At 61.2% G+C, this 55008-nt stretch carries 62 protein-coding genes and 1 tRNA gene (2 of these 63 running past the window's edge); 39 read left to right on the forward strand and 24 right to left on the reverse strand.

Translation table 11 applies throughout. The features are described from left to right. The 5 genes from NPS47_RS01100 to NPS47_RS01120 all read right to left on the reverse strand — a co-directional run. Positions 1 to 263: the start of a DnaT-like ssDNA-binding domain-containing protein gene (locus NPS47_RS01100; protein WP_274293288.1), read on the reverse strand. Its footprint begins 520 nt before the window's first position; 263 of the gene's 783 nt are visible here — the first part of the coding sequence; its start codon is at positions 261 to 263; its stop codon lies beyond the left edge, outside the window. Further along, complete coding sequence (locus NPS47_RS01105) at positions 260 to 1015, reverse strand: phage antirepressor KilAC domain-containing protein (RefSeq protein ID WP_274293289.1); 756 nt, start codon at positions 1013 to 1015, stop codon at positions 260 to 262. The genes NPS47_RS01100 and NPS47_RS01105 overlap by 4 nt, the downstream gene beginning before the upstream one ends. Positions 1016 to 1107: 92 nt before the next feature. Beyond that, complete coding sequence (locus tag NPS47_RS01110) at positions 1108 to 1314, reverse strand: hypothetical protein (RefSeq protein WP_274293290.1); 207 nt, start codon at positions 1312 to 1314, stop codon at positions 1108 to 1110. Between the two features lie 19 nt (positions 1315 to 1333). Continuing rightward, complete coding sequence (locus NPS47_RS01115) at positions 1334 to 1534, reverse strand: hypothetical protein (protein ID WP_136477281.1); 201 nt, start codon at positions 1532 to 1534, stop codon at positions 1334 to 1336. 11 nt (positions 1535 to 1545) lie between these two features. Then, entirely contained in the window at positions 1546 to 1755 is a 210-nt protein-coding gene (locus NPS47_RS01120; protein WP_274293291.1) for a transcriptional regulator, read from the reverse strand. Between the two features lie 185 nt (positions 1756 to 1940). On the opposite strand from NPS47_RS01120, the gene NPS47_RS01125 reads away from it, so the two are divergent. The 10 genes from NPS47_RS01125 to NPS47_RS01170 all read left to right on the forward strand — a co-directional run bounded on the left by NPS47_RS01125 (position 1941) and on the right by NPS47_RS01170 (position 8150). Beyond that, positions 1941 to 2564, forward strand: a complete 624-nt coding sequence (locus NPS47_RS01125) for a helix-turn-helix transcriptional regulator (protein ID WP_337993409.1) — start codon at positions 1941 to 1943, stop codon at positions 2562 to 2564. A gap of 858 nt (positions 2565 to 3422) precedes the next feature. Beyond that, positions 3423 to 3743, forward strand: a complete 321-nt coding sequence (locus NPS47_RS01130; RefSeq protein WP_274293293.1) for a hypothetical protein — start codon at positions 3423 to 3425, stop codon at positions 3741 to 3743. Then, positions 3740 to 4153: a hypothetical protein gene (locus NPS47_RS01135; RefSeq protein WP_274293294.1), complete on the forward strand. Its 414-nt coding sequence runs from the start codon at positions 3740 to 3742 to the stop codon at positions 4151 to 4153. Before NPS47_RS01130 ends, NPS47_RS01135 begins: the two co-directional genes overlap by 4 nt. A 20-nt stretch (positions 4154 to 4173) precedes the next feature. Beyond that, a complete protein-coding gene (locus NPS47_RS01140) occupies positions 4174 to 4590 on the forward strand; it encodes a hypothetical protein (protein ID WP_274293295.1) in 417 nt (138 codons plus the stop codon). Next, entirely contained in the window at positions 4587 to 4778 is a 192-nt protein-coding gene (locus NPS47_RS01145; RefSeq protein WP_274293296.1) for a hypothetical protein, read from the forward strand. The genes NPS47_RS01140 and NPS47_RS01145 overlap by 4 nt, the downstream gene beginning before the upstream one ends. After that, complete coding sequence (locus NPS47_RS01150) at positions 4775 to 4996, forward strand: hypothetical protein (protein WP_274293297.1); 222 nt, start codon at positions 4775 to 4777, stop codon at positions 4994 to 4996. The genes NPS47_RS01145 and NPS47_RS01150 overlap by 4 nt, the downstream gene beginning before the upstream one ends. Positions 4997 to 5153: 157 nt before the next feature. Next, entirely contained in the window at positions 5154 to 6275 is a 1122-nt protein-coding gene (locus tag NPS47_RS01155; RefSeq protein ID WP_274293298.1) for a hypothetical protein, read from the forward strand. Between the two features lie 7 nt (positions 6276 to 6282). Continuing rightward, complete coding sequence (locus NPS47_RS01160) at positions 6283 to 7041, forward strand: ERF family protein (RefSeq protein WP_274293299.1); 759 nt, start codon at positions 6283 to 6285, stop codon at positions 7039 to 7041. A 1-nt stretch (position 7042) separates the two neighbouring features. Beyond that, the gene (locus NPS47_RS01165; protein ID WP_274293300.1) at positions 7043 to 7660 is read left to right on the forward strand and encodes a lambda exonuclease family protein; all 618 of its coding nucleotides are present in this window, start codon (positions 7043 to 7045) and stop codon (positions 7658 to 7660) included. Positions 7661 to 7673: 13 nt separating this feature from the next. Then, entirely contained in the window at positions 7674 to 8150 is a 477-nt protein-coding gene (locus NPS47_RS01170) for a single-stranded DNA-binding protein (RefSeq protein ID WP_274293301.1), read from the forward strand. Between the two features lie 318 nt (positions 8151 to 8468). On the opposite strand, the gene NPS47_RS01175 is transcribed toward NPS47_RS01170, so the two are convergent. Beyond that, positions 8469 to 9302, reverse strand: a complete 834-nt coding sequence (locus tag NPS47_RS01175) for a DUF2971 domain-containing protein (protein WP_274293302.1) — start codon at positions 9300 to 9302, stop codon at positions 8469 to 8471. Positions 9303 to 9409: 107 nt separating this feature from the next. On the opposite strand from NPS47_RS01175, the gene NPS47_RS01180 reads away from it, so the two are divergent. The 12 genes from NPS47_RS01180 (at position 9410) to NPS47_RS01235 (ending at position 16240) form a co-directional block, all read left to right on the forward strand. After that, positions 9410 to 9760 (forward strand): hypothetical protein, encoded by a 351-nt coding sequence (locus NPS47_RS01180; protein WP_274293303.1) that lies wholly within the window; start codon positions 9410 to 9412, stop codon positions 9758 to 9760. A gap of 14 nt (positions 9761 to 9774) precedes the next feature. After that, complete coding sequence (locus NPS47_RS01185; protein WP_337993410.1) at positions 9775 to 10272, forward strand: hypothetical protein; 498 nt, start codon at positions 9775 to 9777, stop codon at positions 10270 to 10272. Positions 10273 to 10827: 555 nt separating this feature from the next. After that, positions 10828 to 11751 (forward strand): DNA cytosine methyltransferase, encoded by a 924-nt coding sequence (locus NPS47_RS01190; RefSeq protein WP_274293304.1) that lies wholly within the window; start codon positions 10828 to 10830, stop codon positions 11749 to 11751. 357 nt (positions 11752 to 12108) lie between these two features. Further along, on the forward strand, positions 12109 to 12651 hold the full coding sequence (locus tag NPS47_RS01195) for a hypothetical protein (RefSeq protein ID WP_274293305.1): 543 nt from the start codon (positions 12109 to 12111) through the stop codon (positions 12649 to 12651). Positions 12652 to 12722: 71 nt separating this feature from the next. Next, positions 12723 to 13049, forward strand: a complete 327-nt coding sequence (locus NPS47_RS01200; protein ID WP_274293306.1) for a hypothetical protein — start codon at positions 12723 to 12725, stop codon at positions 13047 to 13049. Continuing rightward, positions 13046 to 13309: a hypothetical protein gene (locus tag NPS47_RS01205; protein ID WP_274293307.1), complete on the forward strand. Its 264-nt coding sequence runs from the start codon at positions 13046 to 13048 to the stop codon at positions 13307 to 13309. The genes NPS47_RS01200 and NPS47_RS01205 overlap by 4 nt, the downstream gene beginning before the upstream one ends. Further along, complete coding sequence (locus NPS47_RS01210) at positions 13306 to 13641, forward strand: hypothetical protein (RefSeq protein ID WP_274293308.1); 336 nt, start codon at positions 13306 to 13308, stop codon at positions 13639 to 13641. Before NPS47_RS01205 ends, NPS47_RS01210 begins: the two co-directional genes overlap by 4 nt. Further along, entirely contained in the window at positions 13638 to 14024 is a 387-nt protein-coding gene (locus NPS47_RS01215; protein ID WP_274293309.1) for a phage protein NinX family protein, read from the forward strand. The genes NPS47_RS01210 and NPS47_RS01215 overlap by 4 nt, the downstream gene beginning before the upstream one ends. A gap of 58 nt (positions 14025 to 14082) precedes the next feature. Continuing rightward, positions 14083 to 14331, forward strand: coding sequence for a hypothetical protein (locus tag NPS47_RS01220; protein ID WP_274293310.1), 249 nt, complete (start codon positions 14083 to 14085; stop codon positions 14329 to 14331). Positions 14332 to 14386: 55 nt separating this feature from the next. After that, positions 14387 to 14893, forward strand: a complete 507-nt coding sequence (locus tag NPS47_RS01225) for a DNA N-6-adenine-methyltransferase (protein ID WP_274293311.1) — start codon at positions 14387 to 14389, stop codon at positions 14891 to 14893. Between the two features lie 42 nt (positions 14894 to 14935). Beyond that, the gene (locus tag NPS47_RS01230) at positions 14936 to 15172 is read left to right on the forward strand and encodes a DUF4224 domain-containing protein (protein WP_274293312.1); all 237 of its coding nucleotides are present in this window, start codon (positions 14936 to 14938) and stop codon (positions 15170 to 15172) included. Positions 15173 to 15175: 3 nt separating this feature from the next. Then, positions 15176 to 16240, forward strand: a complete 1065-nt coding sequence (locus NPS47_RS01235) for an integrase (protein WP_274293313.1) — start codon at positions 15176 to 15178, stop codon at positions 16238 to 16240. A 99-nt stretch (positions 16241 to 16339) separates the two neighbouring features. Here NPS47_RS01235 and NPS47_RS01240 read toward each other — a convergent pair. Then, a tRNA-Cys gene (locus NPS47_RS01240) sits at positions 16340 to 16413 on the reverse strand. 307 nt (positions 16414 to 16720) lie between these two features. On the opposite strand from NPS47_RS01240, the gene alkB reads away from it, so the two are divergent. Together alkB and NPS47_RS01250 are read left to right on the forward strand one after the other, a co-directional pair. After that, complete coding sequence (gene alkB / locus NPS47_RS01245; RefSeq protein ID WP_274293314.1) at positions 16721 to 17377, forward strand: DNA oxidative demethylase AlkB; 657 nt, start codon at positions 16721 to 16723, stop codon at positions 17375 to 17377. 131 nt (positions 17378 to 17508) lie between these two features. Then, a complete protein-coding gene (locus NPS47_RS01250; RefSeq protein ID WP_274293315.1) occupies positions 17509 to 19473 on the forward strand; it encodes a DNA topoisomerase III in 1965 nt (654 codons plus the stop codon). 2 nt (positions 19474 to 19475) lie between these two features. On the opposite strand, the gene NPS47_RS01255 is transcribed toward NPS47_RS01250, so the two are convergent. The 7 genes from NPS47_RS01255 to NPS47_RS01285 form a co-directional block, all read right to left on the reverse strand. Further along, a complete protein-coding gene (locus NPS47_RS01255) occupies positions 19476 to 20303 on the reverse strand; it encodes a class I SAM-dependent methyltransferase (RefSeq protein WP_274293316.1) in 828 nt (275 codons plus the stop codon). A gap of 47 nt (positions 20304 to 20350) precedes the next feature. Beyond that, positions 20351 to 22444 carry a TonB-dependent siderophore receptor gene (locus NPS47_RS01260; RefSeq protein WP_274293317.1) on the reverse strand — a complete coding sequence of 698 codons (2094 nt, stop codon included), beginning with the start codon at positions 22442 to 22444 and terminating at the stop codon, positions 20351 to 20353. Between the two features lie 139 nt (positions 22445 to 22583). Beyond that, the gene (locus tag NPS47_RS01265; RefSeq protein ID WP_274293318.1) at positions 22584 to 23339 is read right to left on the reverse strand and encodes an ABC transporter permease; all 756 of its coding nucleotides are present in this window, start codon (positions 23337 to 23339) and stop codon (positions 22584 to 22586) included. Next, positions 23339 to 24538, reverse strand: a complete 1200-nt coding sequence (locus NPS47_RS01270) for an ABC transporter substrate-binding protein (RefSeq protein ID WP_274293319.1) — start codon at positions 24536 to 24538, stop codon at positions 23339 to 23341. Before NPS47_RS01270 ends, NPS47_RS01265 begins: the two co-directional genes overlap by 1 nt. Then, positions 24504 to 25352 (reverse strand): ABC transporter ATP-binding protein, encoded by an 849-nt coding sequence (locus NPS47_RS01275; protein WP_274293320.1) that lies wholly within the window; start codon positions 25350 to 25352, stop codon positions 24504 to 24506. The genes NPS47_RS01270 and NPS47_RS01275 overlap by 35 nt, the downstream gene beginning before the upstream one ends. After that, entirely contained in the window at positions 25349 to 26410 is a 1062-nt protein-coding gene (locus NPS47_RS01280; RefSeq protein ID WP_274293321.1) for an acyl-CoA dehydrogenase family protein, read from the reverse strand. The genes NPS47_RS01275 and NPS47_RS01280 overlap by 4 nt, the downstream gene beginning before the upstream one ends. A 51-nt stretch (positions 26411 to 26461) precedes the next feature. Beyond that, positions 26462 to 27019 carry a carboxymuconolactone decarboxylase family protein gene (locus NPS47_RS01285; protein ID WP_274293322.1) on the reverse strand — a complete coding sequence of 186 codons (558 nt, stop codon included), beginning with the start codon at positions 27017 to 27019 and terminating at the stop codon, positions 26462 to 26464. A 105-nt stretch (positions 27020 to 27124) separates the two neighbouring features. On the opposite strand from NPS47_RS01285, the gene NPS47_RS01290 reads away from it, so the two are divergent. The 3 genes from NPS47_RS01290 (at position 27125) to NPS47_RS01300 (ending at position 32690) form a co-directional block, all read left to right on the forward strand. Then, positions 27125 to 28036 carry an AraC family transcriptional regulator gene (locus tag NPS47_RS01290; protein ID WP_274293323.1) on the forward strand — a complete coding sequence of 304 codons (912 nt, stop codon included), beginning with the start codon at positions 27125 to 27127 and terminating at the stop codon, positions 28034 to 28036. A 140-nt stretch (positions 28037 to 28176) separates the two neighbouring features. Continuing rightward, the gene (locus NPS47_RS01295) at positions 28177 to 29802 is read left to right on the forward strand and encodes a methyl-accepting chemotaxis protein (protein ID WP_274293324.1); all 1626 of its coding nucleotides are present in this window, start codon (positions 28177 to 28179) and stop codon (positions 29800 to 29802) included. A 440-nt stretch (positions 29803 to 30242) separates the two neighbouring features. Then, positions 30243 to 32690, forward strand: coding sequence for an RHS repeat domain-containing protein (locus tag NPS47_RS01300; RefSeq protein WP_274293325.1), 2448 nt, complete (start codon positions 30243 to 30245; stop codon positions 32688 to 32690). 4 nt (positions 32691 to 32694) lie between these two features. Here NPS47_RS01300 and NPS47_RS01305 read toward each other — a convergent pair whose 3' ends face one another. Next, positions 32695 to 33048 (reverse strand): DUF1428 domain-containing protein, encoded by a 354-nt coding sequence (locus NPS47_RS01305; protein ID WP_274293326.1) that lies wholly within the window; start codon positions 33046 to 33048, stop codon positions 32695 to 32697. Positions 33049 to 33317: 269 nt separating this feature from the next. Here NPS47_RS01305 and NPS47_RS01310 point away from each other — a divergent pair, with 269 nt between their 5' ends. After that, positions 33318 to 35057, forward strand: a complete 1740-nt coding sequence (locus NPS47_RS01310; RefSeq protein WP_274293327.1) for a dipeptidase — start codon at positions 33318 to 33320, stop codon at positions 35055 to 35057. A gap of 48 nt (positions 35058 to 35105) precedes the next feature. Here NPS47_RS01310 and NPS47_RS01315 read toward each other — a convergent pair whose 3' ends face one another. The 5 genes from NPS47_RS01315 to NPS47_RS01335 all read right to left on the reverse strand — a co-directional run bounded on the left by NPS47_RS01315 (position 35106) and on the right by NPS47_RS01335 (position 38879). Next, complete coding sequence (locus tag NPS47_RS01315; RefSeq protein WP_274293328.1) at positions 35106 to 35444, reverse strand: hypothetical protein; 339 nt, start codon at positions 35442 to 35444, stop codon at positions 35106 to 35108. Between the two features lie 110 nt (positions 35445 to 35554). Then, entirely contained in the window at positions 35555 to 35941 is a 387-nt protein-coding gene (tssD, locus tag NPS47_RS01320) for a type VI secretion system tube protein TssD (protein WP_274293329.1), read from the reverse strand. Between the two features lie 57 nt (positions 35942 to 35998). Next, positions 35999 to 37321 (reverse strand): TRAP transporter large permease, encoded by a 1323-nt coding sequence (locus tag NPS47_RS01325; RefSeq protein WP_274293330.1) that lies wholly within the window; start codon positions 37319 to 37321, stop codon positions 35999 to 36001. Next, positions 37318 to 37851, reverse strand: coding sequence for a TRAP transporter small permease (locus NPS47_RS01330; RefSeq protein WP_274293331.1), 534 nt, complete (start codon positions 37849 to 37851; stop codon positions 37318 to 37320). Before NPS47_RS01330 ends, NPS47_RS01325 begins: the two co-directional genes overlap by 4 nt. 5 nt (positions 37852 to 37856) lie before the next feature. Then, entirely contained in the window at positions 37857 to 38879 is a 1023-nt protein-coding gene (locus tag NPS47_RS01335; RefSeq protein WP_274293332.1) for a TRAP transporter substrate-binding protein, read from the reverse strand. 335 nt (positions 38880 to 39214) lie between these two features. On the opposite strand from NPS47_RS01335, the gene NPS47_RS01340 reads away from it, so the two are divergent. Beyond that, positions 39215 to 40480 carry an OprD family porin gene (locus tag NPS47_RS01340; protein ID WP_274293333.1) on the forward strand — a complete coding sequence of 422 codons (1266 nt, stop codon included), beginning with the start codon at positions 39215 to 39217 and terminating at the stop codon, positions 40478 to 40480. A gap of 101 nt (positions 40481 to 40581) precedes the next feature. Here NPS47_RS01340 and hpaA read toward each other — a convergent pair whose 3' ends face one another. Both hpaA and hpaR read right to left on the reverse strand, forming a co-directional pair. Then, complete coding sequence (gene hpaA / locus NPS47_RS01345) at positions 40582 to 41481, reverse strand: 4-hydroxyphenylacetate catabolism regulatory protein HpaA (protein ID WP_274293334.1); 900 nt, start codon at positions 41479 to 41481, stop codon at positions 40582 to 40584. Positions 41482 to 41507: 26 nt separating this feature from the next. Then, positions 41508 to 41930, reverse strand: a complete 423-nt coding sequence (gene hpaR / locus NPS47_RS01350; protein WP_274293335.1) for a homoprotocatechuate degradation operon regulator HpaR — start codon at positions 41928 to 41930, stop codon at positions 41508 to 41510. Positions 41931 to 42161: 231 nt separating this feature from the next. On the opposite strand from hpaR, the gene NPS47_RS01355 reads away from it, so the two are divergent. The 10 genes from NPS47_RS01355 (at position 42162) to NPS47_RS01400 (ending at position 52996) form a co-directional block, all read left to right on the forward strand. Then, on the forward strand, positions 42162 to 42818 hold the full coding sequence (locus NPS47_RS01355; RefSeq protein WP_274293336.1) for a fumarylacetoacetate hydrolase family protein: 657 nt from the start codon (positions 42162 to 42164) through the stop codon (positions 42816 to 42818). Between the two features lie 10 nt (positions 42819 to 42828). Continuing rightward, the gene (locus NPS47_RS01360) at positions 42829 to 43593 is read left to right on the forward strand and encodes a fumarylacetoacetate hydrolase family protein (RefSeq protein ID WP_274293337.1); all 765 of its coding nucleotides are present in this window, start codon (positions 42829 to 42831) and stop codon (positions 43591 to 43593) included. A gap of 24 nt (positions 43594 to 43617) precedes the next feature. Next, the gene (gene hpaE / locus NPS47_RS01365) at positions 43618 to 45078 is read left to right on the forward strand and encodes a 5-carboxymethyl-2-hydroxymuconate semialdehyde dehydrogenase (RefSeq protein WP_274293338.1); all 1461 of its coding nucleotides are present in this window, start codon (positions 43618 to 43620) and stop codon (positions 45076 to 45078) included. Positions 45079 to 45195: 117 nt separating this feature from the next. Next, positions 45196 to 46119, forward strand: coding sequence for a 3,4-dihydroxyphenylacetate 2,3-dioxygenase (gene hpaD, locus NPS47_RS01370; RefSeq protein WP_274293339.1), 924 nt, complete (start codon positions 45196 to 45198; stop codon positions 46117 to 46119). A gap of 72 nt (positions 46120 to 46191) precedes the next feature. Next, a complete protein-coding gene (locus tag NPS47_RS01375) occupies positions 46192 to 46602 on the forward strand; it encodes a 5-carboxymethyl-2-hydroxymuconate isomerase (RefSeq protein WP_274293340.1) in 411 nt (136 codons plus the stop codon). Between the two features lie 8 nt (positions 46603 to 46610). Further along, positions 46611 to 47414 (forward strand): 2-oxo-hept-4-ene-1,7-dioate hydratase, encoded by an 804-nt coding sequence (gene hpaH / locus NPS47_RS01380; protein WP_274293341.1) that lies wholly within the window; start codon positions 46611 to 46613, stop codon positions 47412 to 47414. Positions 47415 to 47437: 23 nt separating this feature from the next. Continuing rightward, a complete protein-coding gene (gene hpaI, locus NPS47_RS01385) occupies positions 47438 to 48241 on the forward strand; it encodes a 4-hydroxy-2-oxoheptanedioate aldolase (RefSeq protein ID WP_274293342.1) in 804 nt (267 codons plus the stop codon). Positions 48242 to 48687: 446 nt separating this feature from the next. Beyond that, entirely contained in the window at positions 48688 to 50232 is a 1545-nt protein-coding gene (locus NPS47_RS01390) for a CHASE2 domain-containing protein (protein WP_274293343.1), read from the forward strand. 14 nt (positions 50233 to 50246) lie between these two features. Then, a complete protein-coding gene (locus tag NPS47_RS01395; RefSeq protein ID WP_274293344.1) occupies positions 50247 to 51176 on the forward strand; it encodes a hypothetical protein in 930 nt (309 codons plus the stop codon). Next, the gene (locus NPS47_RS01400) at positions 51173 to 52996 is read left to right on the forward strand and encodes a caspase family protein (RefSeq protein WP_274293345.1); all 1824 of its coding nucleotides are present in this window, start codon (positions 51173 to 51175) and stop codon (positions 52994 to 52996) included. The genes NPS47_RS01395 and NPS47_RS01400 overlap by 4 nt, the downstream gene beginning before the upstream one ends. A gap of 67 nt (positions 52997 to 53063) precedes the next feature. Here NPS47_RS01400 and NPS47_RS01405 read toward each other — a convergent pair whose 3' ends face one another. Then, positions 53064 to 54416 (reverse strand): MFS transporter, encoded by a 1353-nt coding sequence (locus NPS47_RS01405; RefSeq protein WP_274293346.1) that lies wholly within the window; start codon positions 54414 to 54416, stop codon positions 53064 to 53066. 53 nt (positions 54417 to 54469) lie between these two features. Continuing rightward, positions 54470 to 55008 carry the 3' end of a class I adenylate-forming enzyme family protein gene (locus tag NPS47_RS01410; RefSeq protein WP_274293468.1) on the reverse strand. Its footprint extends 997 nt past the window's final position, so only the last 539 of its 1536 coding nucleotides appear in the window; its start codon lies beyond the right edge, outside the window — the gene reads right to left on this strand; the stop codon is at positions 54470 to 54472.

The raw sequence follows: 55008 nt of genomic DNA on the forward strand, positions 1-55008 counted from the left end.
AGGTAGTTCTTGCCCTCGGCCCAGTAGCTGAGGATGAGGTTGGCCCCCTCCAGCTCACCAAGCAGTTCGCTCACCTCCTCGGCAGTAATGTCGTCGCCCGGAAAGACCAGGGCCTTGATGGTTCGAGGTGCCAGCGGGTGATTGCCGCCGTCGTCGCAGAAGTTCCAGATGCCGATGAACAGGAGCCTGGCCAGAGGACGGCAGGACATGACTTGCTCGCTCGACCAGAATTCGGGTTTGACAGTGCGGATGCGGGCCATCATTGGGCCTCCAGGTTGTACTGAGCCCATAGGCCGGCCACCCAGGTGACGCCCTTCGGGGTAAATTTGGTTTGGTTGAATGCGTGACCGCCATCAGTGGTGCCGGTCTTGATGTCGAAGCGTCCGGAGTCGATGTGCTGCTGGTAGGCCTGCCATTCCCCGCCCATGCGGTACATGATCTTTTTGTCGAGCAGGAACTCACGGAAGCGGGCCTCATTAGCCCGAAGCAGCTTGGCTGTCTGGCGGAAGCCTTTCAGGCCTGTGGCTTCGACGTACTTGTCGACGAACTCAACTTTCGGCGCAGCGATGGCCAGAGCCTGCTGAGCAATCTGCTTTTGCTCCATCTCGTCGGCCCAGGCGCGCGCAGCCGCGACCGGATTGGAGAAATTCGGCAAGGTGGCAATGATTCGAGGGGCGTCCAGGTTCTTCAGCTTCTCCAGGATGCTCCGACGAACTGCCTTCGACTCGCGCATAGAGACCAGAAGGCATTGGTCCTTGGTCAGCATCAGGCCTTCCGAAGCCGGGCCGCGGGAATTCCTTACTACGAAAGTTTCGTAGTATTCCCCGTCAAGCTCATCCTTGCAGCGCGCAGTGAAGTCGGCGCGCCGAACCTCACTTTCGCCGTGTTGCATCCTGGCTTCGTTGACCAGGTCGAGCAGATCGAAGCTGCTCATTCCGCGCGCCACGAAATCGTGGATCGCATTTTGTGGCGCCCCCATTGATAGGGCCTGTACACTTTGGGTCTGCATATGCATAATTCCCCTACAGAGTTTTGTATTGCAGAGAGCCGGGGCGCAATCCCGGCTTTTTTGTGCCTGTCATTTGGCAGAGGCCCTCTTGGTTACCCTTAAGAGTCCCTGCCGGAGGCCCTCATTGGGGTCACCAGTTGAAGGACCTTTGCCTTCTTCCTTCCCACCTCGGAAAGCGCACCACTAGCGATTGAGGTTTCCATCATCGCGTTGATGACCTGGCTGAAACTCCAGCCGTTCTGGCACATCAACCCCTCCACCTTTCGCCGCGTATCAGGCGGCAATTTTTCAAGTTCAACGGTCATTTAGGCCTCCATAGGCCCTTCAGCCCGCGATATCTTCTTGCTTGTCCTGCATCAGCTCTTCGATAACGCCGTTGGCTACAGCCCACTCGATGATTTCGTAGAGGTACGTGGCGTGCTGCATGCGCGTTTTTGTCGCTGCCTTACGGAGAATCCGGTCCAGGACAGGCTCGAAACGAACCTTCACAGGGATCGCACGTTTTTGACTGGGGTCCATGTACATCGGGGTACTCCTTACGCAGCTTCGTTTTCGGTTGGATAAATGTCAGGGCGAAGCTCATGGCGGGAAACGCCAGTGGCCTTTTCAATTGGAAGGGCCTGCTTAGCCGGTACACCTCTGGTCTTCCAATAGGAAACAGCCATCGGCGTAACGCCCAGCAGCTCTGCCAGGGCTTTCCCTGATCCGGCGGTGTGGATTGCGCGTTCCAGAGGTGTGGATTTCATAAACATTCCGCCTTAGGCGAGTAAACACTACTCAACAATACGTTTATTTAATAAACAGTGCAAGCCCGGTAAACTTTGTGTTTATGACGAATCAACATTCAGGCGACCGCCTGCGACAATTCATGAGAGACCAAGGCCTGACTCCAAAGGGAGTCTCCGAGTCTCTTGGTGTCTCACCTCAGGTCTTGAACAACTGGTTCAAGCGCGGCATGCCGGCCCGAGCGATCTTCGATGCTGCTCGAATACTGCTGGTTGATCAGCACTGGCTTGCAACTGGCGAGGCGCACCCGTCAGGGATGAGCCTTCCCCCGTCCCCACCACCTGCAGACGCTCAAGTGCTTGGGTCTTTCGACGTATGGGATGACGACACCCCCCTGGATGATGATGAGGTGTACGTGCCATTCCTCAAGGAAGTGGAGCTGTCGGCCGGCAGCGGGCGAACAGTCGTTGAGCAGTCGCATAAGCAGAAGCTGCGCTTTGGAAAACTGACCCTGCGGCGTCAAGGAGTGCAGCCTGACGATGCGGTGTGCGTGACTGTCAGCGGGAACAGCATGGAGCCTGTGCTGCCCGATAAGAGCACAGTAGGCGTGAACCAAGGCTGCACGTCAGTGGTGGATGGAAAGATGTACGCCATCGACCATGACGGACAACTCCGCGTGAAGCTCCTCTATCGCCTCCCGGGTGGTGGCATCCGTATGCGCAGCTTCAACAGGGACGAGCACCCGGACGAGGAATACACAGCGCAGGAGATGCTCGACCAGAATATTCACATCAAAGGAAAGGTCTTCTGGTCCTCAGTCCTCTGGTAGACACCTCAGCGTCACCCAAGCCCGCCCAGAGCGGGCTTTTTTGTGCCCACGATTCGGTCAGACCATCTCTTTAATAAACAAAAATAAACAATAGGTGTTGACGTGTTTATAAACATGGCGTTTACTAAGCCCATGCCGAGGCACTACAGAGTCCCGGCAGAGGCCCTCAGGGCCGCCGCTCTTTAACAGCCAGCGCCATGAACGACTACCCGGCCAAGCCGGTTAGGTCACTCCCGGCTCCATCGGTGGGAGGTCAGTAAACCGATGAACAAAACCGCACTTGCCTCTACCGGCGACCGGCGATCCGACAGGCCCGAAAGCCTGCCCACGCGCAGCCCACTGCGACGGCGGACGAGGTGTTGACCGAACTGAGTGAATGACCTGGTAAGCGGGCGCGGAGAAACAGATTTCACTGGCTGGCCTTGGCGACAGGGCCAGACGGGAAATCAACGGTGGCCACTGCCTTCCCAGTGAGCGAGCAATGGAGGGTTCGCCAATGAAGCCTTAACGCAACGTCGCCGCGCGACAGCCTACCTGGCCGCTACAGAGCCAGGCGCTTTGACCGACGAAAGAATATCGGTCACGGAGAGCGCTGGTATCCGCCAGCCCCGTCAGCCAGTAGGCCCATAGGGCGGCCCTGCACCGACACGGTCGATGGAAACGACGCCGGATGCGTAACCGGTACCGCAGGCGAATCCGGGTCCCGCTCGGGTCAGTCCAGATGCTTCCCGGGCAGCTCCGGGCGCCTGCATCCCCTTCCCTTCACATCGACCGCATCGGCAGGCGCCAGGCCAGCTTCACGGCTGGGTTTGGTCACCCGCGCCTGGCTCCTGGCCAATGCGGTCCAGAGGATCAACCATGTACCAGCCACCAGAACCATCTGGCGTAGGCCGCTGCCTGCGTTGCGAAAGCTACATCGATGAGCAGGAGCAGCGCGGCGGTATCTGCTACGACTGCCAGCCTGCCGAAGACGGCAAGCAGCCAGCATTCCCCGTCGCCGCAAGCGAGTACGCCGGGCACGGGCCGTCGCACGGCATCACCACCCGCGATTACTTCGCAGCAAACGCCATGCAAGGTATCTGCGCCCATAACGACACATGGGGCTTGGCGGAATCGGAAATAGCTGAGCACGCATACCGCATTGCCGACGCCATGCTCGCCGCCAGGGTGAAGCCATGAGTGAAATCGGATACTGCGAGGGCGATACCTGCGGCCGTGACGGCTGCGAGGGTGTCGTCGAATCTCATAGGGTTGTGAACTGCAGTTGCCACATCTCTCCACCTTGTGGCGCCTGTACTGCACCGCGCGGCTACTGCGAAACCTGCGGATGGGAAGAGTCGGAAGACCCACCGCCGCCGCCCGAGCCATATAAGGGCAAGCCGTGGCAGCCGCCCGAGCCGCGCCCGCTAGATCCAACCAAGGTGGACTGGCTCTTTGTGCCTCACACCCACTTCTCGATGATCAAGGAAGGCGTGTACCCGCAGCACATGAGCCGTGATGAAGTTGAGCGGGAGGTTCGCGGGACCTTTGGTGGCCGCTTCGAGCAATTCGGCAATGGCCGCTTCAAGTACATCGCATACATCGACTGACCCACCACCTGGAGGCGACCATGTCAGCACTACGAAAAGCCCAATGGCTCTACGACAACGCCGAGCCTGAAGACGACTCAGCGCATCAAGAAGCGGTTCAGGCCTGGATTGAAGACAAGGCCGAGCAGTTGGTCGGCGGTGCTGATGTTCTGGTGCGCCAGCGCTTTGGCCCTCCGGTGGGCATCCGCCAAGACCAGTTCGTTGCCAAGGTCGCCGAGCACCTCAGGGCGCTGCAGGAGGCTGAGCAAGACGACCTGAATGCCTTGGCCCTGCTTCTGCTTCAAGCGGAAACAGGCGGCCCCGTGAAGAACATGGTCGAGGAAGTCGTCGGCCAGAGCGAACACAGCCGCGGCAAGCTCTACGAGATCGCCGAGTCGATGCTTGAGCAGTATGCGGAGGCCGGAGTCGAGGCAGATGCAGAGGAATCCGCGCTATGAGCCCGCACATCCTCATCGACGAAGAGCTGGAGACCCTTACTCACCCGTCAACGCCGATCAGCTGGTCCGTGATGATCCAGAAACAGCTCACGGAAATGATGGCCGACACGCGAATCACCATCGACGAGTTCAATCACTACTGCAAGCGCCTAAACGCGATCATCGCAGGGCGCAGGGAGGCTGCATGAGTACTGCACTGGTTGCATCCCTGATCGATGAGCAGGTAGCCGAACTTCCATCCAGCCAATGCCTTCCGCCTGACCGCGTCCTGATGCTGTTCAAGGGGCCGACCTTTGCCGCGGCAGTGCATGAGGCCGAACTGGCCAGCATCGAGAACCCGGCTGCCTGGAAGTGCCGGGCCTGCATCTGCGGTGAGTGGACTGTCGGGTATGAGGTGAGAGCATGACCACATTCCAGCGCGCCCGCCGCTTCGCATTCTGGCGCGGCAGCTTTCTCACCCTCCTCCTTTGCACTGCCTGGATGCTCGCAAACGCATACGCCGAGCATCTGACCCAATAACCCATCCATCAGCGCCCACCGCAGGGATGGCGCGGGAGATTCGTATGTCCGCACAAACCGAGATGGCCGTAGTGCCGCCGAAAGAAACCGCACTTCAGGTGTTCCAGATCGCCAACGGCCTCGACCCGTACCTCAAGAAAATCCGTGACGAGATCGACGCCTTTGTACCGGACATCAGCACCCGCAAAGGCCGCGAAGCCATCGCTTCTATCGCCTACAAGGTGGCCCGCTCCAAGACCGCACTCGACAACGTTGGCAAGGACCTGGTCGCCGACCTGAAGGAAATCCCGAAGAAGATCGACGCCGAGCGTAAGCGGATGCGCGACACGCTGGACGCCTGGCAGGAAGAGGTGCGCCGCCCGCTGAACGAGTGGCAGGCCGCCGAGGATGCCCGGGTTGATAGGCACAACAACGCCATAGCCCACCTGAAGCTCAACGCCCAGGACCTGGACGGCATCACCGCTGAGGATCTGGCCGACCGGATTGAAAAGGTCGAGGCTATCGCCCTGGGCAAGCAGCAGGAAGAGTTCGAAGCCGAAGCAGCCCGTGCCAAAGACGATTCATTGAAGGTGCTGCGCGCGGCTCTGGCCGCCCGCCAGCAGTACGAAGCGGAACAGGCCGAACTTGCCCGCCTGCGCCGTGAAGCGGAAGAGCGCGCCGAGCAAGACCGCATGCGCCTGGCACAGGAAGCTGCCGTCGAGCAGGAACGCCAGCGCGTTGCCCAGGAGCAGCAGGCCGAGCGTGACGCAGCCGCCAAGCGCGAGCAGGACCTGAAAGACCAGGCCGCGGCACAAGAGCGGGCCGCCGAGAACGAACGCCTGCAGCTGCAGCTTCAGGCCGAGGAGGCAGAACGTGCCAGGGTACAGGCCGAGGCCGACCGAGTTGCAGCCGAGCAGCGTGTCGAGCAGGAGCGCCAAGCCGCTGCCCGCCGTGCCGAAGAGGCTGCCGAGCAGGCCCGCCTGGACGAACGCCGCCGCGCCGATGCTGCAGCAACTGAAATTCTCCGCCAACAAGAAGCCCGCGAGGCTGACAAGGCGCACAAGACCAAGATCAACCGCGCCGCCCTGGAGGCTTTCGTCGCCAGAGGAATGACGGAGGAATGCGCCAAACAGGCGATCACCCTGATTGCCCTGCGCAAGATCCCCAACATCACCATCGCATACTGAGGTCGCCATGAGCCAAGTAGCCAGGGTTGAAACCCTTTCCCAGCCCCCGGCCGTTGCCGCCGAGTCGGTCACCGTTCTGCAGATTATCCAGCAGGTTGCCATATCCCCGAGCGCCGACATCGACAAGATGGAGCGCCTGATGGTCATGCACCAGAACATCCAGGCCCTGCAGGCCAAGCAGCAGTTCGACGAGGCCTTGGCCGCCATGCAGGAAGAGCTTCCGGTGATCGGCGAACGTGGCGGCATCAAGGATAAAAGTGGCCGCATCCAGAGCACCTATGCGCTCTGGGAGGATATCAACGAAATGATCAAACCGGTGCTGGCCCGCCACGGCTTTGCTCTCTCCTTCCGCACGCCACGCAACGAGCGCGGCATCGAGGTGGAAGGAGTTCTGAGTCACCGTGCCGGCCACCGCGAGACAACCTCTCTCGTCCTGCCGGCCGACACCACCGGCAGCAAGAACGGTGTACAGGCCGTGGCCTCCAGCGTGAGCTACGGGAAGCGCTACACCGCCGGTGCCCTGCTCAACTTCACCACCACCGGTGAGGACGACGACGGCAATGGCGCTGTGGTTACCCCGCGCGTCACCTCGGTTCAAGCCACCCAGCTGGCCATGCTGCTGGAGCGCTGCAGCGACAAGGCCAAGAAGGCTTTCGCCAGCATCCACGGCACGCCTTCGGCGGTTGAGAAAGCCGCGTTCGACCAGGTGCTGGGCATGCTCAGCAAATCAGTCAAGCAGCACGAGTCGGCACCACAGGAGGCCTAAGATGCAGATCATCACTGACGTCGAGCAGGGAACCCCGGAATGGCTCGCCCTTCGCCTGGGCATCATCACCTGCTCCGAACTCGACTGCCTGCTGGTCGCTGGCAAGGGCGAATCTGGCTTCGGGGTCGCTGCCTTCACCTACATGGACCAATTGATCGGGGAGCGAATCACCGAAGAGGCCGCCGACCCCTTCTCCGGAAATCGGCACACCGAGCGCGGACACGAGAAAGAAGGTGTGGCGCTTGGTCTTTACTGCGATAGGGAGGACGTGCAGGCGCAACAAGTTGGCATCATCCTCAACCACGGTATCGGCTACTCACCCGATTCGCTGATCGGGGAAAAGGGCCTGATCGAGATCAAGACGAAGCTCCCCAAGTTCCAGGTCAGCGTCATCTTGAACGGCGAAGTGCCCAAGGAGCACGTCGCCCAGTGCCAGGGCGGCCTGTGGGTATCCGAGCGCGAGTGGCTGGACTTCATCAGCTACTGGCCGGGCATGCCGCTCTTCGTCAAGCGCGTGTACCGCGACGAAGCCATGATCCGCAAGCTCACCGAGCGGGTGAAAACCTTCTACGAAATCCTCGACGAGCGCATGAACAAGGTGCTCGGCCTGGCCGCTTAACCAAGGAATCACGATGCCTACTCTTACCGATATCGGCCGCATTGGCCGCGATGCTGAGCTTCGCTATACACCCAACGGCGACGCAGTCTGCAACCTCGCAATTGCTTGCGAATACGGCCGCAAAGGCCAGGACGGCAAGCGCCCAACCCAGTGGGTCGATGCCACGCTCTGGGGCAAGCAGGCTGAGGCCATGGCGCCCTTCCTGGTCAAGGGGCAGCAGCTACACTTCACCATCGATGACGCTCACGTCGAGACCTACACCAAGGCCGACCACTCCCAGGGCGTTAAGCTCACCGGCCGTGTGATCATCATCAAGTTCGCCGGCAGTCCGCCACAGCAGACGCAAGGCAATCAACAACAGCAGCAGCGCGCCCCACAGCAACAACAGGGTCGTCAGCAGACACCGCAGCAGAGACAGCAGGCCGCCCCGCCAGACAGCTTTGATGATGATATTCCGTTCGCGCCGATGCACCACCTGGCCGGTGTGTAACTATGATCGCCACAATCTCTCAGCCAGTGCCCGCTGTGAAGTATGCGGCGGCCATGGCGCTCTCAACAGGTAAGCCCTGGGGCGTGTACCGCGGCAACAAGCGCCTGCTTGTCGTCATGCCAACCGCGGGCTCCAAGCGCCAACCTATCGAGGTTTGCCACCCATGAGGCGCATCAACAACCGAGTGCAGCAACGCCGTCGGCAGTTGCACGTTCACTTGCCGCCTAGCGGATTGAAGGGGGTGCCGTATGGCGATGACAAAAACACGGGAGCAAAAATTAAAACGCATCACCGCACGCGGCTCAGCCGGTACGAGCATCACTTGCAGCCAGGGTTAGCGGACTGAATTCGGCCAGCATCGATTCGGTAGTGAAAGCCAGGAATTTCAATTACATAGTTCCGCTTACAAAGCTCGGCTTGATAGACAGGAATTACTCGATCCAGGTCTTTCCCAGCTTGCTCAGCCAAGCCTCTGAGCTCTGTCGCACTTTCATTTCTAGCACCCAAGATAATCGAACTCAATAGCTCCGTTTTGAAATTAAAGTCTCCCGCACCTCCCGTACTTTTTACCACACGACTCTCCTGCTCGTATGCCCACTCTCCTGCCTTTGTCAGAAGTAGATTATCAAGCACATCTAGTGACCTAGACGGACTGCCGTCGAATGTGATAACTGGCCTTTCTTTGCTATAAGTAACGTCGAGACATATCAAATCATCATGCGAACTCTCAACTTCGAATGCCTTGTTGCTTATGTCTATTTTAAACTCTACGATCGCGCCTGTATGATTCCTCCCATAATGGGACCACATTAAAATGCTATCTGGAATTTTCGACAGCGACAGGACCGCCGCCCCATTAAGCAGCTCCTTCAGAAATCTTCCGCTTGTGAAGCTTTCGGCCATTGACTCCTCCGCGCTCTCTATGCGAGCAGCGACCTCATCAGGAGGCAACCCGTCTAGCTGCAAAACTTCTCGAACTTTAGAATGAATATCTTCTAACTTTCTTCCAAATCTAGCCTCACAGAATGGAGCGCAATCGAAAGGGTCATTGAAGTTCTGAGGATGAGTAAATCGAATCTTCCTCTCTGATATAACGGAGCGGACACCTTTTCCGTCAGACAGGTATTTGTAGCGATAAATATACTTTGGCACTGGCGATCCCCGGCTTGTAAAAACCACGTAATTAGTAACCCATCCCAATCCAAATTTCCACCATGCCGCATCCGGCCACGGAGGGCGGCGCATGCATGGAGAAAGCCATGAGCAAGCCAGATGTTTGCCAGTCCTGCGGCACCCACCGCTCAGAGTTGACCGATACCCCCTGGTGGCACCCGGAAGGGTTCACTTGCAAGCCTTGTCAGGCAAAGGTTGATGCAGCAGCCAAGGCTGAGGCCCTGGCCAAGTTTGCCGAGGCGGAGTATTGCGATTCGGACTTCGAGTACCAGGACGAGTGCAAGTGCCCCCATTGCGCGACTGCAATCCACCTAGAGTCAGAAGACCACAAAGACCAGAAAATGACCTGCGACGTATGCGGCGGCCGCTTCGAGCTGACCCTGAACTACGAGGTCACCTATAACACTGCCGTCATCGGCGAGCGCGTCACCGCCTGACCAAGGAGAAAGCCATGATCGGCACCCCCTGCGAATACGTGCAGCAGTACTACAAGGTCCCGGCATGCATCGGCCGCCGGGTGATCGCCTACGGCAAGCCAGGCATCATCGCCGCCGACTTCGGCCACTACATCGGCATCGTCCTCGACGAGAGCGTGAAACGCCAGCCGGGTCGGTACCACCCCGTCGACGGCATTGAGTATGGCGAAATGGCCGATCAGCTGCCCAAACCGCCGCGCCGCACCAACTATGACCGGTACTACGACGAGGAGTGGGCCTGCGATTTCCATGAGTTTCTTGGGATCAACCGGCCACACCGCGAGCAACGCCAGCACGAAGGCCAGCGGCAGTACCGCATGTACCGCACTCGCTCCGGCTACGACTGGTCCTACGACCGCGACATCGAGGGCGAATGGTGCGTGACGGCAGCACTGGCCAAGGCCAGCTACAAGGCCGCGCTGAGCAAGCGTAAAGCCGATGCGCTGGCCTGGAAAAATCGCTTAGCCGCCTGACCCTCCCGCGCTCCCCGCCAGCACCTCAACGCTTGTCGTGAAGTTCGGGCGGCCAAGCGCTCAAGAACCACATTACACCAGGCACGAACAGCAGCCCCCAGTACGTACTGGGATAAACGACCAGGCCTACCGCCCAGATACCGATCAGCGTTCCTCCTGCTCGCCGCCTCCGCTTCGGCGTGAACCACTCCTGAAACGTTTTGTGCCTTTCCCGCAACCCCATTACCACTCTCCCTGTTTGGTAAGCGGCGAAGCATATCACCCCTATTCAACGATAACGCCACCCCGGCGAGGAATGGGCCCTCACTCTTCGAAGAGAGCCCGTTATCACCTTCGTCTTCCGTCCTCCTTGCTAGTTAAGGGTTGAGGAGTTGGTAGAGCTGGATGGATCGGTCCATCACTTCGATCATCAAGATGATCAGTTTCAGCCAGGCAATCAGTCTTGCCATCGGCATCTCCATTGGCCTTGGGGACTTTCCCTCTTGGAGATGCGTAACGCACGCCTATAAATCGCGAGCGGATCGACTCGCCAACGTCGACCATGAAGGATCTCTCATGCCTACAGCAATTGACCTGTTCGCCGGCCTTGGCGGATGGAGCACCGGCGCGCGCGCCGCAGGCGTCCAGGTACTCTGGGCGGCAAACCACTGGCCAGTAGCCGTTGAATGGCACAGCGCCAACCACCCGGAAACGCAGCACGTCTGCCAGGACCTGCACCAAGCGCGCTGGGAGCAGGTACCGGCGCACGACATCCTGCTCGCCTCGCCCTGCTGTCAGGGCCACGCCAAGGCCCGCGGCAAGAAGTCAGGCAACCCTGAGCATGATGCTTCACGCTCCACGGCCTGGGCGCCGGTATCGGCGCTGGAGTTTCATCGGCCGCAGGCCGCAGTGATTGAGAACGTGCCGGAGTTCACCGACTGGGTGCTCTACCCGGCCTGGTTGCAGGCGGTACAGGCGCTTGGGTATCAGGCGGCGCCGCACATCGTTGATTGCGCCGATCTTGGCGTGCCGCAAAACCGGGTGCGACTGTTCTTGGTGCTGACCCGCAGCAAGGCGCCGTTGATGCTCGAGCTACACCGGCGCCAGCATGTGTCAGCCGCCAGCTTCCTCGACTTCGACGCAGGCAAATGGTCGCCGATCGAGAAGCCGCGCCGGGCACAAGCCACGCTTGATCGGGTACGCAACGGCCGTGAACGCTTCGGCGACCGGTTCATCATGCCCTACTACGGCAAAGGCTCCGGTACCACCGGCCGTGACATCAACCGCCCGATCGGCACTATCACCACCCTAGACCGCTGGGCCTTGGTCGACGGTGACCACATGCGGATGCTCAGCGCCAGCGAGGCCTTGGCGGCGATGTCGTTCCCGGCCGATACCCTGCGCCCGGATAGCCACCGGCTCACCATGCACATGGCTGGCAACGCGGTACCTCCGTTGGCAGGACGACGGGTGATCGAAGCACTGCTGAAAGCTGCGTGACTACCAGTGTTCGCCCCAATTCAGAAATGAGGGAGATCGGAAATACGCCTGCCTTCTATGCACGGATCCTCGATAAGTCCGTTGCCATTAGGGACTATTGAACCGGCGAGACCTCCAGATGGAAAAAACAGGTGAAAGCTATTTCCGCTCCCTATTAATCCAAGAACCTCTCGAACAGTGAACTCGTGAATCTCTTCGGATAATTCTGGCAAGGCAGCCGGAGATCCGTGCGTTTCTTGACCCTGAAGCGCAACCAGCTTCAAGTCCTCGTCATATCTAGCTGCAGTCACCACGTAAGTAGCCATAGCAATAACCTCCCCATGAATCGTGAATTATAGCCGCCCACGAGGAATCCCCATGCCCACAGAAAACCGATCCAGCAACACCGAACAGATGGTCAGCGTGCCGCGCGATGAAATAGAACGCCTGGTCAAGCTGCTGCAGTATCAAGCCCATCCATGCCCGTCCCCTCACGCCGAGTTCTGGCAAAGCCTGCTTGATGCTCCAGCCACCCCGCACCAGGGCGAGGTGGTAGCCTGGGTGCACATGCGCAACGGCGAGCCTGACTACGACCGCGAGACCGTCATCAGCAACGTGCCCGGCGACACAATTGGCAATGGCGATTCCTGGGAGCCGGTCTACCGCCACCCACCAACCTACGATGGTTTCAGCGCCGGTGACATGGCCGACCAGGGTGCCAAGGCGTTTGCTGCGCGCGATGATGAAGTGGAGGAGTTGCGCGAGTTGCTGCGGGCGATGACTTGCGGGTATCGAATGGCAGTCCAAGCAGGCCACGCCCGTATAACGGCCTTGGGCGGCGACTGTGACAGCGTCGACAGGATGCTGGCTGACTTCCCCGAGTACGCCAAGGCCATCGCCGCCACCAAGCGCAAACCCTGACAAGAGTACATTTGTACTCCACCCGTCTCCCCTCTATTGAATAGCCGCTATATGGCGGCCAAGGAATCGTCATGCCTGAAGAAATCAAGTTGATCCAGCGAGCGCCGGTCGTGCGCGACGAAAATGGGATGTTCCAGCATCCGGACCTTCCCGACTTCGACGAGGGTGATGGCGACAAGTGCAAGGCCTGGATTGCCGAGCAGGGCCTGCAGGTCTGCATGGTCAGCCTGGAATATGCTGACGAGGCGATTGCTAACCGGTACTTCGAAAGTCATGACCCGGATTGCAGTTACTGGGAGCCTGAACGGCCCAGCGGTGGCGACTGGTTCTGCCTGGCCATCCATGACACCGACGACGGCCCCGTGTGCTGGTGGGCTCGCCGCGGGGAGCAGCCATGACCCGCCTCGCCCTCTGCCTCCTGCTGCTGGCCAACGGTGCCAGCGCAGATCCATTGCCTCGCGGGGTTTTCGTCTTCCACGACGACGAGCGCGGCGCCACCTGCTGGCTCTACGGGCTCAGCGCGCCGGGTGGCATCAGCTGCATCCCCGACAGCCAGCTCCAGGCCGGCAATGAGCGCCAGCTCTCCCCGCACGAACAAGACACCCCTACCCCAGCAATGGCGCCAGTGCGCTGGCATGAAGAGAGGTATTCGCTGTGACCGAAGTCGAAGAACTCCTGCTAGCGGCCAAGGCCGCCGGCGTCGAGGTTGAGCCGTGCACCTGCGACGATCCGAAGTGGCCGCTGCGCATAAAAGGCAAATCGGGCACCAGGGCGCACTGGAACCCAAACATCAATGATGGCGACGCGTTCCGCCTGGCGATTGACCTCGGCATCCAGATCCATGTGGAAGGCTCAGGCGAATCCGAAGCTGTCTGGGCTGACGACACCATGATTTGGGTAGACAGCGAGCACAGCCAAGGCGATCGCCGAAAGGCCGCGCGCACCGCGATCGTTAGCGTCGCCGCCCAGCGCGGAGAAGCCATGCCATGACCGACCTGATCGAAGTGAAGACAGCCGATCTGGCCGGCGAGCAGTTGGCCTGGGCGGTCGCCAAGGCTGAAGGGCTGGATGTGCGCGTGGCGGGTCCGCAATACGGCGCGCCGGCCAGAGTGTTCGTCCAATACCGTGGCGAAGTAACTGAGCGCTGCGAGCGGTACAACCCTCACGAGAACTGGGCGCTCGGCGGTCCCCTGAAGACGAAACACCAAATCGGCGACGGCCCGGCACTGGGCGGCTGGACCGCCTACCCCAGCAGGCCGAATGAGCCAACCGACTGGCTGATAGGTCCGAGCCCGCTCGTAGCGATCTGCAGAGCCGTCATAAGTAAGGTCATAGGCAACACCGTCCAGGTACCGAAGGAGCTGCTGCCATGATCCTACCCATCGTCGCCTCGCTCTACATGGCCTGGATGATCTGGAAGGGGCCGAGGCCATGAGCGTCGGCAACGATGCAGTACCGGACGCCGGTACCGGCATGCTCCCGCTGGGCGCGCAGAAATGGGGGCGCTGGGGCGAGATCTACCCATGCCACGCACACACCGGCAGCAACTGCAGTACCTGCGGCGGAACCGGCTACCGCTCTATCTGTAACCGCACCGACTGCCATGAGCACGGCTGCCAAGGTGGAGCCTGCTCCAGCACCAAAGAGCAGTTCGCAGCTCAGCAAAGCAGCATCAAGTAACCCCTCCCCCTACAACAACTCAAGCCTGCCGGTAGGCGGGAATGGAGACCTGCGCATGTCTGGAATGATTGGCGCTCGACCGGAGCAGCCAAAGCACAAGAGCGTCGAGTGGTACACCCCAGCCTGGATCTTTGAGCGCCTGGGCGTTGAGTTCGATCTTGATCCTTCAAGCCCCCACGACTACGTGACACCGGTACCAGCGAAGCGGAAATACACCATCTTCGATGACGGGCTCTCGAAAGATTGGGCTGGCCGGGTGTGGATGAACCCGCCGTACGGCCCAGACACCGGTTTCTGGATGCGCCGACTGATCGCCCACGGGAATGGCATTGCGCTGGTATTCAGCCGGACCGATGCAGAGTGGTTTCAGGAAGCCATGTCCAGCGCATCAGCGACTCTGCTCATCAAAGGCCGAATAGCCTTTATCCCAGGGCACGAGAACAGCCACAAGAAAGGTCGATCAGGCGCCGGAAGCGCGATGTTCGCGCTCGGTGATGAATGCGCGATCGCCCTGCAGCAGCTATCGGATCTCGGTGTTTTAGTTCCGAGACTTGCCGCCTAACCCCTCCCCACCTCTGCCGCCATGCGCGGCGTGGAGACAATCATGGAATTACAAAGTGAGACCCTGGTCGAGGACGAAATCGTTGCGATCACTGGCTACCAGATTCCGTCGAAGCAGATTAGCTGGCTGGCAAACAATGGCTGGCAATACACCCTCAACAGAGCGAGGCGCCCTATCGTGGGCCGCGTGTATGCCCGCCTGAAACTGGCAGGCATCAAGCCCTCGGCGACCAACGCAGTTGCCGAAACCTGGACACTTGACCTATCACGCGTGGGATAGCGAATGCGCAGTAGAAAGAAGGAAAACCGAGATCTGCCGGAGCGATTGCTTCGGCGGTCTAGGAAGAGGAAGAACGGAAAGATTTGGGTTGCGTACTACTACTGCGGTAGAGACGCCGAAGGCAAGAGGATCGAAATCCCGCTGGGGCAGGACCTGGCGGAAGCCAAGCTTGAGTGGGCGCGCCTGGAACAGAAGGCAATGCCGAAAGTTATGAGATTGATGCGTGAACTCTTCGACCGCTACGAAACGAACATCATCCCCACAAAGGCGCCAAGAACGCAAAAGGACAACAAGTACGAACTGGATAGGCTACGCAAGGCGTTTGATGAGGCTCCGATCGAATCGATCACACCTCCCGTCATCGCCCAGTACCGAGATGCGCGGACAGCAAAGACCCGGGCAAATCGGGAAATAGCCCTTTTATCCCACGTCTTCACAATCGCATGCGAATGGGGCTTTGCCGAGCGCAATCCGTGCCTCAACGTTCGGCGCAACAAGGAAAAGGTTCGCGATTTTTATGCCGCTGACGAAGTGTGGGATGCAGTCTATGCCGAAGCAGACCAAGGGCTGAGGGATGCGATGGACCTGGCCTATCTCGCCGGACAGCGCCCCGCCGACACTTTGAAGGTCAGCACTGTGGATCTTGACGACGACTTCCTCTGGGTGGACCAGAATAAGACGGACAAGCGCCTGCGGATTCGCAGGCATGTGGATGGCGTGACTACTGGTCTCGGCCTCTTTATTAATGCGCTGCTGGATCGAAGAGCGGCGAACGGCATAAAGAACTCAAGACTTATCACAAACGATTCTGGTCTGAGGATGAGCTGGGAGATGCTCAGGAACCGTTTCAGCGAGGCAAGGGACAAAGCCGCCAGAAAGCTCGATGTCGATGGAAATCAAGATCTCGCGGTAAAAGTAAGGAAGTTTCTGTTCAAAGACATCCGGCCAAAGGCAGCTTCAGAGATCGAGGATGTCGGCCAGGCTAGCCGCCTTCTAGGGCACTCGAAAGAGGAAATCACGAAGCGCGTTTACCGCCGAATCGGCGAGGTCGTAAGCCCTACGAAATAGGGAGGGTTGCGGAACACATGCTTAAAGTTGCGGAACACATTGCTTTTCGAGCTCGCAAAGAAAAACCCCGCAGACGTTAATCTGCGGGGTTTTCAGTAATGGAGGCCGAGGTCGGAATCGAACCGGCGTAGACGGATTTGCAATCCGGAGCATAACCACTTTGCTACTCGGCCTCAAATGCCCGAGATCCTTGAATAAGCGATCTCCAACATATACAACTCTTTAAGGAAACAACTCAATACAACCGCTATCCCCTTGAAAACGCTAGGCTTTTCAGCCGCCTCGTTTTCGATGGACGCAATTATGGACTCATTCGATTGAGCTGGCAACCCCTTGAATTCAAAAAGTTTATTTTTTTCTGCAAGGAGCGCCAAGCGCCTGTAAAACCCGGGTTCGAACGCAGGGTTCGGGTGACGCATGCCCGCAAAAGCGCCTTATCATACTGAACATGCTCCCTGCCCGCTGCGTAATCTACCGTCGATGATGCAAACCGAACTGGACCTGTTCAATCCTCAAGACCCACTGCACCCGCAATGGGTCGGCAAACAAGCGGTGCTACTGCCAGGCTTTGCCCTGCCCCAGGTTCAGGCGTTGCTGCCGGTACTGCGTGAGGTTGTCGCCCAAGCGCCGTTTCGCCATATGACCACACCCGGTGGGTTGAAGATGGCTGTGGGGCTGACCAATTGCGGGGCGCTGGGCTGGGTGAGTGATCGCCAAGGCTACCGCTACAGTCCGGTCGATCCCCTGAGTAATCAGCCCTGGCCAGTACTGCCCGAGGTGCTGCTGGAACTGGCCAACCGCGCAGCCGCCTTGGCCGGGTTCAACGACTTTCAAGCCGATGCCTGTCTGGTCAACTGTTATCGCCCAGGCAATCGCTTGAGCCTGCACCAGGACCGCGACGAACGTGACTTCACCCAGCCGATCGTGTCGGTGTCGCTGGGGCTGCCTGCGGTGTTTCTGTTCGGCGGCCACACCCGCAAAGAACCCACCCAGCGCATTGGCCTGCGCCATGCTGACGTGCTGGTCTGGGGTGGCGAGGACCGCCTGCGCTACCACGGGATACTGCCACTCAAACCGGGGGCACATCCGCTGCTGGGCAATCTGCGGATCAACCTGACCTTGCGCAAGGCTGGATGACGGCCCGCCGCGAAAGTCGGGTGCCCGCTAGCAACACATTGACTGTATATGCATACAGATAAAACTTGCCAGCCCGGTCGATCCTGCGCATGCTATGCCTCACTCCAGCCATAGAATGACACCCAGCCGGCATGCGTCTGTTTCTCTGCGAAAAGCCCTCCCAGGCCAAGGACATCGCCAAGGTCCTCGGCGCCAACCGCCGCGGCGATGGCTGCTGGGTGGGCACTGACGTCACCGTCACCTGGTGCATCGGCCACCTGCTCGAAACCGCCCCGCCCGACAGCTACGACGCCCGTTACAAACGCTGGGTACTGACTGACCTGCCGATCATCCCGAGCCAGTGGAAGATGCTGGTCAAACCGAAAACCGCCAGTCAGTTCAAGGCGGTCAAACGACTGCTGGGCGAAGCCCGGGAACTGGTGATCGCCACCGACGCCGACCGCGAGGGCGAGATGATCGCCCGTGAGCTGGTCGAGCACTGCCGCTATCGCGGACCGATCCGCCGCCTGTGGCTGTCGGCCCTGGACGATGCCTCGATCCGCAAGGCCCTGGCCGCGCTCAAACCCGGCAATGAAACGTTCAGCCTGTACCATTCGGCGCTGGGCCGCTCGCGTGCCGACTGGCTGATCGGCATGAACATGAGCCGCCTGTTCACCCTGCTCGGACGCCGGTCCGGCTATCAGGGTGTGCTGCCGGTAGGTCGGGTACAAACCCCTACCCTGCGCCTGGTCGTGGATCGCGACCGCAGCATCGCCGACTTCGTGCCGGTGGCGTTCTGGGCCATCGATGTTTTGCTCGACAGTGCCGGGACCCGATTCAGCGCACAATGGCGCGCCGCCGAAGACAGCTGCGACGATCAGGGCCGCTGCCTAAATCAAGCCCTGGCCCAGCAGGCCGCCGCGGCTATCAGCAATGCCGCCAGCGCACGGGTGGTCAAGGTGGCCACCGAGCGGGTACGTGAAGCTGCGCCCCTGCCCTTCGACCTTGGCACCCTGCAGGAACTGTGCTCGAAAAAACTCGGCCTCGGTGCCCAGGAAACCCTCGACATCGCCCAAGCGCTGTATGAAACCCACAAGCTGATCACTTACCCGCGCAGCGACTGCGGTTACCTGCCGTTGAGTCAGCACGCCGAGGCTGCGGCCATCCTTGCCGCGCTGTTGCGTGCCGATGCCAGCCTTGCACCACTGCAGGCGCATCTTCAGGCCCAACGCCGCTCACGGGCCTGGAACGATGCCAAGGTCAGTGCACACCACGGTATCATCCCCACCGCAGCGGCCAGTGATCCTTCGCGTTTGCCCCCCAAATACAAGGCGGTCTACACCCTGATTCGCGCCCGCTACCTGGCGCAGTTCCTGCCCAACCACGAATACGACCGCACCCAGGCCGACTTCGACTGCGCCGGCCAGGCCTTGCGCGCGGTGGGTAAACAAATTGTCGAACCAGGCTGGCGCCGCGCCCTGCCCGAAGCCCTGACCCCGGCCAAAGGTCGTGAGGCCCCGGTCGCACAAGTGCTGCCGGCCTTGCAGCAAGGTCAGGACTGCGCCGTGGTCGAGGTCAATCTCAAGGACCTGTGGACCCAACCGCCCAAACCCTTCACGGAAGGCGACCTGATCAAGGCCATGAAAAACGTCGCCAAACTGGTCGACGACCCACGCCTGAAACAGAAACTCAAGGACACCACCGGCATCGGCACTGAAGCCACCCGCGCCGGAATCATCCAGGGCCTGCTGGATCGCGGTTACCTGGTCAAGCAGGGCAAGGCGCTGAGTGCCACGCCGGCGGCCTTCAGCCTGATTGACGCCGTGCCCCGGGCCATTGCCGATCCGGGCACCACGGCAATCTGGGAGCAGGCGCTGGACATGGTCCAGAGTGGTGAGATGAGCCTGGAAGACTTTGTCGCCAAACAGTCGGCCTGGATGAGCAAGCAGGTGGAACGCTGTGCGGGGTTGAGCCTGACCATCAGCGGCCCGGCGGTGCCGCGTGCACCGTGGAAGAAGAAGCGCAAGAGTAATGCGGGTTCGGGTTCGGGTTCGGGTTCGGGTAAGCGAGTGCGAGCAGCATCGCGGAGCAAGCCCGCCCCCACCGCCCCGCGATAAAGCTATAGAGCCTGCTTCTTCGCCTGCAAGGTGTAGCTCAACGGCAACCGCCAACGGTCCTTGTCCAGCGACCACTCACCTTGCGAGTTCTTGCTCATCTGCCCCGGCAACGCCTCCCAGGGAATGCTGTCGTGCTCCACCAGCGCGGTGATCTGCATACCATGGCGCAACAAGGCACTGACGACTTCGCCCAACCCATGATTCCATTCATGGGTAACGGTATGGCTGAGCGCGGTGTCCGTCTCGACATAGGTCTGGTCACTGTCCCAGACCGTCGGGGCTTCGCGTTCAAAATAGGGATACTCGATCACCAGCCGATCCTGATGATCTTCGTTCACCGCCAACAGCATCGGATGCCCCTCGCGCAAGAACAAGCGACCTCCCGGCTTGAGCAACGCGGCTACCGTACGCGCCCAACGATCGATGTTCGGTAACCAGATCAAAGCGCCGATACCGGTGTAAACCAGATCGAAGCTACCGGGTGTCAGTACCTGGTCAGCGGCATAGACATCCGACTCAACGTAGTCGATTGACGTGTCACAGCGTTGCGCCAGGGCTCGGGCCTGGGCCAGCGACTGCGAGGAAAAGTCCAGCCCGCTCATCTGCGCCCCCAGCCGTGCCAGTGACAGGGTGTCGGTGCCGATATGGCACTGCAGATGCACGGCGCGCAAGCCGCGGATGTCGCCCAGACGAGGCAGATCGAAACGCACCACCTCGGACAGATGCTGCGGATCGGCAATAAACCGGTCCACCTCATAGTCGACAGACGCCGCATGCAGTGACGCCCGTTCATCCCAGCTGCGGCGGTTCAGTTCCAGCGAGTCGTTCATCATCAGCCTTCCTTTGGCAAACACCAGAGCGCTCGACTATAGCCCGCTCAAAGCGCCAGGCTCAAACTGACCATCAGATTGCGCGGTTCGCCCGGCAGGTTCCACACAGCGTTGTAGCCGCGCTCGTAGTACTTGCGATCGAACAGGTTGTTGAGGTTCAGGCCGACAGTGGCGTGCTCGCTGACCTGATAGTGAGCCAGCAGGTCGAGTGTGCTGTAGCCCGGCAGGCGAAAACGGCTACCGGCCTGACCGGAACGATCACCGACATAGTTGGCTGCCGCGCCGATATCCGAGCCCTGCAACAAGCCCTGCTGAAACTCATACACCGCCATCAGGCTACCGCTGTGCCGGGGTATGCCGAGCAGATCGCTACCCTCGGGCAGACTGGCATCACCCTTGGTCACCTCGGCATCGATGTAGGCATAGGCACCGATCAGGCGCACGGCATCGCTCAGCTGACCACTGAACTGCACGTCGACACCCTGGCTGCGGGCCTTGCCGGCAGCCAGGGTGTCGCCGAAGGCATCAGTGGTGATGACGTTTTCCTTGTCGATCCGGAACAACGCCAGCGTCGCGCCCACGCGGCTGTCGAACAGATCGAACTTGAACCCGGTTTCATAGCCCAGACCCTTCTCCGGTTTGTACACCTGACCCTGGGTGCCGATGCTGTTGGGCTTGAACGAGGTCGAGGCGTTGGCAAATACGCCGACTTCAGGCATGAGCTGATACAGCAGCCCGACGCGCGGCGTGGCCACATCCTTTTCCTGCGTGTTGCTGACCTGGCTGGTGCGGTTCTGGGCAGCCTGCTCGATATGCTCCAGGCGCACCCCGATCAGGCCACGCAGGCGCTCGGTGAAGCTGATCTGGTCTTGCAGGTTGAGTGCATAGCTCTGCGTGCGTTCAAAAAAGTCATTGGGCCTGAGCAGTGCTGGCTTTGGCTTGCCATACACAGGTTTGTAGATATCCAGGCCATACGCCAGTGAAGTGGCGCTCTGCGGGTATTTCTGGCTGTTGCGGTAGTGCTCGTACTCCAGGCCGATCAGGCTCTGATGCTGCCAACCGAAGAAGTCGAACTGGCCATGCAGTTCAGCCTGGGTAATGTTGTCGTTCCACTCGAAATTCCGCTCGCGGTAGAAACGGCTGAGGGTGGTGCCGACCAGACGCTGGGGCTCGGAGCTGTTGCCCTTGAGCCACCCCTGGGTGTAGTGATTGGCCAGGCGCAGCTTCCAGCTGTTGTTCAGATAGTGCTCCAGGGTCAGGTCCAGGGTCTGATTATCGTTGCGGATGCGCCCGTCATTCGGTTCGCCAAAGAACGTCGAGCGACTGACCGGGCCCAGTTCGTTGTTCACCGCCGGGACCCCACGATCGAACACCGACTCGGTGCGCGAGAACTCGCTGTCGATCGACAACAGCGTGTCCGGGCTCAACTGCCAGCTCAGTGATGGACTGACGATACGCCGTTCGCTGCCCACATAGTCGCGAAAACTGCCGTTGTCCTCCACCGCCATATTGACCCGGGCCAGCACATGGCCGTCTTCGCTCAGTGGCGTATTCACATCCAGGCTGCTGCGATAGCGGTCCCAGCTGCCAGCGCTGGCCTTGAACTGGGTGAAGGCCTCGGCCTGGGGACGCTTGGTGACGATGTTCACCAGGCCACCCGGATCACCCCGTCCGTACAGGCTGGCCGCCGGCCCCTTGAGCACCTCGATGCGTTCGATGTTCGAGGTGTCTGGAGCACTGTAGCTGCCGCGGTTGACGGCAAAGCCATTCTTGTACAGCTCGCCGGTGATGAAGCCGCGCACGCTGTAATTGAGGAAGGTCAGGCCCCCGAAGTTGTTCTGCCGACTCACCCCGCCAGCGAAATCCAGGGCGCGGTCGATACGGGTACTGTTGAGGTCTTCGAGCACCTGGCTCGGCACCACGGCGATGCTCTGGGGGGTGTCGCGGATATCGGTGTCGGTCTTGGTCGCGGTGCTAGAGCGATTGGCGCGATAGCCTTGCACCGGACCTGTGGCGGACTCTTCGAAACGGCGCTCGCTGACGGTCAGAGTATCGAGCAATACGGGCTCGGCAGCTGCAGCGGGTAGCGTCAGCAATGAGGCAGACAGGCCGAGGGATAACTTTCCTAGAGGGTAGTTCATGGGGGCTCCTTATTGTTATGTAATAACATAACAATAAATAGAACCATTTCAAAATAGTTAGCATCCTTATCGCGGGGCAAGCCCGCTCCCACAAGGGCGATTCAGCCTTGTGGGAGCGGGCCTGCCCCGCAATCACACTTCAGGCATGCACCCAGCGCCGATGCAAGCCACGCGCCAGTGCATCGAGCATGAACCCCAGCACCCCGATCAACAGCACCATGGCCATCAATTCCGAATACGCCAGACGATCACGGGTATCGAGGATGAAGTACCCCAACCCGGCACTGACCCCGAGCATTTCGCACGGCACCAGCACGATCCACAGGATGCCAATCGCCAGGCGCACACCGGTCAGCACATGGCCTATCACCCCGGGAATAATCACCTTGCGCAGGGTCTCCCAACGGGTGGCGCTGAGGCTGCGGCTCAGTTGCAGCCAGCGCGGGTCGAGCTGACGCACTCCGGCTGCGGTATTGAGCAGGATCGGCCACAACGCGGCAAAGGCCAGGAGGAAGTAGATCGGCTGGTCGCCCACGCCCATCAGCATCACCACTATCGGCATCCACGACAGCGGCGAGATCATGCGCAGGAACTGGAACGCCGGAGAAGTCGCCGACTCCAGATGGCGATAGCTGCCCACCAGCAAGCCCAGCGGCACACCCATCATCAATGCCAGCAGCAGACCGATCAGAATCCGTTTGAGGCTGACCCAGACATGCTCGTAGACCTCGCCCTGCCCCAGCAGCTCGATCAGGCTGGCGAAGGTGGCCTGAGGCGAGAAACGCGCCGACAGACCATCAACCTCGCCGAACAGGTGCACACCCAACCACCACAGCAGTAGCAGCCCGAGCAAGCCGGCAGCCCCCAGGGTGCCATGCAATACATGCTTACCCATCAGATCGCAAACTCCTCGCTGCGCTCGAAGCTGTCCGGCAAGCCGAAAGCCTTGAGCCCACCCACTGCTTCGATACTGTTACGCACAAACCGGTCATCCACCAGGTCACGGGCGGTCTGTTGCGGGTCGAGGCCAGCAAGGAAGCCCTTCTCACCTTCAATCAGGGTGTTCTGCAAGCGACGCACCAGTTCCTCGGTGTAGCTGGGGAACGGATACGGCTGAAAGTCGATACGCTTTTCATCCCACTGCGCATGCTGGATCGCGCCACTGGCAATGTAAGCCGCACGGTCATCGGCAGACGGTGCCAGCACCTGACTCAACACCTGCGGGGTATGCGGGGTGTAGCGGTTAGGGCCGGCCTTGGACAGCAAGGCGGCGGCTTCGGCACGGTGATCGCGGGTCCACAACTGGGCCTTGACGATGGCGTTGACCACCTTCTGCGACCACTCCGGGCGGTTGTTCAGGTCATGTTCGTGCATGAACACCACACAGCAGGCATGGTTGCGCCAGATGTCACCGGTAAAACGCTGCACGCGACCGACCTTGAGGTCTTCGGCCAGGGCATTGAACGGCTCGGCGACGATGTAACCGGCGATGCGTTTGCTGGCCAGGGCCGGCGGCATGTCCGACGGCGGCAGTACCACCAGGTTGACCTCGTTGGCGGCTAACTGCGCAGTGGTCGGCTTCGACACCGGCGTCAGGCCATGGTCGCGGAACAGTTGCTGCACCACCACGTTGTGAATCGAATACCAGAACGGAATTGCCACGCTCTGCCCGCCCAGCTGCTTGACCTCGGTGATTCCCGGGGCCACGGTCAGGCCCGAGCCGCCGACATGGTTCCAGGCCACTACCTTGGCCGGCACCTTGCTGCCATAGCGCGCCCAGACCGTCATCGGCGAGAGCAGATGAATGACGTTGACCTGGCCGGAGATGAACGCCTCGATCACCTGCGCCCAGCTGCGCAGCAGCACCGGCCGCTCGGCCTTGATGCCTTCAGCTTCGAACAGGCCATTGTTGTGGGCCACCAGCAACGGCGTGGCGTCGGTGATCGGCAGGTAGCCGATGCGCACCGGAGCGTCCGGATCGCTGGCCGCACGCGCCTGCAAGCTGTTCAGCAGCGGCATGGCACCACCGGCCGTCAGCAAGGCACTGAGTTTGATGAAGTCACGACGAGTGTGAGTGAAGTCGTCCAGGCACATGGGCAGTCTCCGAGGGCAGCGGCAAGGGTTCAGAAGTAGGTTCAGGAGTGCGGCTGGCCCGCCGAAGGGTTTTGAGGATGTCGATACGCAGCGCGCCCAGTTCTTCGACCCGCTGCTCGCGTGGTTGCGGCAAGTCGATGTGCCATTGGCCGAGGGTGCGCGCCGGGTGGTTGCCCAGTAGCAACACGCGATCGGACAACAGCAAGGCTTCGTCGATATCGTGGGTGATCAGGATCGCCGCGGTGTTGTGCCGGGCGATCAATTGCAGCAGCAATTGCTGCATGTCGGCGCGGGTCACTTCATCCAGCGCGCCGAAGGGTTCATCGAGCAACAGCACTTGCGGCTGACGCGCCAGGCAGCGGGCCAGCGCGGTACGCTGAGCCATGCCCCCGGAGAGCTGCGCCGGGTACTGCTCACGGGCGTGCTGCAAACCCACTGCCTCAATGGCGTGATCGATCCGCGCGCGACGTTCGCTGGCCGCAAGTTTGGGCTGACGGGCGAAATCGAGGCCGAAGGCGACGTTCTTCTCCAGGCTCAGCCAAGGCAACAGGCTGGGGTCCTGGAACGCTACCGCCAGGCGCGGATGCGGCCCCTGCAGCGGTTCACCGAGCAGGCTGACGCTGCCACTGCGCGCCTGCTGCAGACCGGCCAGCACCCGCAACAGGCTCGACTTGCCGACACCACTGGGGCCGAGGATGGTGATCACCTCCCCCGGTGCCAGTTGCAGGTCGAAGTCTTCCAGCACGCTTTGCCAGCCTTGTTCACGCGGGTAACCGAGACTGATCCCGCGGGCTTCAAGCAACACTTGCGTCATGCTGTCGACGCCTGGCGTTGCAGCTCGGCGCGTAACTGCACCAGGCTGGGGGTGACAATCGGCACGAATGCCGACTCGCGCCAGCGCCGCGCGAAACCTGCGCCATAGGCGCTCAGGTAGGCCTTGCCACCGCTGGCCTGCAACTCCAACTGCACGGCATCGGCAGCCGTCTCGGCCAAGGTGATGCGCAACTTGAACAAGGCGGCGGGCTGGGTCAGGAAGCGAGCATCAAGCAAGCCCTTTTTCAATTCGGCGACGGTGTTTTCCAGGCGCTCGCGCAACACACTCAAGGCCTCGCCGAGGAACGAACGCATACCTTGCAGATGGCTTTCCACTTCGTTCAACGAGCGCCGGGCCAGGCCGATGGCCATGCCACATTGCAACCCCAGGAACGAAGGGCGAACCGCAGGCAGAAACTGCTTGGCGTTCTCGTGCAGCAGCCAGTCACGACTGATGGCGACCTGCTCGAAATTCAACGCCGCCGTGTTGCTCGATTGCAGCCCCATCAGTTGCAGGTCGTCCGAGCGGGTGAGCCCGGCGGCATTATCCGGGATCGCCAGCACGAACGGTGAAGCGCCCTCTTCTTCAATCGCTGCCGCCACGACAAAACCACCCTTGCGCAGGTTGGTGACCCAGAACAGGCGACCGTCGAGGGTCCAGCCCTGCGCATCGGCAAGGCCTTTGACTTGCAGGGCCTCGATGCCGGACAGGTACTTCATGGCGTTGGACAGCCCGGTAGCACCCGCCAGTTCGCCGCTCAACAGCTTCGGCAACAAGCGCTCGCGCAAGGCGGTATTGGGACTGTGCAGCAGGTATTCGATAAAGGCGCGCTGGCCCCAGAATACGAAGGCAGCAGCCAGGGAATGGCTGGCAACGTTGGCCACGGTTTCCACCGCGTCGGCGACCGTGCCGCCACTGCCGCCCAGGGTTTCGTCGATACCGACGCGCAACACCTGCGCCGCGGCCAACTGCCCCAGCACTGCCTGCGGGTCGCAGTGGCCCAGATCGAGGGCTTCGGCCTCGGCATCCAGCCAGGTGACCAATGCAGGATCGAGCATAGCGTTTACTCCTTTAAAAAAGCGCCAGCCTGCGCTGGCGCCAAGGGTTCATTATGCCGAAGGCTGCCAGCGGTACTTGCTCAGCTCGTCATTGAGCGGCGTCTGGGCGAACACATTAGCAAAGTTGCACAGGGTGGCGAGGCTTACACCGAGAATCACTTCCAGGGCGTGACCTTCGCCATAGCCGGCCTCACGGAAGGCGCTGTAACCGGCATCGCTGACGTTGCCACGGGTCGCGATCACTTCACGGGTAAACGCGGCCAGGGCTTCGAGTTTTTCCTGCGGCAGTTCGCCGCGGGCACGCAGGGCGTCGACCACCTCGTGCGGCAGCTTGGCCTTGTTCAGCGCCACGGCGGTGTGGCCGGCCACGCAGAAGTCGCAGCCGTGATTGGTGGCGGCCACCAGCTGCACCACTTCGCGCTCGGCCAGGCTCAGCTCGGCCTTGCCGTTGAGGGCCGAAACGGTGACGTAGGTTTCCAGCGCGGCCGGGGCATTGGCCAGCACGCCGAGCAGGTTGGGAATGAAGCCCGAGTTCTTCTGGGCGTTTTCCAGGAAAGGACGAGCGGCTTCAGGGGCGCTTTGCAGCGTGTGTAGAGTAACGCGCGACATGGAGTGGACTCCTGCATACTAGGGTGTCACACAAGTCTGTTGGTTATAAGAAATACCTTCCATATTCTAGAGTCGTTATTACTTGCTTCTGAGTCTTTCCGTTAGATGATTTCCTCCAGCCCGCTTGTCGATTGGTTATTAGAAAGCCTTGAGCTAGACGCCCGCCTGTTCCATGTCGGGCGTTATTGCGGTGGCTGGCACGCCAGCACCCAGGGCCTGGCGCGGGCCAGTTTTCACCTGGTGGTGCAGGGGCATTGCTGGCTGCACATCGCTGGCCAGCCCCAGGCCGTTGCCCTTGAAGCAGGTGATGCGGTGTTCCTGCTGCGCGACCTTGAGTACCGGCTGTCTGGCACGGCTGACTGCGAACTGGCCCGCCAGCAACCGCGCATGGCCATGTTGCCGCTGGACAACGGCGCCAGTGACGGCGTCGGCCTGGTGTGCGGGTTCTTTCATTTCCAGCCGGGCCTGTCGTCGCTGATCATCGAAGGCCTGCCCGACTGGTTGATCCTGCGCGCCGGCGACCCGGCCCTGAGCGCTGCCACGGCGCTGTTCGAGCTGATCCTTGCCGAGTGCCAGCGCCAGCCTGCGCCGTCTTCGGCCTTGCTCGAACGCCTGAGCCATTTGCTGTTTCTCTACGTGCTGCGCCAGCAAGTCCAGGCAGACTTGCCCATGGGCGGCCTGGTGTCGCTGGCCCGCCACCCGCAGTTCGCCGCCCTGGTCGAGCAGTTGATCGAACACCCCGAACAGCCCTGGCCACTGGAAAGCATGGCCGCCTGCACCGGGCTGTCGCGCTCGGCCTTCTTCAAGCGTTTCAGCGAACTGGCCGGACAGTCCCCCGGACAAGTACTGCTGGCCCTGCGCATGCGCCATGCCTGCCGCTTGCTCAAAGCCCACAACACTGTCGAGCAGGTGTGCGCAGCCGTTGGTTACCAGTCCATCGCTGCCTTCACCCGCGCCTTCAGCAAGGCCATGGGCGTGCAGCCGGGTGCCTACCGACGCCAGCATGAAGGGCGCTGAGGCAAACAGCGTGCGGTAATCGAACACAAGCGAACTTAAGCCCTCAAGTCCGGCTCGGCACACTCCGATAGCAGACCACCCACCGCCGATTGCTCGGTACAGCGTGGTGCTGATAACAATTAAAAAGGAGTTCTGCCTGCATGTTCGCCGACCTGAAAATTCGCACCGGAATGTTCTGGATACTGTCGCTGTTCAGTCTGACCCTGTTGTTCTCCACCGTCAGCGCCTGGCGCGCTGCGGTGGGTAGCGATCAGCAGATCACCGAACTGGACCGCACCGCGCACCAGTCGGACCGGCTGAACAACGCCCTGCTGATGGCGATCCGCGCCAGCGTCAATGTCTCCTCCGGTTTTATCGACCAAAGCGGCGGCCAGCATGACAGCGCCAACAAACGCCTGGCGCTGTCTGCGCAGTTGATCGACAACAGCCGCAGCCTGCTCGACGAACTGCTCAGCCATGCCCAGGACCCCGCGCTCAAAGCCCTTGCCGTGGACCTGCAAAGCACCTTCGATGCCTACGCCCAGGCTGTGGCCGGACAACGCGAGGCAACCCGGCAGAACGACCTGCAGCACTACTTCACTGGCACCACCGAGGCTGGCAACACCATGGCCCGCATGCAGGCCCTGCGCCAACAACTGGTGGCAGCATTGAGCGAGCGCAGCCAGCAGATCATGCTTGAATCCGAGCGCCGCTTGAACGCTGCCAAACTGCTGAGCCTGGCGCTGGTGGTGGTCACCCTGCTGCTCGCCGTGTTGTGCTGGAGCTTTATCGCCCGTCGCGTGCTGCGCCCGCTACTCGAGGCCAGCCAGCACTTTCAGCGTTTCGCCCAGGATGACTTGAGCGTGACCGTACAAGTCACCCGCCGCGACGAGATCGGCGAGCTGTTCGCCAACCTTGCCCATATGCAACAAAGCCAGCGCGCCACCTTGAGCCAGTTCACCGGCTACGCCACACAAGTGGCCCAGGCCGCCCAGGTGCTGGAAAACATCACCGAACAAAGCACCAACAGCCTGCGCCAGCAGGATCAGGAGCTGGAACAGGCCGCCACCGCCGTGACCGAAATGACCACCGCCGTGGAAGAAGTCGCGCGCAATGCCGTCACCACCTCACAAGCGGCCAATGCCTCCAACCAACTGGCCGAGCAAAGCCGTCAACAGGTCAGCGACAACCTCGATGGCACCCGCGCCATGGCCAGCGAAGTGCAGACCAGCAGTGAGCGCCTGCAACAGCTGGCCGGGCAGATCCGCGACATCGGCCAGGTGCTGGATGTGATCCGCTCGGTGTCTGAGCAAACCAACCTGCTGGCGCTCAATGCCGCGATCGAAGCGGCGCGTGCCGGGGAAGCCGGGCGTGGCTTTGCCGTGGTTGCGGATGAAGTACGCACCCTCGCCTACCGCACCCAGCAATCGACCCAGGAGATCGAGCAAATGATCGCCGGAGTGCAGCAGGGCACCGAAGCGGCGGTGGCTTCGATGCAAGCCAGCACCCAACGTGCGCAGTCGACTCTGGGCATCACCCAGGCGTCAGGTCAGGTGCTTGAGGGGATCTACAGTGCTATCGGCCAGATCAACGAACGCAACCTGGTGATCGCCAGTGCAGCCGAAGAACAGGCGCAGGTGGCACGAGAGGTGGACCGTAATCTGCTGAACATTCGTGAACTGTCGTCGCGCTCGGCGACCGGAGCACAGCAGACGCGGGAGGCCAGCCAGGCGTTGTCGGGGCTGGCTGCAGAGCTGACGGCGTTGGTGGCGCGGTTCAGGGTTTGAGCGATTGTGAGGGTGACTACCTGGTAATTTTGTCAGTTACCTGAACAATTACGACTGCCCATAATCGTCATGGTCCGACGCTCCTTTGCCAAGGTTCGATGACAATGGTCCATGATGCACGCATAGATATCCACACGCCTCGATTGGCGGCGATCGATCCTCGCGGCCTCGGTGTACGTACGGTAGATTACTATCGCAGCGCGCCTTTGGCGTCACCCGAAACGCGGGTCAGTCGCGACCAATTCAATCCTGCAGGACATCTGCTTAGCCGCTGGGACCCACGACAGTGGGCCCAGAAAGCGCCTGCCAACTTTGAGTATGGGCTAAGTCTGAACGGGCATAGGCTCAGTCATCGAAGCGTGGATGCTGGTTGGGAGGTGATCCTGCAGGATGCCTCGGGGTCCCTGCATGAGTGCTGGGATGGCCGTGGTAGCCATTGGTTGAGTGTTCGCGATGCACTGCTGCGCCCAACCCTCCTCTACCAGCGAGCTAGCGGGCACAGTCCGCGCGCAGCCCAGCGAATCGAATATGCGCCGGTCAACGCCGAGCATGCGCTGCACAATCGTTGCGGTCGAATGATTCGCCACGATGACGGTGTCGGCAATCAACAGATCACTGACTACGGGTTGGCCGGCCAGTCGTTGCAGGAGCAACGACGCTGGCTGAGGACATCGGACCTGCCTGACTGGCCTGAGCATCAGGCTGATCGCGATGCCTTGCTTGAGCCCGGACAGGTAGCGACCACTGTATCGGTGATCAGTCCGCTGGGAGACGTCATCAGCCAGACTGATGCCTCGGGTAACCAGCGCCTGCTGAATTACACAATGAGTGGCTTGCTCAACGGGATCAGCCTGCGGTTGCGCAATGGGCCTCTGCAGTGCTTGCTGGAGACTACACACTACACGGCCTCTGGACTCATCGAAATGCAACGGATGGGTAACGGCCTGTGTTGTAGCAACTACTACGATCCGGCCAATGGACGCCTGCACCAACTACGTACCAGCCGCCACGGTCGTAGCCCTGTGCAGCATCTTGTATATGCCTATGACCCGCTGGGGAACATCACGCGTATCACCGACCTGGCGCAGCCGACCCGGTACTTTGCCAACCAGCGGGTCGACGCCGTCAATGACTACGCCTACGACTCCCTTGCCCAGTTAATCCGAGCCACGGGTCGCGAAAGCGCCGATGCCTGCATAGGTCCGGGTTTGCCAGGACTGATGCCAGACCCCGAGCGATTGCTCAATTATACCCAGTGCTATCAGTACGACCGTGCAGGCAATCTGCTGGAACTATGCCATCAAGGCGAGCGCAACTACTCCCGCCGGATGCAAACGGCTCAGTTCAGCAACCACGCCCTGCCCGAGCATCCGAACCAGCCGGCACCAGGCCTGGGAAGCGGATTCGATGACAATGGCAATCTGTTGCAACTGGCACCGGGACAACCCCTGCACTGGGATGCGGATAACCAGCTCGATGGCGTCAAGCTGGTCAGCCGCCAGACTGGCGAAGATGACCACGAGTACTATCGCTATGACAGCGCCGGCGAGCGGCTACGCAAAGTCAGCATGATGCATGCCCGCACCCATGACGTGCGTCGCGAAGTTTTCTATCTACCGGGTCTGGAGCAGCGCAGCAACAGCAGCAGCGGCGAACGCCTCGATGTCATCAGTGTGCAGGCCGGACTCTGTGTGGTGCGTTGCCTGCATTGGCACGCAGAAAAGCCGTCCGGCGTCGCCAATGATCAACTGCACTATGACCTGGCCGACCACCTGGGTTCCAACGTGGTGACGCTCGACGGTCAGGGCAATCTGCTTGGCCACGAGGGCTACTACCCCCATGGCGGCACTGCCTGGAGAGCAGCCAGGTCGGAATTGGAAGTCAGCTACAGAACCGTGCGTTATGCCGGCAAGGAGCGGGACGCCAGCGGCCTGTATTACTACGGTCAACGTTACTACGCGCCTTGGTTGCAGCGCTGGATCAGCGCCGATCCCGCGGGTGATGTGGATGGGTTGAACCTTTACCTCATGGTTGGCAACCGGCTGATAACCTACGAGGACCTGTGGGGGCTGCAGGGAAGCCCGGCAAGACGTAACCGATCGCCCAGTCCTGCAACCATTCCCACACCTACTGGCCCGCTAGTGCTACCTGTCGCACAGATACAAGCGTTCAACCGGGGTGTCCACCGTGTCGCTACAAGCGCCTGGAATAGCCTCAGACCTTCACACACCACAAGGCCAGGGCCCGACTCAAGTTCGCGTCGCAGAAACAGCGACCGCAGCACAGGCAGCCTTCCATCGCCCGCAGGGCCTCCCCAACCCGGCACGTTGAAGCGAAAAAGTCTTGGAACTGACACGCCTGGCACCGGGCCAAAGCGTCCTTCTTTGGGCCACTCCAGCTCGACCCAACGCGTGCCCGCGATGCCATCAGCCCCTTCCGCGCCCCCCGGGCCGGCCCCGTTGTACCACTACACCGGCAGCAAAAGCGGTAGCGCGATACTCGCTGATCGAGCAATCAACACTTCATTCAAAAACATCGATGGCAGTACAGGAACGCAACAACGGATTTACCTCACAGATCTGGAACCTGACAGTGGGCGCTTGACGGAAATCTCCGAACGGATATTCGGCAGAAACAGACACGGCACCCAACTGGCAAAAATGCAGTACGTGTTCAAACTCGATGTTGCGGGTATGGCGGTGCAGCAAAGCAGCGACAATCCACGGATCTTTTACATTGAAGGCAACCACGCCCTGATGTTCGGCCGCAATCGCTTGCTGGGCTACGCCCCGATCAAGCAAAACACACCCATCGAATGGCAGCAACCCCGGGCTCCAACGGCCATGAGGCGCTTGCCGAACATGGTGAGGGCAAGCGCCATGCGATAAGCCCCTACACATCCACCAGAATATTGAACCCGCCAAAGATCAACCGCTGCCCGTCAAAGGGCATCGGGTTCTTGTCCGGCTGCAAACGCGGGTCTTCCATCATCTTCTTCATCCCGGCATCACGCACCTCGCGTGAAGGCCAGAGAATCCAGGAAAACACTACGGTTTCGTCCGGTTTGCATTTCACCGCCATCGGAAACGAAGTCACCTTGCCGTCGGGCACATCATCGCCCCAGCACTCGATAACGCGCTGGGCACCACACTCCTTGAACACCACCGCCGCTTCCTCTGCATGCTGCTTGAACTTCTCGCGGTTGGCGGTAGGCACGGCAAGCACAAAACCATCGACATAAGACATGACCTTGACTCCTGCACAGGGATTGAAACGATCAGGTTGATCTGTGCAGTAGTCGTTTCACTACCGGGTGATTCGACAACCCAGGGCGTTGATCGACGAGCGGTCAGTCTCAAGCGCTTTTTCGTTTCTGCGCCGCTTTTGCGTTTCTGTGCGACAGTTCGCACTTCAGGGGCTCCTCTAGTGATTCCTGCTGATGTTAGTTTGCAGAAATGTCTGGTTCTTGAAGCAGACACCTCCTACTCACTACCTGCAAAGGAATGCCTTCAGCAATGGACTTCTCACTCAAGCACTTGGCTGCCACTACCCTGATGCTGGCCAGCCTCGCGTCGTTCACCACCCAAGTGCACGCCAACATCACCCCGCAACAGAGCGCGGCAATCCTCAAAACCTTCAACGACGCCTCGGTGAAGGACTTCAGGCAGTTCCTCGGCAGCCTGGCCAAGAGCGATCTGGGCAAAACCGACAACCTCGGCGCAACCATCAGCGCCTTCCTCGACAACAAGTCCCTGAGCGCTGAGCAGCAGAACGAGATCCATCGCCTGCTCGGCCTTTATGCGCGGGTCAAATACGGCAGCGCAGCCACCGAAACCCTGCGCGAACTGGTGGCAATCCCGACGATGCGCGTCGAAGGCGTTGCCCAGCACGAGAACCCTGAGTTCCTCAAGATCGCCGACAAGATCAAAGCCCTGGCCCAGGCCTTCAACCTGAACTTTCGCAACATCGACAACCGTGTCTACGAGATTTCCCTCGAAGGCAGTGGCGATGAAGTAGTAGGCATTCACGCCCATGCCGATGTGGTCCCGGTGACCCCGGAAAACTGGGTACTGCAAGACGGCACCAAACTCGACCCGTTCAAGGTCACCCTGATCGGCGACCGCATGTATGGCCGTGGTACCGAGGACGACAAGAACGGCATCGTCGTAGCGCTCTATGCCATGAAAATCATCAAGGAAGAGCAGTTGCCGCTGGCGCGCACCTTCAAGCTGCTGGTGGACACCACCGAAGAAACCACCGGCGACGCCATCCCCTACTACTTCGAACGCAACCCGATCCCCAACTACAACCTGGCGCTGGATGGCGGCTACCCGGTGGTGATTGCCGAGAAGGGCTACGGCACCGTCATGGCCAGCTTCCCGCGCCGCAACGCAGAGGGCACAGGCGCCGAAATCATTTCGATGACCGGCGGCCTGGCGACCAACCAGATTCCCTCGACCTCGGTCGCCACGCTTGTCACCGACAAGCCCGCGGAACTAGCCGCCAGTCTGGAGAAAGCCGGTCCCGAGTATGTCAAACACAATGGCGGCAATTTCGGCGTGACCGCCAAGGTCGTCGGCAAGGACGTGCAACTGACCGTCAGCGGCGTTTCTGCCCATTCCTCCGAGCCCGAATCCGGCGTCAACCCGGTGGCCCGGATGCTCGACTTCATCCACAGCCTCGACGGCAAGGTGGCACTCAAGCACAACCAGATCACCGACGCGGCCCGCTACGCCGCCGACAACTGGGGCCTGGACTACCTGGGTGGCAAACTGGGGGTCGGTTTCTCCGATGCCTTCATGGGACTACTGACTACCTCACTGACTTACGTCGGCATGGATGACAAAGCCTTCAAACTCGCGGTCAACCTGCGCGTGCCGGTGGGCAAGTCGCCTGAAGTGCTCAAGCGTGAACTCAGCGACAAGCTCGCGGCCTGGAGCAAGCAGTCCAAGGTCAGCGTGGCCTTCGACACCTCGATCGCCGAGCCGATGTACCGCAACCCCGAGGGTGAATGGGTCAAGGCGTTGCTGGCAGTGGCCAGTGAAAACCTGGGCATGGAGAACAAGTTCGGCACCTCGGCGGGCGCCACGTCGGTGCATGAATTGCCCAACGGTGTGCAGTTCGGTCTGGCCATGCCTGACGTCAAATATACCGGCCACAACGACAACGAGTTCAAGACCGTTGAACAGTTCATGCTCGACCTGCAGATCGTCACCGAGATGATGGGCCGTATCGGGCAGATGCCGAAGCTGTAAGGCGCATGCGGGCCCGCTCTTGAAGCGGGCCCCTTGGCAGCTTGAGGGCTAGCTCAGCTGAGCGATCAACACCGCATTGCTATAGATCAGGCTGCCATCACTGGCGCGGTGTCCAACCAGATGAAACTGACCGCGTTGATCCTGATCCAGATAAACGCGTAACTGGCAGTCGGCCAGAGGTCCATACCCTTCGGGAATGACCAGGTTTAACGAAGGCATATCGACGTCAACCATGGCTTCCGGCTCGTGGCTGTTCTGCAGGCGCTCTTCAGCCTGCTCCAGCCTGGTATGGTTAGCGCCTAGAATGTCGAAGTGTATGTCTCCGACCGGAGTGGATTTTTGCTCACCGTTGCGTTTGCACCAACCTTCAATCGTCAGGGTACTCATGGCGAATCCTCATGATGTAGACCGTTATGATTACCGCTTAAGGTGTTGACCTCGGTGCAGGTTGAATCGTTCCTGATTTTCTCGGCTGGGACGGGCGCGCGCCGTTGTTGTCACTGCCCATCCCATGGGGTTACGCCCCAAGAGACATACCCGGAAGTAGCGGCAATATGGTGGGACCAGCTGATGTCTCTGTAGCGGATAGCAAGGTGCTCCTGCGCTTCCTGGTCGTTCAGAATCACCGAATGGGGCATCTCGAGCCGTTGGTCAACGATCAACCCGTCCCAGATCTTGATGGTGAAGTATTTTTCCTGATGGCCGCTCAGGCTCAGGCGATAAAAGTTCAGCGTGCACTCAACAACCTCACGACTGGCCACCGCCTGCGCTATCAAAGGGGTCGCCTTGTCGATGTACTTGATAATGATCAGCGGGTGATGCCTACTTTTTCCAAGAAAAACGTAGGCCGCCGTAAGGGCGGAAGGGGCCGGCAGCGTCACCATATCCGTGAAGAACCAAAAAAAGCCGCCCGAAGGCGGCTCAGCAACGCAGAGAAAAACTTAGACCGTGAGCAACCACAGACTCAGCCCCGGAAAGGCGACCAACAACGCGATACGCAGCAGATCGGAACAGAGGAACGGCACGATCCCCCTGGCCGTCTCACCATAAGGCACATCCCCGGCCGTACGCTGGACGATGAACAGGTTCATCCCCAGCGGCGGATGGATCAGCCCGATCTCCACCACCATCAGCGCAAGAATACCGAACCAGATCGACTTGTCGGTTTCGCTCATGCCGAAGAAATCCAGACCCATGATCATCGGATAGAAGATCGGAATGGTCAGCAGGATCATCGCCAGCGAGTCCATCACGCAGCCCAGCAGCAGGTACAGGCCAAGGATGATGATCAGCACCAGCATCGGCGCCAGGCCACTGCCGATCACCCAGGCCGCCAGCTCGCCCGGCATCTGCGTCAGCGCCAGGCCCGAGTTGAGCAGGTCGGCACCGAGCAGCACGAGAAAGATCATCGCCGTGGTTTCCGCGGTACCGAGCATGCTCGCGCGAAAACCGCTCCAGCGCATGCCACCCTGGCACACGGCAAGCACACCACAAGCCGCCGCACCGATCGAAGCGGCCTCGGTGGGGTTGGCCCAGCCGCCGTAGATACCGACGATCACCACCAGGAACACGCCGATCACCGGCGAAACGCTGACCAGCGCCTTGACCCGCTCGACCGCCGAAGCCTTGGGCGACACGGTCGCCTGGCTCTCATCACGGGAAACCATGATGCGCAGCACGATCATGTAGCCGACGATGGCCACCACGCCTGGCACGATGGCCGCCACGAACAGCTTGGCAATCGACTCCTGGGTCAGTACGGCATAGATGATCAGCGGCACCGAGGGCGGAATCAGAATGCCCAGGGTGCCACCGGCCGCCACGGTTGCCGTGGCCAGGCGTCCAGAGTAGTTATGCCGGCGCAGCTCCGGCAGCGCCACGTGGCTCATGGTCGCGGCGGTGGCCAGCGACGATCCGCAGATCGCGCCGAAACCGGCACAGGCACCAATCGCCGACAACCCCATGCCGCCTTTCCAGTGGCCGATGAACGCCGCCGCGCAACGGAAAATCGCCCGCGACAATCCACCATGGGTGGCGAACTGGCCCATCATCACGAACAGCGGAATCACCGCCAGGTCGTAGTTGGACAGTCGCGAGTAGGCCAGGGAGTTGAGGGTAAACAACAGGCTCGACAGGTCACCGTCGTTGATCGCCCAGAAGCAGGCCGCGCCACCGACCAGCATGGTCACGCCAATATGCACCCGCAGCAACAACAGGCTTGTGGTGATGCCCAGGGCCATCAGCCCCAATACCAGACCGCTCATGAACGCCTCCCGGCTTTACCACAGATATCCTGGACACGCGCCAGGGCGCACACACCCAACAGCACCAGGCTGGGGACGATGAGCATCAACGGGATCCACAACGGAAACGACAGCAGTGTGGTCGAGTCGCCGAACTCGTGGCTTTCAAGCATCTGCAGCCAGGTGCGCCAGGCCAGAATCCAGGCGGCGGCGCAGCACAACAGATGCCCGATGCAATCGAGGCTGTTGCGCACCCACGCGGGCAGCCAGGAAGTCAGCGCATCGACCTTGATGTGCGTGCCGCGCAGTTCGCACAGAGGTAGAAACGCGGCAATGGCAATCGCCGCGCCCACCTCCACCAACTCCATATCGCCGCGCACCGGCATGGAAAACAGCTTGCGCCCGATAATCGAAACGATCGACATAGCGATCAGGCCGACCAGCAACACCCCGCCGGCCATGGCAAAGCCCTGGGTCACCCACAACAAGGTGCGCCGCACCCACCCGCGATGCTGCCCGGCATCAAATTCAATGGTCAGAGATTCCTGCATGGCGATTACTGCGCCAGGCCGGAGAGGCTGCGTACGTCCTGGACCAGCGCCTGGCCATCCAGGCCTTTGTCATTGGCTTCCTTGATCCACTGCTGCACCGCATCGGCTGCTGACGCCTGCATTTCGCTATAGGCTTTGGCATCGATGTTGACCAAGCCTGCGGCTGGCGTTGCGGCGTAAGCCGCATCCGAGGCTTTGTCCCAGGCGGTGGCGAAGCGTTCGGACAAGGCCTTGCCGCTGTTACGCTCGATGATTGCCTGCAGGTCGGCCGGCAGGCTGTCGAACTTGCGCTGGTTCATCAGCATCGCCAGCACGGTGTAGCCAAAGGCCGGCTGCCCGGCCGGGGTAACGCTGTGGTACTGGGTCACTTCGTCCAGCTTGGTTGCCGGTACCACTTCCCAGGCAGCCAGGGCGCCGTCGACCACACCCTTGGAAATCGCTTCGGTCATCTGCGCGGGCGGCATGCTCACCGGGGTGGCGTCGAGGCTCTCGACGGTTTTTGCCGCGGTGCGGCTCGAAGCCCGCAGCTTCAGGCCCTTGAGGTCGGCCAGCGACTGCACGGCCTTGCCGCGGGTGTGCAGGCTCATCCCGCCATCACCGTGCACCACCAGCACCTTGTAGCCCTTGAAGTCGTCCTTGGCGTACTGCTGGTAGAAATCCCAGATGATCGCGTTCCCCGCCTTGCCGCCGTAGGGCAGCACGAAAGGCAGCTCCAGCGCCTCGACCCGCGGGAACTTGCCGGCCGAATAGGCCGGCGCCGTCCAGACGATGTCGGCTACGCCATTACGCGCCATGTCGGCCAGCTTGGCCGGCGTCCCACCCAGTTGCATCGACGGATAGAGCTGGCACTTGATGCGATCGTTGGACTCCTGACGCAGCTGCTCGCACCACGGTTCAATGATGTTGGCCTGGGCGTTTGAGGTGGACGGCAGAAAATGAGCGACCTTGAGCGTGACCGTCTCGGCAGCCTGAGCCGACACCGCGCCCGCAATACCCAGGCACAGGGCAGCAATTGTGATTGTTTTCATGGTGTTAGCTCCGTGTTGTTGTTGTGGCCACGCTGGCGCGATAGCTGTGAGGAAGCGCAATACGTTAATAAGTTAATTTTTTCGCTGAGATTGTCAACCACTATGCGTGTTGGCGCAGCAGCGTGCGCCTCGTCTCAACGACCGGGAAAAAGTATTTTTATCGTTTTAATTCAATGATTTATGGGTGAAAAACAGCTGAAAACCTGATCAAAGATCTTTTCTCAGCATGCAAAGGACTATTGTTAATAACTTAACAATATGGCTACATAAATGAGACACGGCCCAAGGACCCAACGCCGTGTCGACAGCCAACGCCAATCCTAGAGACAAGAACAATGATCAGGATTCCCCGCACCACCCCGGCACTCGTCTGCCTGTTCGGTACCGCCTGTGGCTTCAGCCAGCTGGCCAGTGCCGACTTTTTCAACGACACCAAGGCCAGCCTTGAAGCCCGCAACATGTACATGAACCGGGATTTCCGCCAAAGCAACGCGCCCCAGGCCAAGGCCGAGGAATGGGCGCAGGGCTTCACCGCGCGGGTTGAATCGGGATTCACCGAAGGCGCTCTGGGTTTCGGCCTGGATGCCATCGCCGAGACCGCAATCAAGCTCGACTCCAGCCGTGATCGTCGCGGCACCGGCCTGCTGGCCTTCGGCGCCGAAAGCCAGGAGCCGGAAGACACCTATAGCGAACTGGGGCTGGCTGCCAAAGTGCGGCTGTCGAAAAGCGTGCTGAAAATCGGCACCTTGCAGCCGCAACTGCCGGTTGCCGCCTACAACGACACACGCCTGCTCTCCTCCACCTACGCCGGGACCTTGCTCAACTCCCAGGAAATCGGCGGCCTGACCCTCAACGCCGGGCGCCTGGAAAAGATCAACCTGCGCGACTCGTCGAGCAATGACGAGATGAACTACAACGGTGTAGAAAGCGCCCACCTCGACCTGGCAGGCGGCAGCTACGCCCTCAACCCGAGCCTGATCGTCAGTTACTACTACGCGCAGATGGACAACATCTACCAGCAGCACTACGCCGGGCTGGTGCACAACGTTACCCTGGCCGAAGGCGTCACCCTCAAGACCGACCTGCGCTACTTCGACACTGGTGAAAGCGGCGACAACCGCTTCCGTAGTGCTGCCCGCGTCGACGCCGGCCATATCGACAACCGCTTCTTCAACGGCATGTTGACCCTGGGTATCGGCGCCCACAAATTCGGGGCTGGTTACCAGAGCCTGTCTGGCGATGGCGACTTTGCCTTCCCGGGCCTGGACCCGTATTCGGTCAACCTGGTGACCGTCAACACCTTCACCAAGGCCGAGACCGACGCCTGGCAGGCTCGCTACGACTACGACTTCGTCGCCCTTGGCGTGCCGGGGCTGACCTTCATGACCCGTTACGTCAACGGCCGCAACATCGAAACGGCGAAAGTCAGTGGTGGCAAAGAATGGGAACGTGACACCGACGTGGTTTACACCTTCCAGTCCGGCACCTTCAAAAACCTCAACATCCGCCTGCGTAATGCCACCTTCCGCTCCAGTGCCGGCCTGACCTCGGATATTGACGAAAACCGCATCATCATCGGCTATACCTTGCCGTTGATGTGATCTTGATCTACCGGTAGGAGCGGGCTTGCCCCGCGATGGCGGACGGTCAGCCACATCGCATCGCGGGGCAAGCCCGCTCCCACCGGGTGGGTGAGTATTCTTTAGCTGGCCCGGCTACGCAGCCGATATTCCCCCGGCGTCACCCCCGCATGCCGCGAAAAAAACCGACTGAAATATGCCGGGTCCTTGAACCCCAGCTGGTAGCAGATCTCGTTCACCGTACTGCCGGTAAACAGCAACAGGCGCTTGGCCTCCTGCATCAGCCGCTCGAACACCAGGCGTTTGGACGGCATATCGGCAATACGCCGGCACACATCATTCAGGCGCGCCTCGGTAACCCCTAACAATTGCGCATAACGGCTCAGCGGCAAATGCTCGAGGTAATGCGCCTCGATGTGCAGATTGAAGCGCTGGAATATGTGCAGGTCTTCGCTACCCGACGACTGCGCCGTCAACGACCGCGCCGACAAGCGCAACAGGCTGATGAAAATCAACTGCGTCAGCGCCTCCAGACTCAACGCCCGCCCGGGCTGATTGCCAGCAAACTCACTGCGTAATTGATCAAACAACAGATTCAGGCGTGCCACCTCATCGGCATACGCCTCATCCAGCTCCCCCACCGCCACACAGATCGGCGCAATCCGTGCGCCACCGGCCAGCCCCACGCTGTCTTCCAGCAGCGGCCAGACCAGTTGCTGGCTGACCGTCAGCACATGACCATCACTTTGCGCATCAGTCACAAACGCATGCGGAATGGTCGGCGGCGTCAGGAAGAACATCGGCCCCTCCTGCAGGTAACGCTGGTCATCCAGGTACACCCGCACGGTACCGCTCTTGACGTAATGCACCTGGAAAAATCGGTCATGCCGGTGCACCGGCATGTTACGGCCGAAGAAATCCGCCAGCTTGCCCAACGCCTCGTAGTGCACCTGGGCATCGGCATAACGCTGATCGTAGGCCTGACCGATATGGATGTTGGGGATTGGGGGCCGAACCGCCATCAGCACTACTCACTCTGCGTTAGAGCTCAGTACTTGAGCTGCTTCAACTCATCGAGCAAGCCCAGCAGCACCTGCAGCTTGTCTTCGCCGAACTGCTCAAGGATGCGCTGGTAGTTGCGCTCCATGTCTTCACTCATCGACACAAAGCACTGCTGCCCCTTCTCCGTCAGGCCCACATGCACACGGCGCTGGTCTTGCGGCGAACGCCAGCGACGCACCAGGCCATCACGCTCCATGCGCGACAACACGCCGGTCATGCTCGGCTTGAGGATGCAGGCCTGCTCGGCCAACTGATAGCTCTCCAGCTCACCGTTCTGGCGCAGGATGCGGATGATCCGCCACTGCTGCTCAGTCAGGCCGTGCTCATTGAGCGATGGACGAAAAAAACCCATTGCCGCTTCACGGGCTTGCAGCAGGGTCAATGTCAGGGAGGGACGCGGTACAGGCATGGGGGATCGGCTCTCCGGCCAGAAAAAGAAAACACTAAACGATTTAAACAACAACCTGGGGCCGACGCAAACCGGCGACCTCACGCCAAGGGGAGACATCCATGGCTTGACCATTGTTAACATATTAACTATAACATTAGCATGTTAACGATAAACCGGCGACTGCCCTCCTGCAGAGCAGCGTCAACCGCTATCAACTGGGGACTGCCCAGCCCGATCCAGGAGTGAAGCATGCGTCGCGCCACCCGCGAAATCGCCACCGGCAGCCTGTTCGGCATTGCCTTGAATTACCAAGGCCTGCTGCAAAGCCGTCTGGCCGAATTCAGTGAACCGCCCTATCAACAGCCACCGGTCAAGCCGGTGCTGTTCATCAAGACTCCCAACACCCGCAACGGCGATGGTCAGCCGGTGGTAATGCCCGCGGGCGAGCGCTTGCAGCCCGGCCCGGCGCTGGGTGTGGTGATTGGCAAAGACGCCAGCCGCGTCAGCGCCGACCAGGCCTTCGAGTACGTCGCCGGTTATGTGATCGTCAACGAGTTCAGCCTGCCGGAAGACAGTTACTACCGCCCTGCGGTCAAAGCCAAGTGCCGTGACGGCTTCTGTTCGCTGAGCAGCGAAGTGGTCGCGGTCAGCGAAGTAGCCGACCCGCACAACCTGACCCTGACCTTGCTGGTCAACGGCCAGCTGCGCCAGGAAAACACCACCGCCAACTTCGTGCGCAGCATCCCCCAGCTGATCGCCGAACTCAGCGAGTTCATGACCCTGCACGCCGGCGATGTGCTGATCACCGGCACCCCGGAAGGCCGTGTCGATGTCCAGCCGGGCGATCAGGTCGTCGTCGAAATCAGCGGCCTGGGCCGCCTGACCAACACCGTTGTGGCGGAATAAGGAGCCCCTCATGAAACACGCCCGTATCCGCTACGAAAACCAGGTGCATAACGTCACCGTCGAAGCCGACAACGCCGTGCGCCTGGCCGACGGCCGCTTGCTTGCTGAAGACGCCGTGCAATGGCTGCCACCTGCCGAAGGCAGCATGTTCGCCCTCGGCCTGAACTACGCCGACCATGCCGCCGAGCTGGCCTTCAAGGCGCCGACCGAGCCGCTGGCGTTCATCAAGTCGCCCGGCACCTACACCGGCCACAACCAGGTCACCTGGCGCCCGGACAACGTCAAGTACATGCACTACGAGTGCGAACTGGTGGCGGTGATCGGCAAGCCGGCGCGCAACGTCAAGCGCGAGGATGCCCTCAGCTATCTGGCCGGCTACACCGTGTGCAACGACTACGCCATCCGCGACTACCTGGAAAACTACTACCGCCCCAACCTGCGGGTGAAAAACCGCGACTGCACCACCCCGGTCGGCCCCTGGATCGTCGATGCCGCCGATGTGCCCGACCCGTCGCAGCTCAAGCTGCGCACCTGGATCAACGGCGAGCTGAAACAGGAAGGCAGCACCGCCGACATGATCTTCGACATCCCCTACCTGATCGAATACTTCTCCAGCTTCATGACCCTGCAGCCGGGCGACATGATCGCCACCGGCACGCCCGAGGGCCTGGCCGATGTGGTCCCGGGCGATGAAGTGGTGGTGGAAGTGCAAGGCGTTGGCCGCCTGGTCAACCGCATCGTCAGCGAACGCGAATTCTTTGCCGCCCGCGGCTAACCCGGAACAACAGAGGCAAGCAAGATGATCAAGCATTGGATCAACGGCCAGGAAGTCGAAAGCCAGGCCGTCTTCACCAACTACAACCCGGCCACCGGCGAAGCCATCGGTGAAGTGGCCAGCGGCGGCGCCGAGGAAATCAACCTGGCCGTCGCCGCCGCCAAGGAAGCCTTCCCGAAGTGGGCCAACACCCCGGCCAAGGAACGCGCCAAGCTGATGCGCAAGCTGGGCGAGCTGATCGAGCAGAACGTGCCGCAGCTGGCCGAGCTGGAAACCCTCGACACCGGCCTGCCGATCCACCAGACCCGCAATGTGCTGATCCCGCGCGCTTCGCACAACTTCGACTTCTTCGCCGAAGTGTGCACGCGCATGGATGGCCACAGCTATCCGGTCGACGACCAGATGCTCAACTACACCCTGTACCAGCCGGTGGGCGTGTGTGGCCTGGTGTCGCCGTGGAATGTGCCGTTCATGACCGCCACCTGGAAGACCGCGCCGTGCCTGGCCCTGGGCAACACCGCGGTACTGAAGATGAGCGAACTGTCGCCGCTGACCGCCAATGAACTGGGGCGTCTGGCCCTGGAAGCCGGGATTCCGCCGGGCGTGCTCAACGTGGTCCAGGGTTACGGCGCCACTGCCGGAGACGCCCTAGTGCGCCACCCGGATGTGCGTGCCATCTCGTTCACCGGCGGCACCGCCACCGGGCGCAAGATCATGCAGACCGCCGGCCTGAAGAAGTACTCGATGGAACTGGGCGGCAAGTCGCCGGTGCTGATCTTCGATGACGCCGACCTCGATCGCGCCCTCGACGCCGCGCTGTTCACCATCTTCTCGCTGAACGGCGAACGCTGCACCGCCGGCAGCCGCATCTTCATCCAGGAAACCGTCTACGACCAGTTCGTCGCCGAGTTCGCCGCGCGCGCCAAACGCCTGATTGTCGGCGACCCGACCGATCCGAAAACGCAAGTAGGCTCGATGATCACCCAGGCGCACTACGACAAGGTCACCGGCTACATCAAGATCGGCATCGAGGAAGGCGCCAGCCTGCTCGCCGGCGGCCTGGAGCGCCCGGCCAACCTGCCGGCGCATTTGGCCAAAGGTCAGTTCATCCAGCCGACGGTGTTCGCCGACGTCGACAACAAGATGCGCATCGCCCAGGAAGAAATCTTCGGCCCGGTGGTGTGCCTGATCAAGTTCAAGGACGAAGCCGAAGCCCTGCGCCTGGCCAACGACACCGAATATGGCCTGGCCTCGTACATCTGGACCCAGGACATCGGCAAGGCCCATCGCCTGGCCCGCGGCATCGAAGCCGGCATGGTGTTCATCAACAGCCAGAACGTACGCGACCTGCGTCAGCCGTTCGGTGGCGTGAAAGGCTCGGGCACCGGTCGTGAAGGCGGCGAATACAGCTTTGAAGTGTTCGCCGAAATCAAGAACGTGTGCATTTCCATGGGCAGCCACCACATTCCGCGCTGGGGCGTGTGACGTACGGCTCGCAAGAGTGACCCGACCGGGTTTATAACCCGGTAAGGGTCGCCAGTTTCCTGCGTGCAGACCAATCACAAGAATCAGGCCCCTGCGGGCCACGCGAGGAGAAGTACCATGGGCACACTTGCTCTGGCTGCCAAAGTCACCCACGTACCGTCGATGTACCTGTCCGAACTGCCTGGCCCGCGCCAGGGTTTTCGCAAGGCGGCCATCGACGGCCATATCGAGATCAGCCGCCGCTGCCGCGAGCTGGGCGTGGACACCATTGTCGTGTTCGATACCCACTGGCTGGTGAACGCCAACTACCACATCAACTGCGGCCCGCACTTCAAGGGGCTGTACACCAGCAACGAGCTGCCGCACTTCATCAGCAACATGGAGTACGAGTTCCCCGGCAACCCGGCGCTGGGCAAGATCCTCGCCGAGGCCTGCAATGCCTTCGGCGTGGAAACCATGGCCCACGACGCCACCACCCTGGCGCCGGAGTACGGCACCCTGGTACCGATGCGCTACATGAACACCGACCAGCACTTCAAGGTGATCTCGGTGTCGTCGCTGTGCACTTCGCACTACCTGAACGACAGCGCCCGCCTCGGCTGGGCCATGCGCAAGGCTGTCGAAGAGCACTACGACGGCACCGTGGCGTTTCTGGCCAGCGGCTCGCTGTCGCACCGCTTTGCCCAGAACGGCCAGGCGCCGGAGTTCGCCACCAAGATCTGGAGCCCGTTCCTGCAGAACCTCGACGAGCGCGTTATCCAGATGTGGGAAAACGCCGAGTGGGATGCGTTCTGCGCGATGCTGCCGGAGTACGCGGCCAAGGGCCACGGCGAAGGTTTCATGCATGACACCGCCATGCTCCTCGGCGCGTTGGGCTGGTCGAAGTACGACGCCAAAGCCGAAGTACTGACCCCCTACTTCGCCGCCTCCGGTACCGGGCAAATCAACGCCGTGTTCCCGGTGACACCACAGGATGGTTCGAGCCTGCCGCCCGCCCAGGCGGCCAACCCGGCCGGCATCGTCTCCACCAGCCGGCTCTGACCAACGCCTCGCACAGCTGCCGCTCCCGCACCGGAGCGGCCCTGCTGCCGATCATCACGCAGGATTACCACCATGCCTCACCTGGTACTGCTCTACACCCCCGACCTCGAACAGCAGACGGACATGCCCGGCCTGTGCCGGGCCCTGGCCGACAGCATGCTGCAGCAGCGTGACGATAGCGGCAAAGCCGTGTTCCCCACCGGCGGCACCCGGGTCCTGGCCTACCCCGCGGCGCACTGCGCGGTGGCCGATGGCAAGGGTGACTACGGCTTTCTCTACGCCAACCTGCGCATGGGCGCGGGGCGCAGCGCGGCCGTGCATAAAGCGGTGGGCGACAGTCTGCTCGCGGTGCTGCGCGCCTTCCTCGACGACATCCTGCAGCAGCGCCCGCTGGGCATCACCCTGCAGATCGACGAAAGCCCCGGCCAGGTCTACGACGGCAAACACAGCAGCCTGCATCCCCTGTTCAACAAGACTTCCTGAGGTTTCACATGCTTGACGCCACTTTCATCCAGCAGGCCGCTGCCCGCCTCGACGCCGCCGAGCGCTCGCGTGAACAGGTGCGCCAGTTCTCCCTGGACTGCCCGGAAATCACCATCGAAGACGCCTACGCCATCCAGCGCGCCTGGGTTGCCCAGAAGATCAACAGCGGGCGCAAACTGGTCGGCCACAAGATCGGCCTGACCTCGCGCGCCATGCAGGTATCCTCGAACATCACTGAACCGGACTACGGCGCCCTGCTCGATGACATGCTGTTCGACGAAGGCAGCGACATCCCCTTCGATCGCTTCATCGTGCCGCGCGTAGAAGTCGAGCTGGCGTTCATCCTCGGCAAGCCGCTGAAAGGGCCGAACGTAACGGTCTTCGATGTGCTTGATGCCACCGAATGGGTGATCCCGGCGCTGGAAATCATCGACGCACGCATTCAGCAGGTCGACCCGCAGACCAAGGCCACGCGCAAGGTGTTCGACACCATCTCCGACAACGCCGCCAATGCTGGCGTGGTCATGGGCGGTCGCGCGGTGCGGCCGACCGAGATCGACCTGCGCAAGGTGCCGGCGGTGCTCTATCGCAATGGCGTGATCGAAGAGTCCGGGGTTTCCGCCGCCGTCCTCAACCACCCGGCCAAGGGTGTGGCGTGGCTGGCGAACAAACTCGCGCCTTACGACGTCACGCTTGAGCCTGGCCAGATCATCCTCGGTGGTTCGTTCACCCGACCGGTCGCAGCCAACCCCGGTGACACCTTCCACGTCGACTACGACATGCTCGGCAGCATCGCCTGCCGCTTCGTCTGAGCCCAGCAGCGAGAAGCGCCGTTATGCAAATGCCCATCAACACCTTCAAACAACGCCTGCAAACTGCCGAGGCACAGATTGGTTTGTGGCTTGGCCTGGCCGATCCTTACTGCGCGGAACTGGCGGCCAATGCCGGATTCGACTGGCTGCTGATCGACGGTGAACACGCCCCCAACGACCTGCGCGGCCTGCTTGGGCAGTTGCAGGCGGTGGCGCCCTACGCTTCGCAAGCGATCATCCGCCCGGTGATCGGTGATACCGCGCTGATCAAGCAGATCCTCGACATCGGCGCCCAGACCTTGCTGGTGCCGATGGTTGAAAGTGCCGAACAGGCTCGCGAACTGGTGCGTGCCATTCACTATCCTCCGAGCGGTGTGCGTGGGGTCGGCAGCGCCCTGGCTCGTGCCTCGCGCTGGAACAGCATTCCCGGCTACCTCGATCAGGCTGACGCGCAGATGTGCCTGCTGGTGCAGATCGAGAACCTCGAAGGCCTGGCCAGGCTGGATGAGATTGCTGCGGTTGAAGGGGTTGATGGTGTGTTCATTGGGCCGGCTGATCTCAGTGCCGCGATGGGCCATCGTGGTAATCCCGGGCACCCGGAGGTACAGGCTGCCATTGAGGATGCCATTGTGCGGATTCAGAAGGCGGGCAAGGCGGCCGGCATCCTCAGCGCTGATCAGAAACTGGCACGGCGCTACATCGAGCTGGGTGCCAGGTTCGTCGCTGTTGGCGTCGACACAACGGTGCTGATGCGTGGCTTGCAGACCCTGGCCGCCGACTTCAAGGACGCAGCGCCACCGCCTACCAGTGGTGGTGGTGTGTACTGATCGCCTCGCGGATATTGTAGGAGCGGATTCACCGGGGCGCCGGACCGCCGCGATGGACTGCGTAGCAGGCCTGTCTTTGGGGCCGCTACGCGCCCCATCGCGGATGAATCCGCTCCTACAGCCAGCGCACCCGGTAGGAACGCCTCATCCGTGCTGCCCAGGCAAAACTCATTGTCTGCCATATCGGTATCGACAACGTCTATTACAACGGCAACGCTGAGCGACGTACCTTCTCCGGTTCCCCTTGGCTCACGCTCGTTACCCGTCGGTCGAGAAAATGCCTGGCACACAGCCATGAGCCATACTCAGGCTTGGCTGCAGTTGCTCGCAGGAGCATCGCCAACACCGCTTAGGCAAGGTGCGGACAGGATTGGCGAATCGCTCTCTTTGCGAGCGTTCGCACTTCGTTCGGCCCTGAAAATCCGTTGGCTAGCCTGGGACGCACGATGAAAAGGCCGAGCATCGCTGACCCGCCAGAAGCACTCAACAGTGTGCTTGCGCGCTGGTTCAGGCGTGCGCTGGTCAAGGCCCTGGCCGGTTTGAGCCTGGGGCTCATCACTGCCGTGACGCTGGTGTGGCTCAGTCAACAGGTGTTTCCGGGGATCCAGGCCTACGGCGAGGACCTGGGTTTGCGGTTAAGCCTGTATTTCGAGCGAGTGGCAAGCAGTTCCTCCGGTGTGGTGGCGGCCAGAAGCGACAGCGACCGCTATGGCTATGTCTTCCTTGACGTCGATCCCGAGCCAACTAACGTGGGGCTCACTGCTGTACAGCACCCTTCGCCTTCAGAGCAGGCCTGCGCGGCATACACCGAGGCGCGGCATTCTCGTCTCACGGCCACGACGACACCTGAACAGCCACTCGACTGCAGCTCGGCACGGCCTCTGAACCGCCATCTTCTAGCAGCCATCGTCGGTGAGTTGCAACGGCGCCAGGCCAGACTGGTGATTCTCGACCTGGTGCTGGCGCGGGAATCCGGTATCGTCAAAGCAGACGAAGATCAGGCGCTACAGACCGTGCTGGAACAGGTTGGCACCTCAATGCCCGTGCTCTTCGCCGGTCCCTATGAGATGCAACCGACGACAGCAACCGGGCAGCCCGGTCCGGTTCAGTTGGTCATGCCCCTGTTGATCGAAGACAACCAGGCCGCCAACCTGCACCCGGCGGTCGCCCTGCCTGTACCGGGGCAGCCTTTGCGCCGTTACCCAAAGTGTCTGCGTCAGGCCGGCCAGGCAGCGTCGTTGCCGAGCCTGCCCTACCTGGCAGCCCTGGTCCTGGGGGCCGACGGCGCTGCATGCGACCAGAGCGCCCCGAGCCGACGCGACAACGCACCGCGCATTGTCTTCAGCCTGCCCTCACAAAACAGCCACCTGGATGATCTGAATGCACCGGAGCGGGCCCATCTGGCCGTTTATCGCGGGCGTTACGACCGTTGCCTGGCGACGCATTTCTGGAACAGCGAGACCTCACTCTGCGCTCAGGCGGCGACCTACCACGACAAAGTGGTGGTCATTGGCGTATCCAATCCCTTGCGCCGGGACCGCCACTACACCCCATTAGGTGACATGGCCGGCCCGGAGGTGGTCATCAATGCAGTGCGCAGCTTCGTGGCTTACCCGCAGCAACACGATAAAAGCCTAGGGCAACTGATGCGCAAAAAATGCCTGATCGTACTGGCCTGCTTCGTGCCCTGGCTGCTCTACTTCTGCGTTCGCTGTCGCTGCTTCCCCGAGCAAGGCCGCGCGTCACGATCACTGCTGGCCATCAGTTGGCGCGCAGTGCTGGTGGGTCTGGCCTTTATCGCGACACTGTTTCTGGTGCTGCTGCTTGCATTCTCACTCTCGTTCGACAGCGACGCGCCGACGCCCTCGCTGGACGTGCTGATACCGGTACTGGCCATTGCCATCGACGAATACGTCGAGCAGGTGCATCGCCTCGTCCACGGGGTCGAACGCCAGCTGGAAAAGCTGCTATGCCTCTCCCCCCACCCCTGACCCGGAGGCCCGCCATGCACAACTCCCTGCCTGTGTCCCGCCTCAGCCTGCTGTGCCTGCTGATCGCCTGCGGGCCGCTTCAAGCCGAGCCGTTACCCTGCCCGGATGGCTGGCTGAGCGTCAGATCACGGATCAATCACCTGACCCCGGCCAATGCCCAACTGAGCCTATACCGGGCGGCGAACCAGACGACGCAGCCCGCCACGGTTGGCAGCGTACTGTGTGAGGGCGATAGCCTGTTGTTTGCGCCAGGCAGCGAAGCGACGCAAGTGGAACTGTTCGAAGCCGGAAAGCTGCTGATCTGGGACGCACGCCGCGGCCCCTACAACGTACCCGCCGGGGCCAAGGCAAGTCTGGGTGCGGCAGCGGCCTACCTGAATGCGCTGTTCGAGGGTGCCAGCGACATGGGGCCGACGCTGCAACGCGCGAACCCGACCCACGGTCGTGGCACGGAAGAGGTTGTCGCTACAGGCCTCAAAGCCATCGAACCGTTGTACAACCTGCCGCGCCAAGCACTGGTCGCCGGTACCCAACCTGTGCTCGGCTGGCACAACGGTGTCGGTCCCTGGCGCTGCAACTGGCTGACGCTTGACGGCGAACTATTGCTGCGCGGCGAAGCCGTCGACACCGTTCAATGCACCGCGCCGCCCACTCCCAACGTCGCGGCGGGCCTGGAAGTCCTCGACGCGCGGGGTACCAGTCTGATCTGGCAGATCGACCTGGTGCCGCAGACCAGGCTGCCCCGCCCAGACTGGGTGTCGGCCGGCACACCCGTTCTGGACCTCGAGCACCGTGCCGCCTGGGCCATCTGGCTGTGGCGCGAAGGCGGCCCGGCCTGGCGCTTGCAGGCGCTGGCCATGCTCAACGAAACCCGGCAGAACTGGCTGGCCGGCTGGTTACTCGCCGGCATCCTCGCCGAAACCCCTCAGGTGGCCGCCAAATGAAAATCACGACCCTGTTGATGCTGGCCTTGCTCCTGCTCTGCGCCGGCGCTCGGGGCGATCCTGCAGCACCAAGCAGCAAGCGGGTGGCGATGATCGTCGCCAACGCCAACTACGCCAATCCGCTTGATCGTCTGACCGGCCCATTACGCGACGCCGAAACCCTGCGCCAGACGCTGAGTCAACTGGGCTTCACCCTCGAACTACGGGAAAACGTCGATCTCGAAGGGCTGAACAACGCGCGCAAAGACTTCCAGAGTCAACTTCTGCAAGCCGGTCCAAATGCACTCGGACTGTTCTACTACGCCGGTCATGGCGGCGCTCCGGCAACCGGTAACGACAACTACCTGATACCAGTGGAGGTGACCTCCATCAGCACACTGGACTTCCAGCAACAGGCCCTGAGCCTTGGCGACCTGCTCAAGCCGCTGCGCATCAATCGACCGCCAGGTGCTACCGTGATTGTCGTCATCGACGCCTGCCGCACCCTGGAAGCCTCCACCGGTCGCGGCGCCCAGGGCCAGTCAACGCCCGGCGGGGCTGCGGTGGTCCCGCAAACGGCGGCACTGAGCGAGCCCGACTCCGGCTTCCTGGTAGCCCTGTCCACCAGTCAGGGCTTACCGGCCTCCGACGACGGCACCTATGCCCGCACCCTGGCCGCCAAACTGTCGACGCCGGGGCTGACCGTGTCGCAGGTGTTCGACGAAGTGCGCTACAGCTTTCAGGCCAGCACCACTAATAAGCAGCTGCCGGTGGCGGTGTCCAAGCTGGAAAAAATCTGCCTGGTCAGTTGTGACGCAACCCTCAAGTCAGATCACCTCAATGTGCTGTTGGAAGCTTCGCGCAGTTTCTCCCGTGGCGAGATCGGCCAGAGCGCCGCACTGACAGCGTTGATCAGCGAGGGACGGACCTTCGAACGATCAGAGTTTTTCCAGGGTTTGTCCTTTGGCAAGGGCGCTCAGCTGTCGAAGCTCAAAGCCAGCGGCGCCAACTTCAAGGCCGCGGATGTCTCCGGCAGCGACTTGTCCGATGCAGACCTCAGCGGTGCCCGACTGCAGGCAGCCACGGCAAAAGGGAGCAAATTCAATAACAGCCTGCTCGACGGCGCGTACCTGCCAATCGTCGATGCCTCGGGCGCCAGCTTCGACAAGGCCAGCCTCAAGCGTACGGCCTGGCTCGGCGCCGACCTGCGTGGTGCTTCGTTTCGCAACGCCGACCTGCGCGGAGCCAGCTTTCGTCTGGCCGACCTGCGCGCTGCAGACTTTTCCGGCGCCCAGTTGAACGACGTATCGTTCAACGGCGCAGACTTGCGCGACAGTCACTTCGACGGTGCGACCTTCGCCAACACCAACCTCCACGGGGTGCTGGCCAAACCCGACATCCTTACTCCGACCCAACGCCAGGCCAGTTGCGCCACGGCCGATGGCCATGGCGGTATTCAGCTGGTCATGGTAGTCAAGGACGTCGGCGCCTATGGACGCAAGTTCCTGGACCTGGACTACGGGCAACCCGGCATCGGCTGGAAGGTTCCCGATCAATCCCTTCCCCCTTGCACGAAAATCGACTCCCAGTCGCTGCCGGACAATTATGAAAGCCGCAACGATGGCACGCCGCTGTTCAGTATCCGCTTTCCGGAGGACATGCTGGAACAGTCCGACAACAAGGCCGAGCTCTATGCACGGCTGCACCAGCGGCTGTTCAGCAGCATCCTGGAACGCATGCGCGCCGCCCATGAGATGGGCTGGTCGCTGTATTGCCCGTTTGCCTACGACTTCAGCGGCGACTGCAAGGCCATGGAAGCTCAGGGGATGAAGTTCGAGTGAAGGCAATCAGAAGGGTCCAGGGCGCCGCACTGACGGCGGGGCCCTGGCGGGCATTATCCCAACCCAGTCAGTTGTGAATCGCTCGAGCGCCCATACCCAGGTTCGAGTTCTGCGATGCGAGCTCCACCTCCCCCGCGCCACGGCACGCGACAAAATCCTCCTTGCGCAACACCACCAAAGCAATCAGCGACACAATCCCGGTACCGATGTAGAAGTACCACGGCGAGGTAATATCCCCCGTCTGCTGGATCAGCCAAGTCGAAATCAACGGGGCACTGCCGCCAAACACCGCCACCGGAATGTTGTACGCCACGGCAATGCCGGTAGAGCGGATCCGCGTCGGTAGCAGTTCACTCATGGTCGCGTAAGTCGATGAGGCATACAGCCCGAACAGAATCGCCACCGCCATCAGCGGCCAGAAGAACGAGGCCGGTGTAGCTGTAGGCGCGGCTTTGAAGAACCAGTACATCGCCAGCGTCGCCAACACCCCCACCACCATCAGGAAGGGTTTGCGCCCGTACTTATCAGTAAACATCCCGCCAAACGGCATGACGAACGCCGCCGAGAGGCTGGCGATGAACACGTAAAGCAGCGTGGTGCCACTGTCGAACTTGAGGATGCGCGACATGTAGGTGGAAGCGAAGGTCAGCACCAGATAGAAGATCGAGCTGTGCAGGGTGATGATGAAGAACACCAGAGCAATCGCCCGCTTCCACTGCCAGACTTCACGCAGCGGCGCCTTGGAGGTTTCCCCGGCTTTCTGCAGGGCGAGGAACTCCGGGCTGTCTTCAAGCTTGAGGCGGATGTACATGGACACCAGGCCCATGGGCCCGGCGACCAGGAAGGGAATGCGCCAGCCCCAGTCCTGCATCAGCTCGGCACCGAGCGCCCAGGTCATGCCGTTGGCAACCACGCCGCCGAGCACCAGCCCCAGCACCGCGGTGACCATCAGCCAGCAGGTGGAAAAGCCCCGCCGCCCGGGCCCTGCGTACTCGGAAATGAAACTGGTGATAGTGCCGATCTCACCGCCCGCAGAGAAACCCTGCACGCAGCGAATCAGCACCAGCAAGATCGGCGCGGCAATGCCAATGGCGGCATAGGTCGGCAACATGCCCAACAGGCAGGTGGACCCCGCCATCATCACCAGCACGGTGATCAGGGTTTTGCGCCGGCCGATCTTGTCGGCCAAAGGCCCGAAGAACAGCCCGCCCAGAGGACGGATGAAGAAGCTCAAGGCGAAGGCGGCAAAACTGCTGAGCAGGCTGGTGGTCGGGTCATCGGAGACGAAAAACGCCTGCCCGATATACACCGCCAGAAAGCCGTAAACGCCATAGTCGTACCATTCGATAAGGTGCCCCGAGGTTGCGCCGATAAAGGCGCGCCGCCGTTGCCGGGCCGGGTTGTGCTGATGAGTTGCCATAGCCGAATTCCTGTCTTGTTCTTATTGATGGAAAACAATCCTGGGGACGCCTTTCACGGGACAGCGGCAGCGCTTGCGGCCTCCTTGAGCCAGTGACGCAGTTCGGTCTTGAGTACCTTGCCGTAACTGTTTTTCGGCAGTTCGGCGAGGAATACATACTTCTTCGGTTTCTTGAACGAGGCCATGCGTGCGAGGAACCAGGCCGTTAGCGCACGTTCATCCAGCGGGCTGTCACCACGGGCAACCACAAAGGCCACCACCGACTCGCCCCACTCGGCATCCGCCTCGCCGACCACGCACACTTCGAACACCTCAGGGTGCAGGGCCAGCACCTCCTCTACCTCGCGCGGGTAGACGTTGCTGCCACCGGAGATGATCACGTCTTTGCAGCGGTCGGTGAGGGTCAGGTAGCTCTGGTCGTCGAGGTAACCGATGTCACCGGTCAGCAACCAGCCATCGACCAACGCCTCGCGGCTGGCGGCTTCGTTGCGCCAGTAACCGTGCATCACCGTCGGGCCGCGCACGGCGATCTGGCCGGGTTGCCCGGATGGCAGCGGACGTAGCTCGGCATCGAGCACCCGTACCTCCACAC

Origin of the sequence: Pseudomonas putida, from assembly GCF_028682475.1 — a bacterium.
Lineage (GTDB): Bacteria > Pseudomonadota > Gammaproteobacteria > Pseudomonadales > Pseudomonadaceae > Aquipseudomonas > Aquipseudomonas putida_AG.

What these genes read in the sequence shown, in the direction of transcription:
- NPS47_RS01105 (WP_274293289.1), bottom strand. Translation starts at nt 1,015, where the DNA reads ATGCATATGCAGACCCAAAGTGTACAGGCCCTATCAATGGGGGCGCCA.
- NPS47_RS01110 (WP_274293290.1), bottom strand. Translation starts at nt 1,314, where the DNA reads ATGACCGTTGAACTTGAAAAATTGCCGCCTGATACGCGGCGAAAGGTG.
- NPS47_RS01115 (WP_136477281.1), bottom strand. Translation starts at nt 1,534, where the DNA reads ATGTACATGGACCCCAGTCAAAAACGTGCGATCCCTGTGAAGGTTCGT.
- NPS47_RS01120 (WP_274293291.1), bottom strand. Translation starts at nt 1,755, where the DNA reads ATGAAATCCACACCTCTGGAACGCGCAATCCACACCGCCGGATCAGGG.
- NPS47_RS01130 (WP_274293293.1), top strand. Translation starts at nt 3,423, where the DNA reads ATGTACCAGCCACCAGAACCATCTGGCGTAGGCCGCTGCCTGCGTTGC.
- NPS47_RS01135 (WP_274293294.1), top strand. Translation starts at nt 3,740, where the DNA reads ATGAGTGAAATCGGATACTGCGAGGGCGATACCTGCGGCCGTGACGGC.
- NPS47_RS01140 (WP_274293295.1), top strand. Translation starts at nt 4,174, where the DNA reads ATGTCAGCACTACGAAAAGCCCAATGGCTCTACGACAACGCCGAGCCT.
- NPS47_RS01145 (WP_274293296.1), top strand. Translation starts at nt 4,587, where the DNA reads ATGAGCCCGCACATCCTCATCGACGAAGAGCTGGAGACCCTTACTCAC.
- NPS47_RS01150 (WP_274293297.1), top strand. Translation starts at nt 4,775, where the DNA reads ATGAGTACTGCACTGGTTGCATCCCTGATCGATGAGCAGGTAGCCGAA.
- NPS47_RS01155 (WP_274293298.1), top strand. Translation starts at nt 5,154, where the DNA reads ATGTCCGCACAAACCGAGATGGCCGTAGTGCCGCCGAAAGAAACCGCA.
- NPS47_RS01160 (WP_274293299.1), top strand. Translation starts at nt 6,283, where the DNA reads ATGAGCCAAGTAGCCAGGGTTGAAACCCTTTCCCAGCCCCCGGCCGTT.
- NPS47_RS01165 (WP_274293300.1), top strand. Translation starts at nt 7,043, where the DNA reads ATGCAGATCATCACTGACGTCGAGCAGGGAACCCCGGAATGGCTCGCC.
- NPS47_RS01170 (WP_274293301.1), top strand. Translation starts at nt 7,674, where the DNA reads ATGCCTACTCTTACCGATATCGGCCGCATTGGCCGCGATGCTGAGCTT.
- NPS47_RS01180 (WP_274293303.1), top strand. Translation starts at nt 9,410, where the DNA reads ATGAGCAAGCCAGATGTTTGCCAGTCCTGCGGCACCCACCGCTCAGAG.
- NPS47_RS01185 (WP_337993410.1), top strand. Translation starts at nt 9,775, where the DNA reads ATGATCGGCACCCCCTGCGAATACGTGCAGCAGTACTACAAGGTCCCG.
- NPS47_RS01190 (WP_274293304.1), top strand. Translation starts at nt 10,828, where the DNA reads ATGCCTACAGCAATTGACCTGTTCGCCGGCCTTGGCGGATGGAGCACC.
- NPS47_RS01195 (WP_274293305.1), top strand. Translation starts at nt 12,109, where the DNA reads ATGCCCACAGAAAACCGATCCAGCAACACCGAACAGATGGTCAGCGTG.
- NPS47_RS01200 (WP_274293306.1), top strand. Translation starts at nt 12,723, where the DNA reads ATGCCTGAAGAAATCAAGTTGATCCAGCGAGCGCCGGTCGTGCGCGAC.
- NPS47_RS01205 (WP_274293307.1), top strand. Translation starts at nt 13,046, where the DNA reads ATGACCCGCCTCGCCCTCTGCCTCCTGCTGCTGGCCAACGGTGCCAGC.
- NPS47_RS01215 (WP_274293309.1), top strand. Translation starts at nt 13,638, where the DNA reads ATGACCGACCTGATCGAAGTGAAGACAGCCGATCTGGCCGGCGAGCAG.
- NPS47_RS01220 (WP_274293310.1), top strand. Translation starts at nt 14,083, where the DNA reads ATGAGCGTCGGCAACGATGCAGTACCGGACGCCGGTACCGGCATGCTC.
- NPS47_RS01225 (WP_274293311.1), top strand. Translation starts at nt 14,387, where the DNA reads ATGTCTGGAATGATTGGCGCTCGACCGGAGCAGCCAAAGCACAAGAGC.
- NPS47_RS01230 (WP_274293312.1), top strand. Translation starts at nt 14,936, where the DNA reads ATGGAATTACAAAGTGAGACCCTGGTCGAGGACGAAATCGTTGCGATC.
- NPS47_RS01235 (WP_274293313.1), top strand. Translation starts at nt 15,176, where the DNA reads ATGCGCAGTAGAAAGAAGGAAAACCGAGATCTGCCGGAGCGATTGCTT.
- alkB (WP_274293314.1), top strand. Translation starts at nt 16,721, where the DNA reads ATGATGCAAACCGAACTGGACCTGTTCAATCCTCAAGACCCACTGCAC.
- NPS47_RS01250 (WP_274293315.1), top strand. Translation starts at nt 17,509, where the DNA reads ATGCGTCTGTTTCTCTGCGAAAAGCCCTCCCAGGCCAAGGACATCGCC.
- NPS47_RS01255 (WP_274293316.1), bottom strand. Translation starts at nt 20,303, where the DNA reads ATGAACGACTCGCTGGAACTGAACCGCCGCAGCTGGGATGAACGGGCG.
- NPS47_RS01260 (WP_274293317.1), bottom strand. Translation starts at nt 22,444, where the DNA reads ATGAACTACCCTCTAGGAAAGTTATCCCTCGGCCTGTCTGCCTCATTG.
- NPS47_RS01265 (WP_274293318.1), bottom strand. Translation starts at nt 23,339, where the DNA reads ATGGGTAAGCATGTATTGCATGGCACCCTGGGGGCTGCCGGCTTGCTC.
- NPS47_RS01270 (WP_274293319.1), bottom strand. Translation starts at nt 24,538, where the DNA reads ATGTGCCTGGACGACTTCACTCACACTCGTCGTGACTTCATCAAACTC.
- NPS47_RS01275 (WP_274293320.1), bottom strand. Translation starts at nt 25,352, where the DNA reads ATGACGCAAGTGTTGCTTGAAGCCCGCGGGATCAGTCTCGGTTACCCG.
- NPS47_RS01280 (WP_274293321.1), bottom strand. Translation starts at nt 26,410, where the DNA reads ATGCTCGATCCTGCATTGGTCACCTGGCTGGATGCCGAGGCCGAAGCC.
- NPS47_RS01285 (WP_274293322.1), bottom strand. Translation starts at nt 27,019, where the DNA reads ATGTCGCGCGTTACTCTACACACGCTGCAAAGCGCCCCTGAAGCCGCT.
- NPS47_RS01290 (WP_274293323.1), top strand. Translation starts at nt 27,125, where the DNA reads ATGATTTCCTCCAGCCCGCTTGTCGATTGGTTATTAGAAAGCCTTGAG.
- NPS47_RS01295 (WP_274293324.1), top strand. Translation starts at nt 28,177, where the DNA reads ATGTTCGCCGACCTGAAAATTCGCACCGGAATGTTCTGGATACTGTCG.
- NPS47_RS01305 (WP_274293326.1), bottom strand. Translation starts at nt 33,048, where the DNA reads ATGTCTTATGTCGATGGTTTTGTGCTTGCCGTGCCTACCGCCAACCGC.
- NPS47_RS01310 (WP_274293327.1), top strand. Translation starts at nt 33,318, where the DNA reads ATGGACTTCTCACTCAAGCACTTGGCTGCCACTACCCTGATGCTGGCC.
- NPS47_RS01315 (WP_274293328.1), bottom strand. Translation starts at nt 35,444, where the DNA reads ATGAGTACCCTGACGATTGAAGGTTGGTGCAAACGCAACGGTGAGCAA.
- tssD (WP_274293329.1), bottom strand. Translation starts at nt 35,941, where the DNA reads ATGGTGACGCTGCCGGCCCCTTCCGCCCTTACGGCGGCCTACGTTTTT.
- NPS47_RS01325 (WP_274293330.1), bottom strand. Translation starts at nt 37,321, where the DNA reads ATGAGCGGTCTGGTATTGGGGCTGATGGCCCTGGGCATCACCACAAGC.
- NPS47_RS01330 (WP_274293331.1), bottom strand. Translation starts at nt 37,851, where the DNA reads ATGCAGGAATCTCTGACCATTGAATTTGATGCCGGGCAGCATCGCGGG.
- NPS47_RS01335 (WP_274293332.1), bottom strand. Translation starts at nt 38,879, where the DNA reads ATGAAAACAATCACAATTGCTGCCCTGTGCCTGGGTATTGCGGGCGCG.
- NPS47_RS01340 (WP_274293333.1), top strand. Translation starts at nt 39,215, where the DNA reads ATGATCAGGATTCCCCGCACCACCCCGGCACTCGTCTGCCTGTTCGGT.
- hpaA (WP_274293334.1), bottom strand. Translation starts at nt 41,481, where the DNA reads ATGGCGGTTCGGCCCCCAATCCCCAACATCCATATCGGTCAGGCCTAC.
- hpaR (WP_274293335.1), bottom strand. Translation starts at nt 41,930, where the DNA reads ATGCCTGTACCGCGTCCCTCCCTGACATTGACCCTGCTGCAAGCCCGT.
- NPS47_RS01355 (WP_274293336.1), top strand. Translation starts at nt 42,162, where the DNA reads ATGCGTCGCGCCACCCGCGAAATCGCCACCGGCAGCCTGTTCGGCATT.
- NPS47_RS01360 (WP_274293337.1), top strand. Translation starts at nt 42,829, where the DNA reads ATGAAACACGCCCGTATCCGCTACGAAAACCAGGTGCATAACGTCACC.
- hpaE (WP_274293338.1), top strand. Translation starts at nt 43,618, where the DNA reads ATGATCAAGCATTGGATCAACGGCCAGGAAGTCGAAAGCCAGGCCGTC.
- hpaD (WP_274293339.1), top strand. Translation starts at nt 45,196, where the DNA reads ATGGGCACACTTGCTCTGGCTGCCAAAGTCACCCACGTACCGTCGATG.
- NPS47_RS01375 (WP_274293340.1), top strand. Translation starts at nt 46,192, where the DNA reads ATGCCTCACCTGGTACTGCTCTACACCCCCGACCTCGAACAGCAGACG.
- hpaH (WP_274293341.1), top strand. Translation starts at nt 46,611, where the DNA reads ATGCTTGACGCCACTTTCATCCAGCAGGCCGCTGCCCGCCTCGACGCC.
- hpaI (WP_274293342.1), top strand. Translation starts at nt 47,438, where the DNA reads ATGCAAATGCCCATCAACACCTTCAAACAACGCCTGCAAACTGCCGAG.
- NPS47_RS01390 (WP_274293343.1), top strand. Translation starts at nt 48,688, where the DNA reads ATGAAAAGGCCGAGCATCGCTGACCCGCCAGAAGCACTCAACAGTGTG.
- NPS47_RS01395 (WP_274293344.1), top strand. Translation starts at nt 50,247, where the DNA reads ATGCACAACTCCCTGCCTGTGTCCCGCCTCAGCCTGCTGTGCCTGCTG.
- NPS47_RS01400 (WP_274293345.1), top strand. Translation starts at nt 51,173, where the DNA reads ATGAAAATCACGACCCTGTTGATGCTGGCCTTGCTCCTGCTCTGCGCC.
- NPS47_RS01405 (WP_274293346.1), bottom strand. Translation starts at nt 54,416, where the DNA reads ATGGCAACTCATCAGCACAACCCGGCCCGGCAACGGCGGCGCGCCTTT.